The organism is Streptomyces sp. NPDC026377 (genome assembly GCF_055567715.1).
Genome location: NZ_JBVHPV010000008.1, coordinates 286,301 through 337,302, shown reverse-complemented (window position 1 = coordinate 337,302; position 51,002 = coordinate 286,301). Strand labels below are relative to the sequence as shown.

Annotated in this window: 48 protein-coding genes and 1 pseudogene (1 of these 49 cut by a window edge); 26 read left to right on the top strand and 23 right to left on the bottom strand. The window is 72.2% G+C overall.

Going from position 1 to position 51,002, the window contains the following annotated elements; translation table 11 throughout:
* Positions 1-146: 146 nt before the first annotated feature.
* Together ACZ4MU_RS19640 and ACZ4MU_RS19635 are read right to left on the bottom strand one after the other, a co-directional pair.
* Entirely contained in the window at positions 147-410 is a 264-nt protein-coding gene (locus tag ACZ4MU_RS19640; protein WP_467877950.1) for a GlsB/YeaQ/YmgE family stress response membrane protein, read from the bottom strand.
* Between the two features lie 113 nt (positions 411-523).
* Positions 524-901, bottom strand: a complete 378-nt coding sequence (locus ACZ4MU_RS19635) for a hypothetical protein (protein WP_467877948.1) — start codon at positions 899-901, stop codon at positions 524-526.
* A 304-nt stretch (positions 902-1,205) separates the two neighbouring features.
* On the opposite strand from ACZ4MU_RS19635, the gene ACZ4MU_RS19630 reads away from it, so the two are divergent.
* The gene (locus tag ACZ4MU_RS19630) at positions 1,206-1,448 is read left to right on the top strand and encodes a hypothetical protein (RefSeq protein ID WP_467877945.1); all 243 of its coding nucleotides are present in this window, start codon (positions 1,206-1,208) and stop codon (positions 1,446-1,448) included.
* Positions 1,449-1,614: 166 nt separating this feature from the next.
* Here ACZ4MU_RS19630 and ACZ4MU_RS19625 read toward each other — a convergent pair whose 3' ends face one another.
* The 6 genes from ACZ4MU_RS19625 to ACZ4MU_RS19600 all read right to left on the bottom strand — a co-directional run bounded on the left by ACZ4MU_RS19625 (position 1,615) and on the right by ACZ4MU_RS19600 (position 8,123).
* Entirely contained in the window at positions 1,615-2,268 is a 654-nt protein-coding gene (locus ACZ4MU_RS19625) for a DUF6629 family protein (protein ID WP_467877943.1), read from the bottom strand.
* Between the two features lie 154 nt (positions 2,269-2,422).
* Positions 2,423-3,415, bottom strand: coding sequence for an NHL repeat-containing protein (locus ACZ4MU_RS19620; RefSeq protein WP_467877941.1), 993 nt, complete (start codon positions 3,413-3,415; stop codon positions 2,423-2,425).
* Positions 3,416-3,583: 168 nt separating this feature from the next.
* Positions 3,584-5,047: an MmgE/PrpD family protein gene (locus ACZ4MU_RS19615; RefSeq protein WP_467877938.1), complete on the bottom strand. Its 1,464-nt coding sequence runs from the start codon at positions 5,045-5,047 to the stop codon at positions 3,584-3,586.
* Positions 5,044-5,907, bottom strand: a complete 864-nt coding sequence (locus ACZ4MU_RS19610; protein ID WP_467877935.1) for a cyclase family protein — start codon at positions 5,905-5,907, stop codon at positions 5,044-5,046. Before ACZ4MU_RS19610 ends, ACZ4MU_RS19615 begins: the two co-directional genes overlap by 4 nt.
* A gap of 123 nt (positions 5,908-6,030) precedes the next feature.
* Positions 6,031-6,891, bottom strand: coding sequence for an HpcH/HpaI aldolase/citrate lyase family protein (locus tag ACZ4MU_RS19605; RefSeq protein WP_467877932.1), 861 nt, complete (start codon positions 6,889-6,891; stop codon positions 6,031-6,033).
* Positions 6,888-8,123, bottom strand: a complete 1,236-nt coding sequence (locus tag ACZ4MU_RS19600; RefSeq protein ID WP_467877985.1) for a CaiB/BaiF CoA transferase family protein — start codon at positions 8,121-8,123, stop codon at positions 6,888-6,890. Before ACZ4MU_RS19600 ends, ACZ4MU_RS19605 begins: the two co-directional genes overlap by 4 nt.
* A gap of 225 nt (positions 8,124-8,348) precedes the next feature.
* Between ACZ4MU_RS19600 and ACZ4MU_RS19595 the strand changes: the two genes are divergently transcribed.
* From ACZ4MU_RS19595 to ccrA, 4 genes are all read left to right on the top strand, one after another.
* Positions 8,349-8,783, top strand: coding sequence for a MarR family winged helix-turn-helix transcriptional regulator (locus ACZ4MU_RS19595; RefSeq protein ID WP_467877930.1), 435 nt, complete (start codon positions 8,349-8,351; stop codon positions 8,781-8,783).
* A gap of 19 nt (positions 8,784-8,802) precedes the next feature.
* The gene (locus ACZ4MU_RS19590) at positions 8,803-10,212 is read left to right on the top strand and encodes an MFS transporter (protein ID WP_467877927.1); all 1,410 of its coding nucleotides are present in this window, start codon (positions 8,803-8,805) and stop codon (positions 10,210-10,212) included.
* An 80-nt stretch (positions 10,213-10,292) separates the two neighbouring features.
* Entirely contained in the window at positions 10,293-10,877 is a 585-nt protein-coding gene (locus ACZ4MU_RS19585; RefSeq protein WP_467877924.1) for a hydrolase, read from the top strand.
* A 138-nt stretch (positions 10,878-11,015) separates the two neighbouring features.
* Positions 11,016-12,338: a crotonyl-CoA carboxylase/reductase gene (ccrA, locus tag ACZ4MU_RS19580; RefSeq protein ID WP_467877921.1), complete on the top strand. Its 1,323-nt coding sequence runs from the start codon at positions 11,016-11,018 to the stop codon at positions 12,336-12,338.
* 177 nt (positions 12,339-12,515) lie between these two features.
* On the opposite strand, the gene ACZ4MU_RS19575 is transcribed toward ccrA, so the two are convergent.
* The gene (locus tag ACZ4MU_RS19575) at positions 12,516-13,223 is read right to left on the bottom strand and encodes a TetR/AcrR family transcriptional regulator C-terminal domain-containing protein (RefSeq protein WP_467877918.1); all 708 of its coding nucleotides are present in this window, start codon (positions 13,221-13,223) and stop codon (positions 12,516-12,518) included.
* 21 nt (positions 13,224-13,244) lie between these two features.
* Between ACZ4MU_RS19575 and ACZ4MU_RS19570 the strand changes: the two genes are divergently transcribed.
* From ACZ4MU_RS19570 to ACZ4MU_RS19560, 3 genes are all read left to right on the top strand, one after another.
* The gene (locus ACZ4MU_RS19570) at positions 13,245-14,561 is read left to right on the top strand and encodes a CaiB/BaiF CoA transferase family protein (protein ID WP_467877915.1); all 1,317 of its coding nucleotides are present in this window, start codon (positions 13,245-13,247) and stop codon (positions 14,559-14,561) included.
* A 71-nt stretch (positions 14,562-14,632) separates the two neighbouring features.
* Positions 14,633-15,493: an HpcH/HpaI aldolase/citrate lyase family protein gene (locus ACZ4MU_RS19565; RefSeq protein ID WP_467877912.1), complete on the top strand. Its 861-nt coding sequence runs from the start codon at positions 14,633-14,635 to the stop codon at positions 15,491-15,493.
* Between the two features lie 162 nt (positions 15,494-15,655).
* Positions 15,656-15,802, top strand: coding sequence for a hypothetical protein (locus tag ACZ4MU_RS19560; protein ID WP_467877910.1), 147 nt, complete (start codon positions 15,656-15,658; stop codon positions 15,800-15,802).
* A gap of 1 nt (position 15,803) precedes the next feature.
* Here the strand turns inward: ACZ4MU_RS19560 and ACZ4MU_RS19555 are convergent, their stop codons facing one another.
* The 4 genes from ACZ4MU_RS19555 to ACZ4MU_RS19540 form a co-directional block, all read right to left on the bottom strand.
* The gene (locus tag ACZ4MU_RS19555) at positions 15,804-17,297 is read right to left on the bottom strand and encodes a patatin-like phospholipase family protein (protein ID WP_467877906.1); all 1,494 of its coding nucleotides are present in this window, start codon (positions 17,295-17,297) and stop codon (positions 15,804-15,806) included.
* Between the two features lie 107 nt (positions 17,298-17,404).
* The gene (locus tag ACZ4MU_RS19550; RefSeq protein ID WP_467877904.1) at positions 17,405-18,328 is read right to left on the bottom strand and encodes a 1-acyl-sn-glycerol-3-phosphate acyltransferase; all 924 of its coding nucleotides are present in this window, start codon (positions 18,326-18,328) and stop codon (positions 17,405-17,407) included.
* Positions 18,325-19,539: a beta-ketoacyl-[acyl-carrier-protein] synthase family protein gene (locus tag ACZ4MU_RS19545; RefSeq protein WP_467877902.1), complete on the bottom strand. Its 1,215-nt coding sequence runs from the start codon at positions 19,537-19,539 to the stop codon at positions 18,325-18,327. The genes ACZ4MU_RS19550 and ACZ4MU_RS19545 overlap by 4 nt, the downstream gene beginning before the upstream one ends.
* A complete protein-coding gene (locus tag ACZ4MU_RS19540) occupies positions 19,536-19,757 on the bottom strand; it encodes an acyl carrier protein (RefSeq protein WP_467877900.1) in 222 nt (73 codons plus the stop codon). The genes ACZ4MU_RS19545 and ACZ4MU_RS19540 overlap by 4 nt, the downstream gene beginning before the upstream one ends.
* A 478-nt stretch (positions 19,758-20,235) precedes the next feature.
* Here ACZ4MU_RS19540 and ACZ4MU_RS19535 point away from each other — a divergent pair, with 478 nt between their 5' ends.
* Positions 20,236-21,999 (top strand): hypothetical protein, encoded by a 1,764-nt coding sequence (locus ACZ4MU_RS19535; protein ID WP_467877897.1) that lies wholly within the window; start codon positions 20,236-20,238, stop codon positions 21,997-21,999.
* A gap of 27 nt (positions 22,000-22,026) precedes the next feature.
* The gene (locus ACZ4MU_RS19530) at positions 22,027-22,782 is read left to right on the top strand and encodes a bestrophin-like domain (protein WP_467877895.1); all 756 of its coding nucleotides are present in this window, start codon (positions 22,027-22,029) and stop codon (positions 22,780-22,782) included.
* 143 nt (positions 22,783-22,925) lie between these two features.
* On the opposite strand, the gene ACZ4MU_RS19525 is transcribed toward ACZ4MU_RS19530, so the two are convergent.
* Entirely contained in the window at positions 22,926-23,180 is a 255-nt protein-coding gene (locus tag ACZ4MU_RS19525; protein ID WP_467877892.1) for a chaplin, read from the bottom strand.
* A gap of 326 nt (positions 23,181-23,506) precedes the next feature.
* Here ACZ4MU_RS19525 and ACZ4MU_RS19520 point away from each other — a divergent pair, with 326 nt between their 5' ends.
* The 4 genes from ACZ4MU_RS19520 (at position 23,507) to ACZ4MU_RS19505 (ending at position 27,415) form a co-directional block, all read left to right on the top strand.
* Entirely contained in the window at positions 23,507-23,779 is a 273-nt protein-coding gene (locus ACZ4MU_RS19520) for a DUF3253 domain-containing protein (protein ID WP_467877889.1), read from the top strand.
* Between the two features lie 307 nt (positions 23,780-24,086).
* Positions 24,087-25,715 carry an amidase gene (locus ACZ4MU_RS19515; protein WP_467877887.1) on the top strand — a complete coding sequence of 543 codons (1,629 nt, stop codon included), beginning with the start codon at positions 24,087-24,089 and terminating at the stop codon, positions 25,713-25,715.
* A 468-nt stretch (positions 25,716-26,183) separates the two neighbouring features.
* Positions 26,184-26,591: an aggregation-promoting factor C-terminal-like domain-containing protein gene (locus ACZ4MU_RS19510; protein WP_467877884.1), complete on the top strand. Its 408-nt coding sequence runs from the start codon at positions 26,184-26,186 to the stop codon at positions 26,589-26,591.
* Positions 26,592-26,935: 344 nt separating this feature from the next.
* Complete coding sequence (locus ACZ4MU_RS19505) at positions 26,936-27,415, top strand: hemerythrin domain-containing protein (RefSeq protein WP_467877882.1); 480 nt, start codon at positions 26,936-26,938, stop codon at positions 27,413-27,415.
* 67 nt (positions 27,416-27,482) lie between these two features.
* On the opposite strand, the gene ACZ4MU_RS19500 is transcribed toward ACZ4MU_RS19505, so the two are convergent.
* Together ACZ4MU_RS19500 and ACZ4MU_RS19495 are read right to left on the bottom strand one after the other, a co-directional pair.
* The gene (locus tag ACZ4MU_RS19500; RefSeq protein WP_467877879.1) at positions 27,483-27,947 is read right to left on the bottom strand and encodes an ASCH domain-containing protein; all 465 of its coding nucleotides are present in this window, start codon (positions 27,945-27,947) and stop codon (positions 27,483-27,485) included.
* Between the two features lie 108 nt (positions 27,948-28,055).
* Positions 28,056-29,288 (bottom strand): phospholipase D-like domain-containing protein, encoded by a 1,233-nt coding sequence (locus ACZ4MU_RS19495; protein WP_467877876.1) that lies wholly within the window; start codon positions 29,286-29,288, stop codon positions 28,056-28,058.
* A 313-nt stretch (positions 29,289-29,601) separates the two neighbouring features.
* On the opposite strand from ACZ4MU_RS19495, the gene ACZ4MU_RS19490 reads away from it, so the two are divergent.
* On the top strand, positions 29,602-29,889 hold the full coding sequence (locus ACZ4MU_RS19490; RefSeq protein ID WP_467877873.1) for a YkvA family protein: 288 nt from the start codon (positions 29,602-29,604) through the stop codon (positions 29,887-29,889).
* A 48-nt stretch (positions 29,890-29,937) separates the two neighbouring features.
* Here the strand turns inward: ACZ4MU_RS19490 and ACZ4MU_RS19485 are convergent.
* Positions 29,938-30,348 (bottom strand): annotated as a pseudogene (locus tag ACZ4MU_RS19485) (SAM-dependent methyltransferase); the annotation flags it as partial.
* A gap of 158 nt (positions 30,349-30,506) precedes the next feature.
* Here ACZ4MU_RS19485 and ACZ4MU_RS19480 point away from each other — a divergent pair.
* The 3 genes from ACZ4MU_RS19480 to ACZ4MU_RS19470 all read left to right on the top strand — a co-directional run bounded on the left by ACZ4MU_RS19480 (position 30,507) and on the right by ACZ4MU_RS19470 (position 33,189).
* Complete coding sequence (locus ACZ4MU_RS19480) at positions 30,507-31,427, top strand: NADP-dependent oxidoreductase (RefSeq protein ID WP_467877871.1); 921 nt, start codon at positions 30,507-30,509, stop codon at positions 31,425-31,427.
* A 324-nt stretch (positions 31,428-31,751) separates the two neighbouring features.
* Complete coding sequence (locus tag ACZ4MU_RS19475; RefSeq protein ID WP_467877869.1) at positions 31,752-32,534, top strand: SDR family NAD(P)-dependent oxidoreductase; 783 nt, start codon at positions 31,752-31,754, stop codon at positions 32,532-32,534.
* Between the two features lie 85 nt (positions 32,535-32,619).
* Entirely contained in the window at positions 32,620-33,189 is a 570-nt protein-coding gene (locus ACZ4MU_RS19470; protein WP_467877865.1) for a HutD/Ves family protein, read from the top strand.
* Positions 33,190-33,276: 87 nt separating this feature from the next.
* Here the strand turns inward: ACZ4MU_RS19470 and ACZ4MU_RS19465 are convergent, their stop codons facing one another.
* Positions 33,277-35,340: a glycoside hydrolase family 172 protein gene (locus ACZ4MU_RS19465; protein WP_467877862.1), complete on the bottom strand. Its 2,064-nt coding sequence runs from the start codon at positions 35,338-35,340 to the stop codon at positions 33,277-33,279.
* A 466-nt stretch (positions 35,341-35,806) separates the two neighbouring features.
* Between ACZ4MU_RS19465 and ACZ4MU_RS19460 the strand changes: the two genes are divergently transcribed.
* Positions 35,807-37,150 (top strand): APC family permease, encoded by a 1,344-nt coding sequence (locus tag ACZ4MU_RS19460; RefSeq protein WP_467877859.1) that lies wholly within the window; start codon positions 35,807-35,809, stop codon positions 37,148-37,150.
* Between the two features lie 256 nt (positions 37,151-37,406).
* Entirely contained in the window at positions 37,407-39,143 is a 1,737-nt protein-coding gene (locus tag ACZ4MU_RS19455) for an MFS transporter (RefSeq protein WP_467877857.1), read from the top strand.
* 18 nt (positions 39,144-39,161) lie between these two features.
* Here the strand turns inward: ACZ4MU_RS19455 and ACZ4MU_RS19450 are convergent, their stop codons facing one another.
* The 3 genes from ACZ4MU_RS19450 to ACZ4MU_RS19440 all read right to left on the bottom strand — a co-directional run bounded on the left by ACZ4MU_RS19450 (position 39,162) and on the right by ACZ4MU_RS19440 (position 41,751).
* On the bottom strand, positions 39,162-40,322 hold the full coding sequence (locus ACZ4MU_RS19450) for an oxygenase MpaB family protein (RefSeq protein ID WP_467877854.1): 1,161 nt from the start codon (positions 40,320-40,322) through the stop codon (positions 39,162-39,164).
* Between the two features lie 105 nt (positions 40,323-40,427).
* Positions 40,428-41,483 carry a polyprenyl synthetase family protein gene (locus ACZ4MU_RS19445; RefSeq protein WP_467877852.1) on the bottom strand — a complete coding sequence of 352 codons (1,056 nt, stop codon included), beginning with the start codon at positions 41,481-41,483 and terminating at the stop codon, positions 40,428-40,430.
* Positions 41,473-41,751, bottom strand: coding sequence for a polyprenyl synthetase (locus ACZ4MU_RS19440; protein WP_467877849.1), 279 nt, complete (start codon positions 41,749-41,751; stop codon positions 41,473-41,475). The genes ACZ4MU_RS19445 and ACZ4MU_RS19440 overlap by 11 nt, the downstream gene beginning before the upstream one ends.
* Before the next feature lie 271 nt (positions 41,752-42,022).
* On the opposite strand from ACZ4MU_RS19440, the gene ACZ4MU_RS19435 reads away from it, so the two are divergent.
* Positions 42,023-42,607, top strand: a complete 585-nt coding sequence (locus tag ACZ4MU_RS19435; RefSeq protein ID WP_467877846.1) for a PadR family transcriptional regulator — start codon at positions 42,023-42,025, stop codon at positions 42,605-42,607.
* Positions 42,600-44,174, top strand: a complete 1,575-nt coding sequence (locus ACZ4MU_RS19430) for an FAD-dependent monooxygenase (protein WP_467877844.1) — start codon at positions 42,600-42,602, stop codon at positions 44,172-44,174. The genes ACZ4MU_RS19435 and ACZ4MU_RS19430 overlap by 8 nt, the downstream gene beginning before the upstream one ends.
* A gap of 42 nt (positions 44,175-44,216) precedes the next feature.
* On the opposite strand, the gene ACZ4MU_RS19425 is transcribed toward ACZ4MU_RS19430, so the two are convergent.
* Positions 44,217-44,459, bottom strand: coding sequence for a hypothetical protein (locus ACZ4MU_RS19425; protein ID WP_467877842.1), 243 nt, complete (start codon positions 44,457-44,459; stop codon positions 44,217-44,219).
* Positions 44,460-44,624: 165 nt separating this feature from the next.
* Between ACZ4MU_RS19425 and ACZ4MU_RS19420 the strand changes: the two genes are divergently transcribed.
* From ACZ4MU_RS19420 to ACZ4MU_RS19410, 3 genes are all read left to right on the top strand, one after another.
* Positions 44,625-46,376, top strand: coding sequence for an Imm49 family immunity protein (locus ACZ4MU_RS19420; RefSeq protein WP_467877839.1), 1,752 nt, complete (start codon positions 44,625-44,627; stop codon positions 46,374-46,376).
* 141 nt (positions 46,377-46,517) lie between these two features.
* On the top strand, positions 46,518-47,711 hold the full coding sequence (locus tag ACZ4MU_RS19415) for a low temperature requirement protein A (protein WP_467877836.1): 1,194 nt from the start codon (positions 46,518-46,520) through the stop codon (positions 47,709-47,711).
* A gap of 10 nt (positions 47,712-47,721) precedes the next feature.
* On the top strand, positions 47,722-49,038 hold the full coding sequence (locus ACZ4MU_RS19410) for a phospholipase D-like domain-containing protein (RefSeq protein WP_467877833.1): 1,317 nt from the start codon (positions 47,722-47,724) through the stop codon (positions 49,036-49,038).
* Between the two features lie 105 nt (positions 49,039-49,143).
* Here ACZ4MU_RS19410 and ACZ4MU_RS19405 read toward each other — a convergent pair whose 3' ends face one another.
* Complete coding sequence (locus ACZ4MU_RS19405) at positions 49,144-50,181, bottom strand: LacI family DNA-binding transcriptional regulator (RefSeq protein ID WP_467877830.1); 1,038 nt, start codon at positions 50,179-50,181, stop codon at positions 49,144-49,146.
* Between the two features lie 183 nt (positions 50,182-50,364).
* On the opposite strand from ACZ4MU_RS19405, the gene ACZ4MU_RS19400 reads away from it, so the two are divergent.
* On the top strand, positions 50,365-51,002 hold the beginning of the coding sequence (locus tag ACZ4MU_RS19400; protein ID WP_467877827.1) for an ABC transporter substrate-binding protein. Its footprint extends 655 nt past the window's final position; only the first 638 of its 1,293 coding nucleotides appear in the window; it begins with the start codon at positions 50,365-50,367; its stop codon lies off the right edge, out of view.

Here is a 51,002-nt window from a genome sequence, read left to right as displayed (position 1 = left end):
GGGGGGGGGGGGGGGGGGGGGGGGGGGCGGGGGGGGGGGGGGGGGGGGGGGGGGGCGGCCGGCGGGGGGGGGGGGCCCCCCCCCCCCGGGGGGGCCCGGGGGCGCCCCCCCCCCGGCCCCCCCGACGTGGGAGACCGGCCTGCCGGTCAGCGGCGGCCCTTCAGCCGTTCCACCGCAGCGACGCCGACCGCGGCGAGCGCGATCTGGATGGCGAGTTCGATCCAGTCGATGCCCTTGGTGTCCGCCACGTCCAGGGCGGCGGCGATGGCGGTACCGATCAGAGCGGCGATGATACCGACGGCGATGGTCCACAGGATGCCGGTGTGCTGGCGGCCAGGCAGGGCGAGGCGGCCCAGAACGCCGATGACTGCGCCGATGATGATGGCGGTGATGATGCCGGAGATCTCCATGCCGTCCCTTCCTCGAAGTCGTTCGCTGCTCGGATGCCCGCGCGACGGGTGCTCACACACCCTGTCCTCGTGGAAGATGCCCCGGCCGCCATGTCCCCCGGGGGCCGCGGTGCCTACAGTTCCAGGAGGGGCTCCAGAGCACGGAGTGCCGCGCGGACCTCGTCCAGGGGCAGTGCGCTTTCGCGGTCCAGGACGAGGTAGATGAAGAGGCCGCCCTCCCGCAGCCGCAGCACGGGGCGGATCATGTGGAGCTCGGTGCCGAGCGTGATCAGGATGTCCTCGACACTGTCCGGGGCGTAGCCGAGGAGCTCCAGGGTGTAGAGCTTGGCGCGCATCACGTCGCTGTCCCCGTAGGCGACCTTGTCCATGTCCAGCCCACTGCCGCGATCGAGGGAGCCCAGGACCCGGCGCTGCCGGAAGTCGACCACTGCCACCCCGGTGGCCCCGCCGATCGACAGTGCCTTCTGCAATACCGTCTCGATGGTGTCCATACCCGCCCCAATCCAGCCGCACCCTTGCCCCGGCCACCTCGGGCCGCAGGCACCCTAGCGGACGGATCACTCCTCGCGCGCCGCCGGGAGGGGGCGCCCGGAGTGGGGCCCGAACCGTCCGCGCCGGCCGCGCGCCGGACGCGGCCCCCTGGTCCGGGTGGGGATCGACCGGCCGCCGGTGCCGTACGCGGGCTCGCGCTCCGGGCGAGGGCCGGGTGCGGCCGTTCGGGTGACGGTCCTGGCGGGACGACGGTCGCTCCGGCACCGGGGCGTGTCCATCACGCGCGGTGATCGTTGACAGTTCATGAAAAAGATCATCGCTGCCACGGTCTTGACCCTGTCCGCTCTGGGACTGGCAGGCCCGGCCCACGCCCACGGCCTCCCCACGGCCGCTCCCGCCTCTGCCCCGCAGGCCGACAGCGGCCCGCCGTGGCCGTACGCGGACTGCCTCAAGGCCGCCCGGAACAAGGGCGAGAGCCGGAGTTACGCCAAGTGGCACTGCGACCAGCTGGTGATCAAGGGCTGGGTCAAGCGCCCCAAGCGGTAGGGCTCGTCGGCAGGGCTCGCCGGAATAGAGCTCCTCGCGCTGAGGACGGGCGCGGTCTGGGGGAAACAGGCGTGGGCCGGTCGGCTCCCGCGTCCCACCGCCGCGCCCCTTCGCTGTCCGGCGGCGGTCGGCCGACGTCCGACGGGTTCACCCGCACCGGGCCTCGTCACGCTCCGCGCATGCCCCGGCCCGGCAGCCCCGCGTCCGGTGGACGACGCCTTTGTGCCCAGAGGACCAGGACCACCGAGCACACCGCCGCGGCCGCGCACCACGTCGAGATGTACTCCTGCCGCCACAGCGCGACGGACACCGCGGCTCCCACGGCGACCAGGACACCGAGCAGGACCAGGCCGCGGTCGCCGGACAGGAGCAGGGAGCCGATCGTGGCGAGAAGGTAACCGCCCACGACCAGTTCCGGCTGCGGCAGACCGAGGGCGTACCCGACGGTGTGCCCGCGGATGTCGGCCGTCACGGTGCGCGTCGCCAGCGCGTGGGCGAGCGCCGCTGCCGTCGCGAGCCCTGCCGCCAAGGGGATGAGCAGACGGCGGCGGGCGCTCGGCGGCGCGGCGCAGAGCACGGCCGCCGGTACCCACAGTGCCAGCAGGGGCAGCGCTATGACGGCCCAGGCCACCGTGGCGGCCCCGGTGCCGCCGTCGTTGTGCCAGACCGCGGCTTCGACGATCTGGTGGCTCCCCAGAAGAAGCGGCAGCGCGGCCAGGGGTACGTCACGGGGGCGCCGGGCGGCGAGGGTCACCGAGACGACGCCGACGGCCGCGATGCCCGTACCCGCGACGAGGTCGGCTGTGGCACTCCAGCACATGGGAGCCACGGTACGGCTCCTGGGGCGCGTGTGGGCGCCGACGGAAAGACGGTGAGGTGTTCCGGCCCGGGCTAAGGACGGTGCTCGCTGCTCGCCGCGCCCTGACGGACGAGCCGGTCGGGCCCGTCCGCCAGGTGTGTGCCGGTGGGGCGGATCAGAAGCCGTCGACCTCGGCGACCGTGAAGGGGACGGGGGTGCCCGCGCCGAACGGGCCACCCTTGTCGTACTGGGAGCGGGCGACCAGCAGGTGCCCACCGGAGCGGATGACAGCGGTGGGGATCTGGAGGTCGGTGCTGGTGAGGACGGCTTCCTGGGTGACGGACAGGGCGCCGTACGAGACCTTCAGACGCACGAGGGTGTTCGTGCGGTTGAGCGCGGCCCAGAGCGTGCCGCCCTGGTAGAAGAGGCCGTCGGAGTTGGTCAGGGAGATGCCGGGGACCGCGGTGACGGCACCGGTGTCGGTGGCGATGCGGTAGAGCGCGCCGGTCGTGGTGTTGGCGGTCAGGAGGGCTCCGCCGTCCACGTACGCGATGCCATTGAGGTTCAGGCCGGTGTGCTGGGTGTACGCCGCGGGCGTGCCGGTGAGGTCGCGCCAGATGTCGAGCGGAGTGTCGGCGGTCGTGGCCGCGGCGAACTGCTGCGGGGTGACTCTGTAGACGGCGGGGTTGAAGGAGTCGGTGAGGTAGGCGGTGCCGTCGGGGCCGAACGTGAGGTCGTTCACGCCGCCGGAGGCGAAGGGGATGTGGAAGCGGGCCAGGCGGATACCGGTCGTGTCGTCGTACACGGTGACCGAACGGTCCGTTCCGCCGGAGACCCACAGCCGGCCGAGCTTGTCGGCCTTCACACCGGCCGCGTGGGCGCGCCCGTCGGTGCCCGCCGGGAGGAAGACCGAGGCCTTGGTGCTGCCTGCGGGCACGCGCAGCACGGAGCCGTCGCCGTAGGAGGAGACGAACAGGTCGCCGGTGAGAGCGTCTTGGGTGAGGCTCTCCGGGTAGACCTTGTCTCCGGGGAGGGTGTCCGCGGTCTGGATCGTGGGCGCGGCCAGGGCGGTGCCGGTGGTGAGGACGGCGGCGCACAGGGCGGCCGCGCCGCCCACGGCGAGGCGGTTCAGACGGGTGCGGAGCCGGGCTCCGGCGTTGAGGGACATGGTGATGCGGTTCCTCTCGATTGGTTGGTTGCTGGTTGGTGGGTCCGTGTGGTGGGGGATCTCGGCGGCCGTCACCGGTGTGAGCGGCGGTACGGGGCGTCACTGACGGGCGGCCGGTGGATTCTGGATCGCTCGGCGTCGGCGTCCCGGGTGTGGTGGTTCTCCGGGTCAGCCGACCGGTGCGGCCATCGCCGGTTCCGCGGCGCACAGGGCCAGCAGGGCCGTGGCGGTTCCCCCGCCGGGCAGCGCGCGTACGGCTCGGAGCACCGCCTCGACGCGCTCTGCCGGGAGCGCGGTGCCGGCCGAGAGCTGGAACTTGTGCTCCTTCTCCGCGGCGGACAGGGGTGCGTCCGGGCCGCCTTTGCTGGTGTCGACGCGGATCTCGTGGCTCTGTCCGTCGCGAGTGCGCACGCGCAGGACGGCCGGCAACCGGGAGGGGAAGAGGCGGTCGAGGCCGGGATCGGGCACACAGCGGATCACCCCGGCGAGCGCGCGCAGTGCGGGGTCGTGGGCGGCGGCGTCGGTGAAGTCGTCGAACCAGACGCCGAGTCCGCCGCCGCCGAGGAGCGCGGTGGCCACGGTGAAGGGGCCGGAGAAGGCCGCCGCGTAACCGGTGGCGGGGGCGGCCTTGGCGGCCGGGGGCTCGCCGATCGTGCGGTGCATGGCCGAGGGGACGCGCAGTTCGCCCTCGACGACGTCCTCGGCGCGGATGCCCTGGGCCCGCAGGCGCAGTGCGGCGTCGATGCCGGGGTGGGTGAAGTGGTTGCACGGATAGGGCTTGACGATGATCTCGCTGGTCTCCCAGCGTTCGCCCAGGCCGTCGAGGACGGCTTCGGGCCGGGCCCGGTCGCCGCACCAGGCCTGGAAGAAGCCGAAGCGGCCCTCCAGGACGGTGGGCGGGCCGGTGATGCCGGCCTGGGCCAGCTGCGCGGCGGCCACTCCCGCCTGGGCCGCCCAGCCGCAGTGGACGCGCTTGACGGTTCCGCCGGTGCGGTTGGCCTCCAGCAGGCCCGCGCCGGTGCTCGCGGCGATGCCCAGCGCTGCGGCGATGACGTCCTCGTCGCCGCCGAGCAGCATGGCGGCGGCGACGGCCGCGCCCAGGGTGCCGCAGATGGAGGTGGCGTGCTGCCCGCGTTCGAAGAACAGCGAGTTGCCGAGGTCCGGGTCGTAACCGGCGATGCCGAGCCGGATGCACACCTCGGTGCCGACGGTGATGGCGTCGAGCAGCCGCGGGCCGTCGGCGCCGGTCGTCTCGGCGACCGCGAGCGCGGCCGGGATCACGGAGGCGCTGGGGTGCAGGACCGACAGCATGTGGGAGTCGTCGAAGTCCATGGCGTGTGCCAGGGTTCCGTTGACCAGGGCGGCCGCGGGCGCGGCCAGTGTCTCGGTCGAGCCGATGACGTGGGAGGTGCCGGTGCTGCCCCAGGCACGGGCGACGGCGAGGACGGCTTCGGGGGCCGATTCGCCGATGGCCAGGAGACTGTTGCCCAGGCAGTCGAGGACCCGCTCGGCGGCTTCGGCCCGCAGCCGTGGGGTGAGACCCCGGTCACGTGACTCGACGGCGAACGCGGCGAGTTGATGAACCAGGGGCGTCTCGGCCCGGGCGGCGGCCTGGGTGGCGGGCGTCGTCATCGGGTCCCCTCCTCGGTGGAGTCGGTGAGGACCGCCAGGGGGCGCACCGGGGAGCCGGTACCGCCGGTGATCTTCAGCGGGCTGAGGACGAACAGGAACTCGGCCGCACCGGCGGTGGCCAGCGTCTCCAGGTTCATGTGTTCGATGAGGTGCACGCCGCGGTCGACGAGCAGCATGCGGTGTACCGGCAGCACCGCGTGCCCCTGGCCCGCGGGGATCTGCTCGACGGCGGTGGTGTCGGCGCCGATGGCGCGTACGCCGCGGTCGGCGAGCCAGGCCGCCGCGTCCACGGTGAGGCCGGGCACGCCGGTGGTGTGCCCGATGTAGGCGTCCGCGTCGCTCCACTTGCGGGCCCAGCCGGTGCGTACCAGGCACACGTCGTTCGCGGCGGGCATGGCGCCCGCGCGCCGGGCGGCCTGTTCCAGGTCGTCGGCGGTGATTCCGTAGCCGGGGTCGAGGACGTCGGTGCCGTGGGCTGCGGCGACGTCGAGGAGTACGCCGCGGCAGACCATGGGCGGCACGGTGTCGATGCCGTGGACGGTGAAGCGTCCGCCCTGCTGGGCCTCGGCGGCGTCATGGCCGCCGAAGAGCTTGCCGTGGTGGGAGGCGTGCGAGAGCGCGTCGATGTGGGTGCCGACGTGGCCGCCGGTGACGATGAGCTCGTTGGCGGCGGAGCTGCCGTCCGGCCGGACCCCGTCGCCGTGGCGGCGCAGCAGCGCCATCTTGAAGCCGGGGTGGTTGGGGGAGCACGGCATGCCGTTCTCCAGGGGCTGGGCGAGGTCGTGGACGACCGTCCCGGCACTGATCGCCCTCAGCAGGGGATCGGTGGCGGTGTTCCGGGGCGGCGGGGTGTCGGGCATGGGGGGACCTTTCAGGTGCGGGGGAAGGGGATGAGGGGTGCTTCGGCGGAGGTGTGCGAACGGGTGCGGTGGCGCCCGGCGCGCGAGGCGGTGTGTGACACACCGTCAGAAGTTTGCGGAGGTCTACCGAGCGGGTGACGCGAGCACCGCTTCGGCCGCGGCGAGCACCGCGCGGGCGTTGGCGAGCAGCGGCGGGGCGACGGCGCGGCCGTCCTCGGTGACGAACACCGACGACCCGGCGTCCGGCCGGGCCGCGGCCGCGGCCAGCAGGGCACGGGCTTCGGCGACCTCGTCGGGGGAGGGGGTGAACACTTCGTTGATCACCGGGAGTTGGACGGGGTGGACGGCGAAACGGCCGAGGTAGCCCATGCGGAGCCCGTCCAGGCAGGAGCGGCGCAGCCCCTCGGGGTCGTCCAGGCGCGGGTAGACACTCATGGCCGGGCTGACCAGGCCCGCGGCGCGGGAGACGAAGACGCAGCGCACGCGGGCGGCGTCCATGGTGGGGCCGTCGAAGTCGGTGCGCAGGTCGCCGCGGAGGTCGTTCTCCCCGAGGCCGATGCGTTGCAGACGGGGCGTGGCGTGGGCGAGGTCGCTCATCGCCTCGACGCCGAGCGCGGACTCGACGAGGATCTGCACCCCCGCGTCGCTGCCCGCCTCTTCCAGCCACCGGGCCGCGTCGCGGATCTGCTGCGGGTGCTCCACCTTGGGCAGCCGGACGGCCGCGAGGCCGGGCAGGGCGACGGCGTGTATGTCGTCGCGGGCGAGGCCGCTGGCGGTGGAGTTGACGCGGACGTACGTGGGTTTGGGCGGGGCGGAGGAGAGGATCTCGGCGGCGGCGCGGCGGGCCCGGTCCTTGCTGTCGGCCGGTACGGCGTCCTCCAGGTCGAGGACGACGGCGTCGGCCTCGCTCGCGTACGCCTTCTCCACCACACGCCCCTTGTGGGCGGGGACGTAGAGGTAGCTGCGGTGCACGGCGGCGGTCATATGACTCTTCTTTCGCTGAGTGCGGCCAGTTCCTCGGGGCCGAGGCCGAGTTCGCCGAGGATGTCGGCGGTGTGCTCGCCCAGGCGGGGGCCGGCCGAGCGCACGGCGCCGGGGGTGTCGGAGAGCCGGAAGGCGACTCCTGGCATGCGGATCGTGTCCAGTTCCGGGTCGGGGACGGAGACGATGGAGCCGCGGGCGGTGATCTGCGGGTCTTCGAGGACGTCGGCGAAGTCGTAGACGGCTCCGACGGCGGCCTGGGCCTCTTCGAAGCGGTGGACGACGTCGTCGCGGGTGCGTTCGGCGATCCAGCTGCCGACAGCCTCGTCCAGTTCGTCGGCGTGCCGGGCGCGGTCGGCGCCGGTGGCGAACCAGGGCTGTTCGGCGAGCTCGGGGCGGCCTACCAGGCGTACGACGCGCTCGGCGATGGAGAGGGTGGTGGCGGAGACGGCCACCCAGTGGTCGTCCTTGGTGCGGTACACGTTGCGCGGCGCGTTGTTGGGCGAGCGGTTGCCCTGGCGGGTGGGCATGATGCCGGTCAGGTCGTAGGTGGCCAGCGGGCCGCCGAGGACGCCGAGCATCGACTCGACGATGGAGCAGTCCACGACCTGACCGCGGCCGGTCGCCTCGCGGGCGCGCAGGGCGGTCAGCGCGGCGAAGGCGGCGGTGAGTCCGGCGACCGCGTCGGCGAGCGGAAAGGACGGCAGGGTGGGCGGCCCGTCGGGGGTGCCGGTGAGGTGGGCCAGTCCGCTCATGGCCTCGCCGACCGTGCCGAACCCGGGACGGCGGGCATAGGGGCCGGTCTGGCCGAATCCGGTCATCCGCAGCAGCACCAGGCGCGGGTTGTCGGCGCTGAGGGAGGGGTAGTCCAGGCCCCAGCGCTCCAGGGTTCCGGGGCGGAAGTTCTCCACGATGAGGTCGGCGTCGGCCGCGAGACGCCGGAAGAGGTCCTGGCCCTCCTCGGTGTGCAGGTCCAAGGTGGCGGAGCGCTTGTTGCGGGCCACGACCTTCCACCACACGGGGACGCCGTCGGCCTGCGCGCCGTAACGGCGGGCGGGGTCACCGTCGGGGTGCTCGATCTTGACGACGTCGGCGCCGTAGTCCCCGAGGAGGGTGGCGGCGAAAGGGCCGGCGAAGAGGGTGGCGGTGTCGATGACTTTCAGCCCGGCGAGCGGGGCCGGTGCGCCGGGGGGCACCGGGTGTTCGCCGGGGTCACTCGTGGTGCGAGGGATCATGATCACCAGACAACATGCTACGCACAGCGAAGTAAATGCGAGCCGTGTCACACTCAAGACTATCCATCGCTTTCCGGCCAAACATGTTCTTTGACAACTCTTTAACGCAGGTCAAAGGCTCTATGGTCGATTTCTCAGGCAGGGTAGTGGTGCTGCGGCAGCGCCTGCCTCAAGAAGGTGATCTTGACGAAAAGGTAAGCCGTGCTTATAAGCTAAGCTTCGTTCGTGGAAGACAAGGAACTCACCCTCGATCTGGCCAGGCAGACCCGCGACAGCGTGTCCGCCCTGGCACGGCGCATGCGGCAGGAACGCCCCGCGCACGGTCTCGGACTCACCAGCGCCTCGGTGCTGAGCCGACTGGACCGCGCCGGAGCCCTCAGCCCGAAGGAGCTGGCCGCCGCCGAAGGCGTCCTGCCGCAGTCGCTCACCCGCCAGCTCGCCTCCTTGGAGGAGCACGGCCTCATCACGCGTCGCCCTCACGACCGCGACGGCCGTCAGGTCCTCATGGAGATCACCGACGCGGGCCGCCACCTGGTGGAGACCGACCGGCGGATGCGTGACGCGTGGCTCGCCCAGGCGATCACCAAACGCCTGACACCGGTGGAGCGGGAGATCCTCGGCGCCGCCAACAAACTGCTGGACCTGTTGTCCGAAACCTAGGAGACCCCGAGGGGGCGCCGTGCCGTTACCGACCGCGCAGACCGCAACTCAAGCGGCTGCCCCTCCCCGTATCCCCCTCGGCTTCCTCGCCCCGATCGTTGTGGGCACCCTGCTCAACGCCCTCAACTCCTCGATGATCGCGGTGGCGCTGCTCTCCATCCAGAAGGCGTTCGACGCCGGGGCCGAGGTCATCTGGCTGGTCTCCGGCCTCTATCTGGCCACCGCCGTCGCCCAGCCGACGATGGGCCGCCTCGCCGACGCCCTCGGAGCGCGCCGCGTCTTCGGCTTCGGCCTGGTGCTGGTCCTGGTGTCGGCGACAGCCGCGCCCTTCGCCCCCACGCTCGGCTGGCTCATCGCCGCCCGTGTCGTGCTCGGGATCGGCACCTCGGCCGCCTATCCGGCCGGCATGTCGATGATGCGCGCCTGGGCCGCCGCGCACAGCGGCGAGGGCTCCACACCCACCGGCGGGCTCGGCGCCATCTCCGCCGCCTCCCAGGCGGCCGTCGCCCTCGGCCCGCCGCTCGGCGGCGTGCTCGTCCAACTCGCGGGCTGGCGCGCCATCTTCTGGGTCAACGTCCCGCTCACCGTGGCGGCCATGGTCATGGCGTTCCTCTGGCTGCCCGCCGACGAACCGGCCCACAACGTCGCCGCCACCCTGCGCGAACTCGACCTCGCGGGCATGGCCCTGTTCACCGGTGAGCTGTGCGGGCTCATGCTGTTCCTGCTCTCGCTGCCCGACGACCCGTGGTGGTGGGCGCTGGCCGTCTTCGTCGTGCTGACCGCCGCGCTGATCCGGCGCGAACTGCGCGCCCGCAAACCCTTCGTGGACCTGCGCATGATCGTCCGCAACGGTCCGCTCGCCGCGACCTATCTGCGCTGCATGGCGACGTACGTGGTGTTCTACTCCATCACCTACGCCCTGCCCCAGTGGCTCCAGCAGGGCCGCGGCCTGTCCGAGTCCGCGTCCGGCCTGGTGATGCTGCCGGTCGCCGCCCTCGGCTTCGCCACCACCATGTGGGCCACCCGACTCGTCGAACGCGGACTGCGCACCGTGCTGATCACCGGATCCGCCGCCCTGTGCCTGGGCAGCGGGGCGCTGGCCCTGTTCGGCGAGACCGTGCCGATCTGGGAAGTCCTCCTCATCGCCGCGGTCCTCGGTCTGCCCAACGGCTTCAACAGCCTGGGCAACCAGACGCTGATGTACCGCACCGCGCCCGCCGAACAGATCGGCACCGCCTCCGGGCTCTACCGCACCGCCCAGTACATCGGCGCCAACCTCGCCTCCGCCCTCGTCGGGATCGCGGTCGGCAGCGAGGCCGACGACTCGGGGCTGCACCTGCTGGCCGCCGTGATCACCGGCATCAGCCTCGTGCTGCTCGTGAACGCCGCCACCACCCGGCATCTGCGCGGCGCCGAAGCACGCGGCTGAGGCCTCCCCACCAACACCCCCTCACCCCCCCACGTGCACACACCGTGCACGCGTCCACCGGTTCGGAAAGGAACCCACCCATGCCCGTCGTGGAACTCAGCCCCAAGGCCGCCCTGGTCGTGCTCGACCTTCAGGAGGGCATCCTCGGTCTCCCCCTGAAGCCCCACCCGGCCGACCAGGTCGTGGCGAACAGCGCCCGGCTCGCCCACGCCTTCCGGGAAGCGGGCCTGCCCGTCGTGCTCGTCAACGTGGCCCACGGCCCCGACGGCGGCGCCGCCCTCAACCCCCGCGCCGACGTGCCCCACAACCCGCCCGCCCTGCACCCCGAGTACTCCCGCCTCTCGCCCGAGCTCGAAGCGCACCCGGGCGACCTGCTCATCACCAAGCGCCAGTGGGGCGCTTTCACCGGCACCGAACTGGACCTGCAGATGCGCCGCCGCGGCGTCGACGAGCTCGTCCTCACCGGTGTCGCCACCAACCTCGCCGTGGAGTCCACGGCCCGCTTCGCCTACGAACACGGCTACCACGTGATCGTCGCCGAGGACGCGACCAGCACCTTCTCCGCCGAGCACCAGGAGTTCGCGACCAAGCGGATCCTGCCGATGATCGCCCGGCTCGACACCACCGACGCCGTCCTCACCGCGCTGAAGGCCACCGCGAAGTAACTCGCCGGACACCGCCGTCCGGTGCGGCCACGCACCAGCAGACCCCCCAGAAGCAAGGCGCCTTGGCACATCCGCCCCTACCCCGGGCGCGCACACCCAGACGGACTGCCCCGGCAAGCCGTCCGAGATCGGAGAACCATGAGTACGTCCCTCGCAGCAGCCGTGATCGAAGGCCGTAGCGGTGAAGAGCTCGCGGAGCTGCCGCTGCCCCAGCAGATGAAGGCGGCGGTGATCCACAAGGCCGACACCGCCATGTTCACCGGCATCGAGGACAAGGACGTTCGCAAGTCGATCCACGTCGACCAGGTACCGCTGCCCGAGCTGGCGCCCGACGAGGTGATGGTGGCGGTGATGGCCGGAGCCATCAACTTCAACACCGTGTGGTCCGCCACCTTCGAGCCGGTGCCCACCTTCCGCTTCCTGGAGGACATGGGCAGGCGCGGCGGCTGGGACGCGCGGCACGACCTGCCGTATCACATCCTCGGATCCGACGCCTCGGGCGTGGTGGTGCGCACCGGCTCGGCCGTGCGCCGCTGGAAGGCGGGCGACCACGTCGTCGTCGCCACGGCCTACGTCGACGAGCAGGACCCCGCCACCCACCGCGACGGCATGCTCGGCGAGGACCAGCGCGCCTGGGGCTTCGAGACCAACTTCGGCGGTCTGGCCGAGTACACCGTCGTCAGAGCCAGCCAGCTGCTGCCCAAGCCCGCGCTGCTCACCTGGGAGGAGGCCGCCTCCAATCCGCTGTGCGCGGGCACCGCCTACCGCATGCTCGTCAGCGACCGGGGCGCCCGGATGAAGCAGGGCGACGTCGTCCTGATCTGGGGCGCCACCGGTGGACTCGGCGCGTACGCCGTGCAGTTGGTGCGCAACGGCGGCGGCATCCCCGTCGGTGTGGTCAGCTCTCCGGAGAAGGCGGAGCTGTTGCGCAAGCTCGGGTGCGAGGCGGTCATCGACCGGTCCGAGATCGAGCGGGGCGACCGCACCATGCTCCAGCGGCCCGAGGGCTGGAAGAAGCTGGGCAAGGCGATCCGCGCGGCGGTCGGCGAGGACCCGCACATCGTCTTCGAGCACGTGGGCAAGGCGACCTTCGCCGCCTCGGTCTTCCTCGCGCGGCGCGGTGGAACGGTCGTCACCTGCGGCTCCAGCACCGGTTACGACCATCAGTACGACAACCGCTACCTGTGGATGAAGCTGAAGAACATCATCGGCAGCCACGGGGCCAACCTCGACGAGCAGTGGGAGACCAACCGGCTCATCAGCCTGGGCAAGGTCCTGCCGGCGCTGTCCGCCACGTACGCGCTCGACGAGGCGGGCAAGGCGGCACGCAGCGTGCAGGTCAACGAGCACGTCGGCAAGGTCGGCGTGCTCGGTCTCGCACCGCGTGCCGGACTGGGAGTGACCGACCCCGAGGCCCGTGCCCGGGTGGGTGAGGAGCGGTTCGCGCTGTTCCGCGGCTGACGGCGCGAGGGCTCGGGCGGGAGCCGGGCCACGGCGGTGGACCGGAGGGGTTGCTCCGGTCCACCGCCGAGGCGCGCGGGAGTGTTGCCCCGGTCCACCGCCGAGGCGCGCCGTCGAGCGGGCGCGGCGAGGTGCGGCACGGTCACGCCATTTCCCGGACGGCGGGCCGCCGCCTGCCTACCGCCCTCGCGGTGGAGCACCTGACGCGAGCTCGGCTTCCAGACCGTTCAGCAGCCGCTCCAGGCCCCAGGTGAACTGCGCGTCCCGCGCGCCTTCCGGGGCGTACTCGGCCGCCGCGTGCAGCAGCGGGAACGACGCGGGCGGCAGGTCGGCGACGGCATGGCCCCACCAGGCGCGGTGTTCCTCCTGGCACTGCGGCTCGGTCCGGTTGATCTCGTACAGGACGAAGCCGAGCGTGTACGTCTGAGCGGCGTGGTACGCGCGGACCGCCTCCCGCAGCGGCCAGCCGCCCGCGGTGAGCCGCCCGAGCAGCCATTCGAAGACCTCCGCCAGCTCCGTGCTCCACATCCGACGGGTCATCAGAAGCTCTGCCAGCGCGCTGTGTTCGAGCATCCGCCGACGCAGCGCCACGGAGAACTCCGCCAGCGCCTGCCGCCAGCCCAGGGAGTCCGAGCGCTCCAGTGGGAAGTCGCGCAGCACACCCGCGGCGAGCAGTTCGAGCAGGTGCTCCTTGCTGTCCACGTGTCCATAGAGCGACATCACGCCACAGCCCAGCTCACGGGCGAGCCGGGGCATGCTGACCGCCTCCAGGCCGTCGTGCCGCGCGACGTCGAGGGCGGCCGTGACGATCTGCGCCCGGGAGAGCGAGCCCCGCGGCCGTCTGCCCCCGCCGCCCGCGGCCGGTTTCGCCGACGCCTTCGCCATCGTGCTCCTTCGTTCTCCGGCATGGCCGATCCGTGCCCACCGGGGCCGAGTGATCTTGCGTACTGCCACGGGCAAGCCTACGGTACCCATTACCGTAAGCCTTACGGTAAAACTCGGCGGAAGAGACGGTGGTGCCCAGTGGAGACCGAGACAAGGCTGCCCTTGAGCGGTGTACGGGTGGTGGACGCGGCCACGCTGTTCGCGGGGCCGGGTGTGGCCACCCTGCTGGGGGACTTCGGTGCGGACGTCATCAAGATCGAGCACCCGACGGGCGACCCGGCGCGACGCAACGGTGTCCAGGTCCACGGCGAGAGCCTGTGGTGGAAGCTGATCGGCCGCAACAAGCGCACGATCACCCTCGACCTGAGCCGCCCCGAGGCCCAGGACATCTGCCGGACCCTGGTACGCGACGCCGACGTCCTGGTGGAGAACTTCCGCCCGGGCACCTTCGAGCGCTGGGGCCTCGGCTATCAGGAACTCGCCCGCGTCAACCCCCGCCTGGTGATGGTCCGCGTCAGCGGTTTCGGCCGGGTGGGCCCCATGCGGAACCGCGCGGGCTTCGGCACCCTCGCGGAGGCGATGAGCGGCTTCGCGCACTCCACGGGCGAACCGGACGGGCCGCCCACCCTGCCCCCGTTCGGCCTCGCCGACGGCATCGCGGCCGTCACCTCCGCGTACGCGACGATGGTCGCCCTGCACGCTCGCGCGGCGACCGGGCGCGGCCAGGTCGTCGACACCACCCTGATCGAGCCGATCCTGCACCTGCTCGGACCGCAGATCTCCGCCTTCCAGCAACAGGGCGTCATACCCCGGCGCCTGGGCAACCGTTCGGCCAACAACGCCCCGCGCAACGTCTACCGCTGCCGCGACGGGCGCTGGGTCGCGGTCTCCACCAGCGCGCAGTCCATCGCCGAGCGGGTGATGCGGCTGGTGGGCAGGCCCGAACTGATCGACAAGCCGTGGTTCGCCAGCGGGTCGCGGCGCGCCGAGCACGTCGAGGAGCTGGACGCCGCCGTCGGTGGCTGGATCGCCGCACGCGACGCCGAGGAGGTCATCGCCGCGTTCGAGAAGGCCGAGGCCGCCGTCGCACCCGTCTACAGCATCGCCGACATCATGGCCGACCCCCAGTTCGCCGCCCTCCACACCGTCGTGCACCTCGACGACCCCGAACTGGGCGACCTGGCCATGCAGGGCGTACCCGCCCGCCTGTCCACCACACCGGGCCGGGTCCGCTGGGCGGGCCGGCCCCTCGGCGCGGACAACGACGAGGTACTGGGCGAACTGGGCATCGGCCCGGAGCGGCGGGCGGAGCTGCGCGACGGGGGAGTGATCCGGTGACTCCCGCTCCGACCCCGCCCACCGGCGCACGCCACCCGTTTCCCCCGAAGGAAGGCCCGGAGGAAGACCCGATGGAGGCACGGCCCACGCCCACCCCCGTCAGCCCGTCGCGCACCTGGCTGTATGTGCCCGGCGACCGCCCGGACCGCTTCTCCAAGGCCCTGGCCAGCGGGGCGGACGCGGTGGTCGTCGACCTTGAGGACGCGGTCGCGCCCGGCCGCAAGGACACCGCGCGCGAGGCGGCCGCCGCCTTCCTGGACCGCCCGCACCCCCGCCCGGTGTATGTGCGCGTCAACCCCCTGGGGGAGGGCGGCGAGGACGATCTGGCCGCGCTGCGCGGGAGCCGCGTCTCGGGCGTACGCATACCCAAGTGCGAACACCCGGCGCGGACGGCGCAGGCGGCACGGCATCTGCCGGGCGTGCCCCTGGTGCCGCTGCTGGAGACGGCGCTGGGCGTGGAACACGCCTACGCCCTGGCCACCGCACATCCCTCGGTGGCGGGCCTCGCCTTCGGGGCGGCCGACCTCGCGGCCGAACTCGGCACCGCCCACCGGGATGTACTGGACGCGGCCGCCCACCGCGTCCTGCTCGCCGCCGCGGCGGCCCGGCTGCCCCGCCCGCCCATGAGCGTCTTCCCCGCCGTACGCGACCTCGACGGACTGGCGGCGGACTGCGTCCGCGGCCGCGAACGCGGTTTCTTCGGGCGGTCGGTGGTGCATCCCGCGCAAGTCCCGGTCGTCAACGCCGCGTTCACCCCGAGTGACCAGGACGTGGCCGCCGCGCGCCGCCTGCTGCGACGCGTCGAGGCGGCGCACGCGGCGGGCTCGGGTGCCTGGCTCGACGAAACCGGCGCCCTCGTCGACACCGCCGCACTTCGCCAGGCCCGCACCGTCCTGGACGTCGCCGCCCTCGGGGCGCGCGATCCCGCCTGAGCGCCGTTCTGGGCGCGCCCGGACGCCCTCGCCCCCTTCCGGCGCTTCATCGTGCTCCCCGCGACACCCACCGCGCCTCCCGCGTGCGTCCGCGCCGTCGTTTCGACCGACAGTGCCGGGGCAGACGACCTAGCGTCACGACACGCTGTATCGGGAGGGTTCATGTCCGGGCTTCTGGCAAAGATCAAGCAGTTCAGCCGCACCCCGCAGGGGCAGCGGACGATCGCCTCGGTGCGCCGCGCCGCCGCCGACCCGCGCAAGCGGGAGCAGGCCCAAGGGATGTTCAGGCGGCTGCGCGGCCGGCGCTGACTCAGGAGGGGCCCGTCCCCGGCTCCTCCGGGGCAGCCCCGCCGAAGAGCAGGTTTCCCACGCACCCGGGCTCGTCGCTGGTGAAGTAGTCGTGGAGGGACTCGCTCAGCTCGTCGAGGTTGGTCGTGCCGTCCCCGTCGGTGTCCAGCCGGTGGGCGATGAGGGCGGCTTCGGCCTCGTCCGCGCCCAGGGCCCGTACGAGCTGTCGCGTCTCGGCCCGGCCGAGAAGACCGTCCTGGTCGTGGTCGGCTGCCATGAGGACGGCCGTGACCAGCGGCAGGATGCAGGTGTCGTAGGTGGCGGGGGAGAAGGCGAGTTTGGCCAGGGCGGTGGTGAACGGCTCGCGCGTCAGGGACTGCGAGGAGAACACCCCGGCCTCGCCGGTCAGACTGCGCCAGTACGTGGCGAACGCGTCCCGCAGGGCGAGCGCCTGCCGGCTGTCCGTCTCGTGCCCGAGGCGCGTGGCCATCCGCGTGGCGGCGGCCATGAAGTCCGCCGCCGTGACGACACCGTCCGCGTCGGTGTCGAAGAGCTGGAACTGCCGCCGGTGCTTCTCCGTCACCAGGGACGGAACCGCCCCCGGCCACGCGGGATGCGCAGGGGGCCGGGGAGCCGTGCGGCGCGGAACGACGGGCTGCCGGGTGGCGCGGGCCTCCAGATAGCGGCTGGTGGCGGCGTAGCTGAGGTCGATCCGGCGGTGGATGGCCGCCAGCTCGCGGCCCCGGTTGGGCCAGGAGGATTCCCGCCCCTGCGCCGGGGCGTCCTCGCCACTGGGCAGGATGTGGACGCGTACGCCGTCCGGACGGCTGTTGAGGACCTGGTGCAGATGGTGTCGACGGGACACCTCGAAGATGGTCGCCCCCAGTTGCCAGGGAGTACGGGCCGGGCGCAGGGGGCGTTCGTTCTGGCGCATACGCAGGACGTAGATGGTGCGCGCGCCACTGGCCACGGCCCGCGACAGAGGCACGGATTCGGCGACCCCTCCGTCCACGTAGTGCTCCGCACCGATCCGTACCGGAGGCCACAGTCCCGGCACGGCGCTGGACGCCAGGAGCGCGGGGAGCAGGGGCCCGGAGTCGAAGTACCGGACGGCGGCGCGCTCGATGGACGCGGCGACGCACTGGTAGGGGACCTGGAGGTCCTCGATCCTGCCCGGCTGGGCGAAGTGGGTGGCGAGCAGGGCGCGTACGGCGGTGTTGGACTTGATCTCCGGTCGCAGGGCGAGCGCCTTGAGCAGGCTGCGCGGGGTGAGCCCCATGACCCGGTCGGCGACGAAGTCGTGCCAGAAACGCAGCATCTCCTCGCACACCGACAGGGTCGGGTTCCTGGCGACCATGGCTCCCTGGATCGACCCGATGGACGTACCGATGACCAGGTCGGGAGTGATCCCGTGCTCGAAGAGAGCGCGGACCATGCCGACCTGATGGCCACCGAGGGCGCCGCCTCCGCCGAGCACGAAGGCGACTTCGGGCGTGTGGGTGGGCTGGTGTGTCATCTGGGGCCTCTCCAGGGCGGTGATCCGGGCGCGAAGCGGGTGATCGGCGTACGGGGTGCTGACCTACGGGGTCCTCAAGGGCGGCGGGCAGCCCTGAGCCGGTGCGGTCACTGTGGTGCAGCGGCTGGGACATGGCCAGGGTCCGGAGCCGTGGCCGGGGCGCGGACGTGGGCGATCCAGGCGTCCATGGCGGCCCACTGCTGGTCGAGCCACGCCGTGGCGGCCGCCGGCTCGCGGGGTACGTCCGCTGCCGGTGTGTGCCACCAGTTCAGGTGCACACGGCGGTGGCCGGTCGACGCGTAGCCGAGGTCGGTCAGGCAGCCGAGCGGGTCCTCCAGACCGGTGTGGCCCAGGACGACGACATCGGCGTCGACGGCCTGGGCCAGCACCCGCGCCGCTCCGGCCGTCACCGGAGGAAGTACGTGCCGCAGGCGCCGGGCCCACACCGCGCGCGCGGGATCGGACGTGTGCAGGGCCGCCAGCGCCGCGCGCCTGCGGGCGGCGGTCATGTGCGTCCCTTCGGGGAAGAACGCGAGCACGTCCTGCGGGCCCAGCCTCTGGGCGTGGTGGATCAGGAACCGCATGGCGCGGGCCGGGCCGTGCCGGTCCCACCGGATCAGCGCGACGCGAGGCGGGCGCAGCAGGAGCGCGAGGGCGGGATCCCAGGCCGGCACACGGCGTCCCACCGAGATCAGGCGGCGCTCCAGTCCGTGGCAGGCGAGGGCCAGCAGATGGGGGTTGAAGGGCCCGGAGTGGCGGACCAGCAGCACCACCGGACGGCCGGTCTCGACGGAGGGCGGCGCGAGACGGCCCTCCAGGACGAATCCCGCCTTCCCGACACCTGTGGTGAACAGCCGGTGGCTGAGCCGCCCGAAGAGCAGCTCACGTTCGCGCGTGCCCCGTGCCCGGCGCGACAACAACACGCGCAGAACCGGGAGTTCGAAGTGGACGAGGTAGACCCACGCCAGGCGCAGACCGTGCCACAGGGCGGTGGCCCGTCGCGGGGCAGCGGCCGGAACGGGTGCTGTCACGGGGCGGTCACCACCAGCGCGGCGTTCTGTCCGCCGAAGCCCACCGAGTGGGTGAGTACCGCTTTCACCGTACGGCGCAGGGTGGCGGGGACGAGGTGCACATCGGCGGCGGGGCCGGGGTCGTGGAGGTTGGCGATGCCCGGGATGGTCCGGTGGACGATCGAGAGCACCGCGCACACCGCCTCGATGGCCCCCGCCGCACCCAGGCTGTGACCGGTGACTCCCTTGACCGAGGTGACGGGCGGCCGGTGCGGGAAGACCCGCGCCACCACCGCCGCCTCGGCGGCATCACCCCGGGGCGTCCCCGTGGCATGGGCGTTGACGTGGTCCACCTCGGACGCGGACAGACCGGCATCGGCCAGCGCGTCGCGCACCGCCCGCTCGAGGCCGGTCCCGTCGGGATGGGGGGCCACCGGGTGATGGGCGTCCGCGGTCTCTCCCCGCCCGGCGACGCGGGCGCGGACGCGCGCCCCGCGCGCCCGGGCGTGCTCCTCGCGTTCCAGGATCAGGACGCCCGCCCCCTCGGCCAGGACGAAGCCGTCACGCCGGGAATCGAACGGGCGGGACGCCCCCTTGGGGTCGTCCGCACGGGACAGCGCGCCCAGCTGAGCGAAACCGGTGGCCACCACCGGAGTCAGCGGCGCCTCGGTGCCGCCGGCGATGACGATGTCGCAGCGCCGCGCCCTCAGCATGTCGAGCGCGGTGCCGATCGCCGTGGTGCCCGAGGCGCAGGCGGTCGAGACCACCAGGCAGGGACCGGTGATCCGGTGCGCGATCGTGGTCTGCCCGGCCGCCATGTTCGACAGGTAGTGCGGCAGGAGGAGCGGTGAGACGGCGTGGGCGCCGCGCTCGCGCATCGTCTCCTGGGCCAGGACACAGGCATCGAGCCCGCCCAGGGAATTGCCCAGGACCATGCCGACCCGCGAGCCGTCCCACCGCGCGGGGTCGAGCCCCGCGTCCGTCAGGGCCTCCGCCACGGCTGCCAGCGCGAATTGGGCGAACCGCGCCGTACGGTGAGCGCGTTCCGCGCCCAGCACCGTTTCGGGGTCGAAGCCCGGCACCCGGCAGGCCAGCCGGACCGGTGACGGCGCGAGCAGGGGTTCCACCTCCGCCGTCGGCTGCCCGGAGCAGATACCGGCCCAGCTCTCGGCAACGCCGACGCCGGCCGGGGTCACCAGGCCCAGGCCCGTGACCACGGCGGCGCCGCTCACCGGCGCAGCCCTCTCTCCAGCAGGGTGACCAGTTCCTCGACGGTCTCGGCGCGTGCCGCGCGGTCACCGTCGACGGCGCCCCGGTAGGAGCTCTCCAGGGCGACGGCGAGTTCGGCGCGGGCGAGGGAGTCCAGATCGGCCAGGGAGGTGTCCAGGGCCAGCTCGTCGGCCGGAATCCGCAGTGTTTCCGAGATGAGGGCTCGGACTTCAGTGAACATGGACATCCCCAAATGGCTCGTGGAGTCGATTGACGGCAACTGCGACCGGGGCTGTCGTCGCCGGGGTCGGACGAATGGCCGGACCGGCGCCGCCCGGCCTCGCCTTCGTACGGGCCGGAGGTCCGGAGGTGCCGATGGCGCCGAACCGCGCGTTCCGGCGCGTCAGTGGCGCCCCTTCCGCCGGGTCGGCCTGGACGCACTCAGGTTCGTCATACGCCATGCCTTCCCCGCCTCCCCGGCGGGACGATCGGCCGATCGGGGGAGTGTTGCCCCTTCAATCAAAGGACCCCGCCCCGTGCCGAACCGGGCCCCTCGGCCAGGGCGGGGGCGGGGCAGGGGGAGAGAGCAGGGTCCGCCGATCACCCATCAGGGCGATATCGGGCAGAAAATACGATTACTTCGGCACGCCTGCGGCCGTTCCCGCAGGGCGACCGGTGACCATCTGCCTCAAAGCGATCCTCGCTCAAAGGTGGTCAGGATGGGGCTTCGGCGCGGGCGCCCGGTGGGCTGGCACACCGCCTTCCTCGCCGTGTGCACGATCGCAGCCGCGATGTGCGCGGCCCTGGCGGGGCGCGCACCGGCGGCGCGCGCGGGCGGAGTCGGGGAGAACAGCCTTCAGCTGTCCGTCACCGTCAACACCCGTCCCGGGCTCGGGGCGGTGCGGCCCGGCATCCGGGCCGGCGCGCCCGTCGTCAAGGTCTACCGGCTGACCAACCGCAGCGGAGCCGACCTCTCCTCCGTGCGTCTGACCGACCCGGCCGTGCCGCCCGCGCTGCTGCGCTGCGGCAGCGGCTCCGGAAACCCCGGAACTCTGCGGGCCCTGTCGAGCACCACCTGCACGGCCCGGTTCCCCGCCGCCCCCGGCCCGCACACCGGCCGGGTGACGGCGACCGGCGTGGTCCCCTCCCTGGGGATACGGCTGACGGCTTCCGCGCACAGCGGATACGCGGGCGTGGCCGGGCGGTTGGCCTTGGCGGAGAGCGCACTGCTGACCAGTTTCAACGAGGCCGAGATCCGTTACGTGCTGACCAACCCCGGCAACAGGACGGTGTACGACGTGCAGGTGGCCGACCCCGAGCTGGCACCCGGCCGCGTCGACTGCTCCGGGCGCGCAAACATCTCCGAGCTGCCGCCCGGTACCTCCGCGACCTGCACGGCCCGGGTCGTACGGCCCCCCGGCACGTACCGCAGCGCGGGCCTGGCCACCGGAAGCGACTGGACGATCACCCTGGGCCCGGCGGGAGGCGACGAAGCACCCCCTGTCCTCACCGCGAACGCCACGCTCTCGTTCAGCATCCCCACTCCACCGGCTCTCCCCCCGGCAGCCCTGGTCCCGACGTTCCCCTCCCGTCCGCCCTTCCCCTTCCGGCCACGCTCCCCTCAGCGCCAGCAGACACCCCCCTTGACGGGCCGCGGCTCCGTGCCGCCGCCGCGGGGACCTGCGGCAGGTGGAGCAGGGGGAGCAGGCGGAGCAGCTGGGACACCCGGGACAGGCGGGGCAGGGGCACCCGGGGCAGGTGGGGCGCCGGGTTCGGGCGCCGCCCTCGTACCCGCCGTACCGCCCGCGCGCGGCGCGCTGCCGGGGCAGCCGCCCGGCGCGGCCCCGCGCAGTCTGCTCGCCCTCCCGCCCTTCTACACCGCGCCGATGACGCCCCCCGGTCCCCCCGGTCCCTTCGCGCCCGGGGGAACTCCAGCGGCGCCCCTGTTCGGAGAGGGCGGCGTGGGGATCGCGCCCGTTCCGGCAGAGGGCGGTACCGCCGGTGCCGCACCCGTGTCCCCGGGAGCCGGGGCCGGGGGTGCCGGCGCCGGGGGTACCGGGGCCGAGCCACCGGGTGGCGGCGGGACGGCCGGCGTCGCGCCCGTAGCGCCGGGGGGCGGGACGGGCGGAGTGGCTCCCGCGGCGCCTGGTGGTGGAACGGCCGGGGCGGCGCCCGTGGCCCCGGGCGGCGGGGCGGCCGGTGTCGCGCCCGTGCCGCCGGGCGGGGGCATCGCCGGTGCGGCGCCCGCGGAACCCGGCGGGGGGACGGCCGGTGTCACACCCCCGCGGCCTCCGGCGCCGGTGGCACCAGCCCGGCCGAGACCGCCCCGTACCACCGAGAGCCGCGGGGAGGAGGCCTCGGTCCTCGCCCGGGTGCGGCGCAGGTCCCGGGAGGTTTCGGGCCTGTCCGTCGTGGCCGTCCTGCTCCTCCTGCTCATTCCCGCCGCGCTCGCGGCGGCGCTGATGGGCTCACGCCGCTCGTGATCCACCCCGTGATCCAGAGGGATTCCCGTGCCTGACACCTTGCAGAGCCTCGCCATTGTTCTCGGGGTGGCCATGCTCGCCGCCGCAGTCGTGGTGGTGAAGGGGCGCCTCTTCCCACCGGGCCCCGACGAGGAACCGCGTGAGGACGTCGCCGAGTACATCTCGATGATGGTGGGCGTCCTCTACGCGCTCGTGCTGGGGCTCGCCCTGGTGTCCGTATGGGAGACCAGCAGCAGCGCCTCCTCCCACGTACAGGCGGAGGCCAGTGCGCTGCACGAGACGTATCTCGTGGCCGAGGCGCTGCCGGCGGACGAGCGGGAACGGGTGCGCAGCCTCTCCGGGCAGTACGCCCACCACGTCGTCACCGCCGAGTGGCCGCGGATGGCGGACGGCGAAGACCTCGGCCCCGAGGGCTGGACGCTGCTGAGCCAACTGCGCGCCGCCACCCGCCTTCCGGCCACGGCCACCCCCGGCCAGCAGATCGCCGCTCAGGAACTCCTCGCGCAGCTGGGCACGCTCGACGAGGCACGGCGCGGACGCGAGGGCGACGCCCAGAGCAGTCTGTCACCCGTCCTCTGGATGGGTCTGATCATGGGCGGGGTGCTGACGGTCGCGTTCATGTTCATCTTCGGGATCCGGCGCAGCTTCACGCACATCGTCATGGTGATGGGTCTGGCCGGGCTGATCACATTCCTTGTCCTGCTCATCCGCGAACTCGACGCCCCCTTCGGCGATGTCCTCGGCACCGACGCCACGGCCTTCACGCGCTACTTCAGCAGCTGAGGAGACCTGATGAGGTCCGATGAGGAGGAGGCGGGCGGCGAACCCTTCGGACCAGCCGGGACAAGTCCCGGGCGTTACGGCCCGTCGGACTTGCCCCGGCCGGGCATCACACCTCAGCCGATGGAGCGGGCGGGGTGTGGCGCCTAGCCGTTGGTGCAGGAGTTCCCGGAGGCGGGGTTGAGGAGGCCGATGACGTCAATGGTGTCACCGCACACGGCGACCGGAACGTGGACGGGCACCTGGATCACGTCGCCGGAAAGGACACCGGGCGAGTTGCTGGCCACGCCGGTCGTCGTGTGGCCACCGGGCGGAGTGGGATCTGCGGCGAGGGCCGTACCCGCTCCTGCCAAGGTGAGGACCGCGGTCAGGGTGCTAGCGGCAACTATGCGCATACGCATGACAACCTCCTGTGGATCTTCAGATGAAGATGCTTTCCCGTGGCGGGACGCGGCCTGCACGGAACGGCCCCGCCCATCGGGTTACCTTCGTGGTGGCCCGGCGCCCGCCGCCGTCGTACTGGGTGTACCGGCTGAACGTGTCTCGACGCGCATCGCAGGCACCTCCCGTACGCTCGCTGGCGATGGTGCCGGGGCTCCCTTTCCAGCCTTGTGCGGCGAGAGGCCCGCGTCGCCTCGGATTAGCCCGAACGGGTGATGGCCGGTGTGTTCCGACCATGCACGCGCGGCCCGGACCGCCTTCCTGCCGTTGCTGCCACACTGGCAGCGTGACCGAGATCGAACGGCAGACCGGCCGGCGCCTGGAACGCGCCATCCTGGAACTGCTGGAGCGTCGTAGCGCCACGGCGACGATCTGCCCGTCCGACGCCGCACGGGCGGTGTACGACGGGGACGACGACGGCTGGCGCGCGCTCATGGAACCGGCCCGGCGCGCGGCCCGCCGACTGGTCGCGGCCGGCGAGGTGGAGATCACCCAGGGTGGCCGCCCCGTCGATCCGACACGGACGCGGGGCCCGATCCGTATCCGCCGTGCCCATTGAACGTGCCATGAGGGGCCACGGCCACCCCGCCCGTGCAGATCAACGCCCTCATCGTTCACGCCGCGGACTCCGAGCTGCTCGCGGGCTTCCGGTCCGCCCTGCCGGGCGAGGGGAGCGCGAGCTACCCGGCTGAGCTGAACCGCTTCGGCTTCCGCTCGGCGACCCGGTCTGCGCGTCACTTCCGCAGACGGGAGGGCCCCGTGCCCTCTGCGCTGCCCGCACGCCCGGGGCACCCGGTCGTCGGGGCAACGTTCCCGGCCGGGAGGGCTCTTGCGCCATGACGCAGGGCTGTAGTGCCCTGTCTGCCATGACACGGAGCAGAGCGGGTGCACTGATCGCCGCCGTCGTCGGCGGATCGCTGCTGGCGGGCGCGCCGATGTCCAGCGCGCTGGACATCGGCGCGGCGGACGGGCCGCCGCGACGGGCGCCGTCTTTGGAGGCCATCGACCTGGACACGGCGACGATCCCGGAGTTACAGGCGAGCAGGTCCGAGGGGACCCTGACGTCCCTGGCGCTGACCCGCGCGTACGTGCGGCGGATCGCGGCCGTCGACCCCAAGATCCACGCGGTGCTGTACACCGACCCGACGGCCCTGCGGCAGGCAGCCGCCAGCGACGCCCGGCAGCGTGGCGGCCGTCTTCGCGGACCGCTCGACGGCATCCCCGTACTGCTCAAGGACAACGTCGACACCCGAAACCTGCCGACCACGGCGGGGTCGCTCGCGCTGGCGGGCAGGCCACCCGGTGAGGACGCGGCGCTGGTGACCCGGCTGCGGCAGGCGGGAGCGGTGATCCTGGGCAAGACCAACCTGTCGGAGTGGGCGAACTTCCGCGCCGCGAAGCCGACTTCGGGGTGGTCGGCCGTGGGCGGGCAGACGAACAACCCGTACGTCCTCGACCGCAACCCGTGCGGATCCTCCGCCGGTTCGGCCGCCGCCCTCGCGGCGTCGCTGTCCCAGGTGGCGATCGGTACCGAGACCGACGGGTCCATTGTCTGCCCGGCGGGGATGAACGGAGTCGTCGGCCTCAAGCCGAGCCTCGGTCTGGTGAGCGGGCGTGGAGTGGTGCCCATCTCCGCCGAGCAGGACACCGCCGGGCCCATGGCCCGTAACGTCATCGACACCGCCCTGACGCTGTCCGTGCTCGCCGGGAACCGCTTCAGGGGCCCCGCCGGGCGGCAAGCCGCCGACGACGCGCTGGACCGACAGACCCCCCGATACGCCGACGTGGCGGGCCGTCAGGAAGGATTGCGGGGCAAGCGCATCGGGCTGTGGCGCCTGCCCTCGCTGGGCCCCGAGGTCGACGCCGTGATGACCCGTACCGCGGCGAAGCTGCGCGCCGCAGGCGCCGAAGTCGTCGAGGTGACGCCTCCGTACCAGGGCCGACTGGCCGAGCTCGAATTCCCCGCGCTGCTCAGTGAGTTCCGCCGGGACATCGACGCCTACCTCCACACCCGACACGGGCCCCAGGATTTGGCCGCGCTGATCGCCTTCAACCGCACCCATCCCCAGGAGCGGGCCTGTTTCGCCGGGCAGGAACTGTTCGAGCAGGCCCTCGCGGCCCCGCCCACCACCGACCCCGGGTACCGCGCCATGCGTGCGGAGCTGGCCGACCTGTCCCGGCGCTCCCTCGACGAGACACTGGCCGCCCACCGTCTGGACGCCATCGCCGCCCCGACGAACCCTCCGGCCTGGACCACCGACTGCGCGCGCGGCGACAACGACGTGATCCCGTCCTCCACGCCCGCGGCGGTTGCCGGGTACCCCTCGCTGTCGGTGCCCGCCGGATCCGTCGGTGAGCTTCCGGTCGGCCTGCTGCTGTTGGCCGGGCACTACGAGGACGCCCACCTGCTCTCCCTGGGAGCCGCCGTGGAGCGACACCTGCGGGCCTGGCGCGCACCGCGGTACCTGCCCTCCCTGGGCTCCACCCTCCACTGAGCGGAGCGCGGCGGCTCCAGCAGCTCGGGGGGCTGTGAAGGGCGGCACACGGTCCCCCGTTTCCCTCTGATTTCGAGGCGATCGACGGATCCCACCCCCACCAAAAAAGGGTATAAACGGTCACACTCGGTAAAAATCGGACCCCCCGAGGGTGACTCGTCCCATAGGACCCACGTCACGTACGAGCGCGGATCGTAGCGCTGAGGCGGTCTCGCCGCCCGGCCCATCGGCGCTCCCGCCTGCGCAAACGGCCCTTCACTCGCACCCGGGACCCTGGTCCTTCGCTGCGAATCAGCCTAGTAGGAGGGGTCGTTGCCAGGCCGGGAGGCGGCCGGTAGAACTGGATGAGTCGCCGAGCGGCACGGGTGTTTCTCCCCGCCGCAGACGAACCCCTCTCCCTCGTGTGAGTGGCTCACGCATGCCTCTGGCATGCCGCGACCTCCCTCGTCCCCTTCGGAAGGTTCATCCGTGTCCAACTCCGTCATCCGCCGCATCGCCGCTTCGAAGAAGACCCTCACGGGTGCCGTCGTCGCCGTCGGTGCCGCCGGTTCCCTGCTCGCCACGGTGCCCGCCCAGGCGGCCGCCCCGACGAGCGCCAAGGCGATCGCCCAGCAGATGATCAAGGACCCGGCGCAGTTCGCCGCCTTCAACAACATCGTTTCCCACGAGAGTGGCTGGGACCACACCGCCACGAACTCCTCCTCGGGCGCGTACGGCCTGGTCCAGGCCCTGCCGGGCTCGAAGATGGCTTCGGCCGGTGCGGACTGGAAGACCAACCCGGCCACCCAGATCAAGTGGGGCCTGGACTACATGAACTCCCGCTACGGCAGCCCCGTCGGCGCCTGGAACTTCTGGCAGGTCCACCACTGGTACTGAGCCACCCTCGGGTGAGCCGCGCTCGGTAGCAGGCAGACACAAAGCGGACAGACACAGCAGGCAGACAGAGACGCTCGGCCCGGACCACCCGGCCGGGCGTCTTTGCGTATGCGGCCGTGTGCAGGGGAGCGGCGTGAAGGGGGACGGGCGGGGATGCGTCCACCGGCCTCCCGGGGCTGCCCCGCCGGCCACGCATCCCGCCGGCCGGGTTTTCCGACAGCGGCCAGTAACTGCCCCACAGCGGACGGGCACCCCCCCCGGCCCGGCGCATGATCATCCGGTTTGCCGGGTATGGCCTGGAGCGTAAGTGAGTGCTGTGCGCGCTGTGCCTCAGGGAGCTGCCCATGTCGACCGACGCGATCGTGATGCTGAGGGAAGGCCACAAGGAGATCAGGCGGCTGATCCGCTCCTACCGGGTCGAAGGCCTGACCGAGGCGGTAGGGCCCTTTCTGCGGGCACTGACCGTGTACACGTTCATCGAGCGGGAGGGGATGTATCCGCGTGTCTGCGTGCTCCTTCCGGAGACGGAGCCCGACATCCTGGGCTTCGTCGAGGAACATCACATCGCCGACGTGCTGGCCTCCGAGCTGTACGACATGCGCCCCGGCGAGGTCGCGTTCGACGCCAAGGCCCGTCTGCTGATGGACATCGTCGAGCGGCACATGGACGCGGAGGAACACCGGTGGTTCCCGCGCGTACGGGCCGCAGTCGGGCGCCGGGAGCTGCGTGAGATCGGCGCCTGGATGATGAGGCTCACCGAGCGTGCTCCCCAGCGCCCGGTCCGCCCCTCCGCGCACGCCATGTGGGATGCCGTGGCCGCGTGAAGTGACAGGCCGCTGCTGAGCGGGTGCCGCTGCCGCCGATCGGCAGCGGACCCGGGCCGGTGGCCGGTCAGTCGACCGGGCGCAGGTCGGTGACGACCCGGAAGCGCTCCAGCACCACCAGTGTCTCGTCGTCCACGGTGAACCCCGGGTCCTCCAGGGCCGCCCGCATCTCGGCGCTGTGCCAGAACGACTCGTGGTTGGCCCGCCACTCGGCAATGCTGGTGTCGCCCTCTCCCTCATCCACCACATGGGCGAAGTCCACCCGGGCGAGCGGTTCGACACGCACCTCGGTGACCTCTGTGACCGCGACCGGACGCCCGTCCGAGTCGATCACCACAGCGCGCCCCCCGACGGACGGCAGGGGTTCCCCCGCGTGCTCGTAATCGATGACGAGTCCGGTCGTGGAGGTCTTGGAACCGTCGAGGACGGCCGCGACGAGCCGGTCGCGCAGCGGACCGGGAAAGGCGAACTCGGCCCCGGGAAGCGAGGCGATGTCCTCGGGAGCGCGGGGCGGCACGGCGTCAGTGGTCATGTCGTCACCGTAGCGACCCGCTTGCTCGAACCGACAACCGTTTACGGGGACTGGGCTGCTCAGCTGCCGGTCGGCTCCCGCCCGGCGGGGCGGGAGCCGGGGCGCGCGCTACTCGCTCTTGCAGGCGGTGACGTTGTCGCCGGTGCCGGGCACGGCCGCGGCCCGGGCGGCCTGGAAGTTGGCCTCGAACGCGCTGTGGACGGCCGGCGTGGTGATCCTCAGCATCGCCTCGTCGTTCTCGCGCAGCGCCGGACCGCTCCAGTTGTGGCTGCCGGTCCACATCAGCTTCTGGACGGTCCCGGCGTACATACCGTCCACCATCACGTTCTTCGAGTGCACGATACGGTTCGGCGTGGTGCTGTCGGCATCGTCGTCGTGCTGGTAGCAGCGGTTGGTGATGCCGGAGACCCCGTGCAGGGCGTTCCACGTGCCCGTGTCCGTCTCGCTGTAGACGAGGTCCACCAGGCACCCCGCCCCGGCGAGCGCGCGCAGCTTGTCGGCCACGGCCTGGCGGCTGATCTTCAACATGGCCGCGTGGACGGTCGTACGGTGCGCTCCGGCGCTGTCGGTCCAGCGGCAGGTGATGTTGTCCAGCGCGTTCACGACGGTGTCGGTGGTGGCGTCGGTGCCGGCGCGCGGGAAGAAGTAGTACTTGTAGTCACCGGCGTTGCCGTACGTGTACGCCCAGGAGGCGCGGTTCTGCGCGGGCAGCTTGTCGAAGTAGGAGAGGTAGCCGTCGTACAGGTCCGTGTTGCCCACGACGGTGACCGAACTGTTCCAGTACCGCGCGTAGTTGGAAGGCGTCAGGTTCGAGGTGAGCTGCACCACGACGTTCTTCTGGGCCCCGCCACCGACGCTGCCGGCCACCAGGAACTTGTTGTGGTTGATGCCGGTACCCGCCGGGCCCAGACACGAGCTGCCGGTGGCACACAGCTTCACGTACGAGCTCTTGGTGGTGTCCGTACCGAGAGCGGTCCGCAGGATGTCGTAGGCCGCCGGGTAGTCGCGGGTGCTGGCGTCCAGGACTACCTTGACGCTGACGCCGCGGTCCGTCTTCGCGGCGACCAGTTCGTTCGCGACGGTCTCGTCCCACAGGTGGTACATGGCCAGCCGCAGCGAGGTTCCACTGTCGGCGTTGGTGACGACGGACCGGACCTGGTTGCGGATGGCCTGCTGGGCCGCGCTGTCACCGGTCGGATCGTTGAAGACCGGGCCCGTGGTGACCGTGGCCGCGCTGGCGGTGTCCACGGGACCCACGAGCATGCCGGTGAGTACCCCCGTGGCGACGGCGAACGCGCCGACAGCCGTGCGCAGTCGGCCCGATATACGGACGAGTTTCATGTCCCTCCCCTGTGAGATCGACGAATCCCGCGCATCCTAGCGGCGCACGGCGCCGGCCCCCGGCCCCATCGCTTGCCGTGCCGGTGGGGCCGGCGAGACCGGTGATGTGCGCGGCCTCGCAAGGAGCGCGGCGAGGCCGACGGCGTACCGCCGCGGGACCGGCCTTTCCCCGAGCGGGGCATCAACCGCCGCGCGCACGGTACACGTGAGGTAATGCGGGGCACGGCCCCGACGCACTACGAGAAGGTGGCCGCGCCATGACGCAGTCGATGGGCCAGACGCTGGACACGCCGTTCGGGCCGGTTCGTTGAGTATGAGCAGGGAACTGACGGTCGGACTTGTCCTCGCCGGGATCGTGCTCGTCGCCGCCGCGGCGGGGGCGGTCGTCCTGACCGCGCGGCTGATCCGCGCCCGCAGGCTGCTGCGGGACGCCGGCATCCCCCTCACCCACAAGGCCGCCTACTGGGGCGCGCTGCTGTACGTGATCAGCCCGGTCGATCTGCTCCCCGACCCCGTCTACCTGGACGACATCGGCGTCCTGCTGCTGGCCCTGCGCACCTTGCAGAGCGCGGCCGCACGGGGGAAGGGGGAACCGGACTAGGGCCGGTCCGAGCGGACCCGTGGGACAGGCCCTGGTGCCCGGCCGGCCTCAGGCCGGTTTGCGCCATACGGAGATGTGCTTCGCGGAGTCCTGCGCGAACGGAGACCCGTCCCAGTCCGCGACGCGGCGTTCGAGTGTGAGACCGGCGATGCGTGCCATCAGGTCGAGCTCCGCCGGCCAGGCGTACCGGTGCCGGGAGTTGCTGCGGCGGTAGGTGCCGTCGTCGCCGTCGCGGGTCAGATGGTGGGAGACGAGGACCTGCTCGACCAGGTCGAAGGTGTCGAAGCCGAGATGCCGTTCGGAGACGTCGAAGGGCACCGCGACCTGCCCTGGAGGCAGGAACCGCAGCGGTGGCACGCCCAGCTCGATGACGAACCTGCCGCCCGGCGCCAGATGACGGGCCGCGTTGCGGAAGCACGCGACCTGCTCGTCCTGGGTCAGCAGATTCGTGATGGTGTTGCAGCCACTCTGCCGGGCGCCGAGGGAAGCTGTCGACGCCTTTTCCTCGTCACTCGGGCCGCCGGCCGTGACGAGTCAGGTCCACGGGAGACGCGGCCTTCCGGGTGTATCTCGTTCTTCCGGGAATCAGGGGGCGCTGACCGGTGTTCGTCCTGGTCATGAAGGCAATTGTTCTGGAGAAGTACGGCTCTGCTGACGACCTGCGCCTGGTGGACCTCCCCGATCCGAAGGTGGCGCCCGGCGAGGTCCTGATCAGGGTGAAGGCGGCCGCGGTCAATCCGGTCGACTGGAAACTGGCCGCCGGGTATCTCGATCCGATCATGGAAGCCGCTTTCCCGCTGATCCCGGGATGGGACGTCGCGGGCGTGGTGGAAGCGGTCGGCCTGGACGTGCCCGAGTACCAGGTGGGCGACGAGGTCTTCGGCTACGTGCGCAAGGACTGGGTGGAGAAGGGCGCCTACGCCGAGCTCGTCGCCGCGCCGGTACGCTCCGTGGCGCGCAAGCCCGCCGCGCTGAGCTGGGAAGAGGCGGCCGGGGTACCGCTGGCGGGGCTGACCGCCTACCAGTCGGTCCACCGGGCCGGGGTGAAGGCGGGCGAGACGGTGCTGGTGCACGCCGCCGCCGGCGGTGTCGGAGCGTTCGCCGTGCAGATCCTGGTGGCCCTCGGCGCCCGGGTGATCGGCACCGCGAGCGAGCGCAACCACGAGTTCCTGCGCGGGCTCGGCGCCGAGCCGGTGACGTACGGGGACGGCCTGGAGGACCGCGTACGCGCGCTGGCGCCCGAGGGTGTGGACGCGGCGCTCGACTTCGTCGGGGGCGGTGTGGTCGATCTGTCGCAGTCCCTGCTCAAGCAGCGCGAGCGCATCGTGTCCATCGCCGACCAGGCCGCGGTGGAGCAGGGCGGGCACTCGCTCTGGGTGCGTCCGGACACCGAGGACCTCGCCGAGCTCGCACGGCTCGCGGACGCCGGAAAGCTCACGGTGCACGTCGAGCGGACCTTCCCGCTCGCCGAGGCCGCGGAGGCCTGGCGTCTGAACCAGGAAGGCCGGACCCGGGGCAAGATCGTCCTGACCGTCTGATCTCGCGTACGCGACGACGGGATTGCCGGTACGCGACGGCAGGTATCTCGCGTACGCGATGCCCGGGACCGCCGTCCTGCGCCGACCAACGTCACTCCGACGGGTCGGCGGCAGGGCGGCGGTCCTACGCGTGTGCTCCCACGCGTGTGCTGCCCCGGCCGGGCGAGAGCTGCTGCCATGGTGCTGCCCACCGGGTTGGGCCCGGCGACGCCGTCCTTCGCCGTCCGGACCAGGCCTTCACAGATCTTGATCATGCTCAGTAGGCTCGGCTCGACGGCACCACGGACGGCGGCCCGCCGCCGGCACCGACGAGAGGGATCCGCGATGGACCGGACCGTGACGAAACTGCCCAGCACCGGCCGGGGCGTCCTGGTCACCGGAGCCTCGCGGGGCATCGGCCGGGCCGTGGCCGCCGCCTTCGCCCGGGGCGGCGACCGGGTGGCCGTCCACTGCTCCACCTCCGGGCCGGACGCCGAGAAGACCCTCGCCGCGCTGGAGGGGCAGGGACACGTCCTCCTCGCCGCGGACCTCGCGGACCCGGACGCCGTCGAGGAACTGGCGGCCCGGGCCGAGGAGGCGCTCGACGGAGTGGACATCCTGGTCAACAACGCCGCCGTGATGGTGGCCCACCCTCTCGCGCAGACCCCGTACGAGCAGTGGCAGCAGGCCTGGCGGCAGACCGTCGACGTGAACCTCCTCGGTCCCGCCCACCTCAGCCACCGGGTGGCGAGCCGGATGATCGAGGCGGGCCGGGAAGGGCGGATCGTCAACATCGGCTCGCGCGGCGCCTTCCGCGGCGAGCCGGACCACCCCGCCTACGGGGCCACGAAAGCCGCCCTGCACGCCCTGGGCCAGTCCCTCGCGGTCTCCCTCGCCCCGCACGGTATCGCCGTGGCGTCCGTCGCCCCCGGGTTCGTCGCCACCGAGCGGGTGGCGGGCCGTCTGGAGGGAGCCGAAGGGGAGGACATCCGGGCCCAGAGCCCCTTCGGGCGCGTCGCCGACCCGAGCGAGATCGCGGCGGCCGTGCTGTACCTGGCCTCCCCGCAGGCCATGTGGAGCTCGGGCACCGTACTCGACGTCAACGGGGCCTCCTATCTGAGGACCTGACCCCGCACCTCGCCCCCCCCCACATCGCCCCCCCACATCGCCCCCCACATCGACCCCGCTCGTCGGCCCAGGAGCCCACCCCCCTATGCACCACTTCGCTGTAGAGACACTGCCCGCGGGCCGCTGGCGCAACGGCGGCGGTACGACCAGGGAGATCACCTCCCGGCCTTCGGACACCGAGGAGTTCGGTTGGCGCGCGAGCGTCGCCGACATCACCCGGGGCGGCCCGTTCTCGGCGTTCGCGGGCGTGGACCGGACACTCACCCTGCTCACGGGGGACGGGGTGCGCCTGACGTCCCCCGGTGCGTTCGACCGGCTGCTGGCGCGTGCGGGGGAGCCGTTCGCGTTCTCCGGCGATCTCGCCCTCACCGCCGAACTGCCGGGCGGCCCCTGCCGGGTGCTCAACCTCATGGCGAGGCGCGGGCATTGGACGGCAAGGGTGGACCGGGTCATCGAGCCCGTCGCCCTGCACCCGGGACGCTCCGGCGTGCTGTACGTGCTGTCCGGCCGCTGGCAGCCGGAGGCGGGTGGGCCCGTCCTGACAGCCGGTCAGGGCGTGTGGTGGGACGGAGACGACGATGCGGCCGCAGCATACGTCGCACCGCTCTCGCCCGACGCCGCCGCGCTGTGGGCGGATGTCGTGCCGGCGGGGTGACGCCGGGACCGACACGGATCCGTCGGAAACCGCCGCAACCGGCTTCCCCGCACGGGCGGCCGGTTCCGGCCTGCCCGGGTGGCACGTTCAGATCAGACTGCGGGCCTCGTACGACGCGGCGGACCAGGGGGCCCCGTTCGGTGCCGGGGTGAGCGTCACGGTCAGCAGGCTTCGGCCGCGAGTGACAGCGGCGGGCAGTTGGTACGTGTCGTCGAGCCAGCGCCGGTCGGTGTTGGCGAGGGGCTGGTACCAGTCGCCCAGTCGGCGCCCGTCGACGCTGATCTCCGCTTGCTGCGGCGCCTGTTGCTGGTCGGAGGTGCGCCGCAGCTCGACACCGTGATTGCGGGGGTCGACGGCCAGGGTGAAGGTCACGGGCGTGCGGGTGGCCCGGGTCGGGGCGCGCAGCCGCGTAGGCGTACGGGCGTCGCCCTCGAAGGCGGAGTCCACTACAGGGAGGGGGCTCGCGGCGCCGGACGTGTAGCGGTGAGTCGCTTCGCTGGCGGCATCCCCCAGACGCACGACGTCGCTCGTGGACGAGGCGGGGGTGGGAGTGCCGTACCAGAACGCGGTGGAGGAGTAGTCGGCCTGACGGTCGTTCATGGGGCCGTGTTCGATCGTGTAGTCGATCGACTGGGTGAAGGCGACCGAGTCGTGGAGCTGGAGGCGGTAGGCGTCGGTGCAGTCACGCCCGGCCGCGCAGCCCGACGAGGCGGTGAGGTGGCCGGGATTTCCGTTGAACGGCAGGGTGTAGGGGCCGTGGTTGAAGTACCAGCCGCTCTGATAGAAGTCCTCGGTCCCGGTGCCGTGGATCTGGGGGGTGCGTGCCCCGTCGACGTACACCCGTTCGTCGCCCTCCAGGTAGGTACGGTCCGTGTCGCCCTGCATGCTGTGGCTGACGCCGACGAACTTGCCCCGGCCCTGCGTGTTCAGGAAGGACCAGCTCGTACCGGGAACGGTCGGTCCGGCGTGGGACAGGGCGTGGAAGCGGCCCTCGGATCTCGTCCGCACGGCCTGGGCGTGGGCGGGGGAGGGAGCCGTGCTCACCGAGGCGCTGCCCGCGGTGACCGGGATGTCGGTGCCGTTGTGGAGCTGTACGTGTGCCTGGGTCGTGAAGGGCATGGGCCACCAGGCGCGGAAAGTCTGCGTCTGGGGATCGGTGGCGAACATAAGGGCCCGCACTGGTGCCATGGCCTGCCCCGCGCCGAAGAACTCGCCGAGCGGGGCGTCGACCGTGCGCTGCCCGTCGAACGAGATCAGCAGACGCAGACCGGTGAGCAGCGCCCGGCCGGCCGCCGGCGCGGTGCGACCGCCGCCCCGGCGGATCCGGCCGCTCTCCGCCCCCCGTTGCGTGGCGGCGCCGGACACCTGCGGAACGCGGAACTCCAGGGCGGTGAGGAGTCCGGGCGTGAGGGAGGTGGCGAGCGTCTGGGTGGCGCCCGGGGCGAGCTTCAGCGCCTGGGTGGTGGTACGGGTTCCTGGAAGGGCGGGCTTGGGATCGCGGGTTCCGGCCGCTTTGAGGACGGCGACGACATCCTGGGCGGTGTCGTGGGCGTCGAAGGTGGTGATCCCGTCGGCATCGGCGAAGGAGCGGTACGACACGTGGTAGAAGAGCGGATTGTGCTGGGTGGTGACGCGCATGGATTCGCGGAACGGCATGGGCACTTCGATGAGAACCCCGCCCGACGACGCGTCGGCGTTGGCCACCAGGGGAGGCGCGAAGGGCGCGCCGAGCCGTCCGTTCACCACATCCTGAAGGGGCGCGTCCAGGACCTTCTTCCCGTCGAGCTCGATGGTGAGGGTGCCGGTGCGGGTCACATCGCCCTCGTCGCGGGTGAACCAGAGGGATCCGATCTCGCCCGCCCCTCGGTGCTCCGCGATCACGCAGCCACCGCCGGGGTTGGTGCGCAGACATGAGTAGGTGCCGAAGAAACCGTCCTGGGCGTTGCCTCCGGCCCGGTCGAAGCTGGAGAACTGCAGGGTCCGCACGCCCGAGGGAAGATCGGGGAGACGGTCGAGACGGCGCAGACTGTCCCACCCCACCGGTCCCTGGGTACCGGGAGCCAGGGTGTTCGGTGCCGTCTGCGCGCTCTCTGCGGTGGCCTCCGCGTACGCCGGCAGCAGTGCCAGGACGACCGCGAGAGCGATCGCCATCGCGCGGGAAGACCAACTGGCACACTTCATGCCGACCTCCAGAACATGGGCATGGAGCGTCCCGAGGTGCGCCTGCGCCAGGCGCGGCGGGAGCCACGGCCGCGTGACATGCCAGCGGGTGACAGTGTGCCCGGGGAAAACGCTGCGGCGGGTGACCTCACCACGGCGAGTCCTGGTGCACCGCGGTCCGGCCTTGCGTCTGCACGGCGTCGACGACGAGCGTGCCGACCACGACGGCGGTGGCGGGTCGCGGCTCGGCGCGGGTGGATATGACGCCGGGCGGGGGAGGGGCGCGCGTCGGACCGGGGGAGCCCGGCGGCCCGGGACCATGGCCCAGGTTTGCCCGCGGGCCTTCGCGGTCATACGGCAAGGCAGCCCCGGCCCGACGTGACCCGCGGTGCCGTCCGGGCACACGCCCCGCTCCCGGGGGTCCCTCCCGACGCGAGAAGAAAGCCCGAGCACAGACGTGACCACGCAGACAGAGCGACCGTCGGCCGACGCGTCCGAAGCCCCGTTCAAGCGGGTTCTCGGAACGCGCCTGCTGTACTTCTTCATCCTGGGCGACGTCCTGGGCGCGGGCGTCTACGTGCTCATCGGGCAGGTGGCGGCGAAGTCCGGCGGAGCGGTGTGGGTCCCGCTGGCCGTGGCCCTCTGCCTCGCGCTGCTGACCGCGGCCTCCTACGCCGAGCTGGCCACGAAGTACCCCCGGGCGGGTGGAGCCTCGTACTACGCGACGCTCGCGTACGGTCCTTTCGTCGGCTTCTTCGCCGGGTTCTGCATGCTGGCGGCAGGGATCGTCTCGGTCGCCGCGCTGGCACGAGGTTTCGGCGGCACCTATCTCACCGCTTTCGTGGACCTGCCCGTGGCGCTGGTCGCCGTTCTGTTCCTGGCCGCTCTGGCCCTGCTCAACGCCCGGGGCATCAGCGAGTCCACCCGCGCCAACGTGGTCGCCACGGTCATCGAGGCCGGCGGCTTGCTCCTGATCATCGGCCTCGGCGTGTGGCTCGTCGTCGTCCGCGGTGAGGGTGACCCGGGACGGCTGGTGCAGCTCGGCACGCCCGAGAGCGGCCCGGTGTCCGCCGCGCTCAGCGGGGCGGTGCTCGCGTACTACTCCTTCGTGGGCTTCGAGACGTCCGTGAACGTCGCCGAGGAGACCCGCGACGCCCGCCGCGCCTACCCGCGAGCGCTCTTCGGCGCCCTCGGCACCGCAGGGCTGGTCTACGCGGGGGTCGGCGCGGCCGCCTCGGCCGCCGTGCCCACCGGTGTTCTGGCGGGCTCGGACGGCCCGCTCCTGGAAGTCGTGCGTGCGGTCGGCTCCGTGCCCGAGTGGCTGTTCTCGGCCATCGCCCTGGTCGCGGTCGCGAACGGAGCGCTGCTCACCGGCATCATGTGCTCCCGCCTCGCCTTCGGTATGGCGCGGGAACGACTGCTGCCGGCGTTCCTCACCCGGGTACTGCCCCGGCGCCGCACGCCGTGGGCCGCGATCGCCACCACGACGGCGCTGTCCCTGCTACTCGCGCTCACGGGCGACATCGAGGCGTTGGCCGCGACCCTGGTGCTCCTGTTGCTGGTGGTGTTCTTCACGGTCAACACCGCGGTCCTGGTCCTGCGCCGCCGTGACCACTCGGGCCACGCGGACCACTTCCGCGCCCCGGCCGCGATCCCCGTCCTGGGGGCCCTCTCCTGCGTCCTGTTGGCCACGCAGATCGAGAGCGGGGTGTGGCTGCGCGGCCTCATCCTGCTTGCGGCGGGCGGAGCCCTCGGTTTCGTCTCCACCGCGGTCTCCCGCCGCACGGCGACGGCCCCGTAGGAAGCGGAGCCCCGCGGAGAGCGGGGCCGAGGGAGAACAGGGGCCCGGTAACCGTGCCGACCGCGGCCGCCGCACAAGCCCGCGCCCCGCCGATCACGGTAATGAACAGGTCAAGGGTCTCCCATCCAGGTCAAGATTCTGGCTTCCGCGCACATCATCCGGCCTCATCGGAATAGTCGCCTCGGGAAACAGGTTCGACTCACACGTACCCAGCCCAGGGTGCCGCCGCCGACCTGCCGCCTCCGGAGGCCCCGTCATGTCCCAGCCGACGACCGACCAGCAGGCCGCGCCGCGCGGCATACGCGGTGTCGTCCCCGTACTCGCTTTCGCCGGCATCACGGTCGCGGTGATGCAGACGCTGCTCGTGCCCGTCATCAAGGACCTGCCCGAACTGCTCAGCACCTCACCCTCCAACGCCACCTGGGTGATGACCTCGACCCTGCTCGCCGGCGCCGTGGCCACGCCCATCATGGGGCGCCTCGGCGACCTGTACGGCAAGCGCCGCATGCTGCTGACCAGCCTCGCCATCATGGTCGTCGGCTCGCTGATCGCCGGTTTCACCAGCGAACTCCTCGTGATGATCGTCGGCCGGGCCCTCCAGGGCTTCGCCATGGGCGCCATCCCGCTCGGCATCGGTCTGATGCGCGACGAGCTGCCCCGCGAGAAGCTCGGCTCGGCGATGGCCCTCATGAGCTCCTCCATCGGCGTCGGCGGCGGACTCGCGCTGCCGCTCGCGGCCCTGGTCGCCCAGCACACGAACTGGCACGCCCTCTTCTTCGGCTCCGCGGGCCTGGGCGTGGTGGCCATCGTGCTCACCCTCCTCGTCGTCCCCGAGAGCACGGTCAAGGCCGGGGGAACCTTCGACGTGCTCGGCGCGCTCGGCCTCTCCGCGGGGCTGATCCTGCTGCTGCTCCCGATCACCAAGGGCAGCGACTGGGGATGGGGATCGGCCACCACGCTCGGCCTGCTCGGCGCGGCGGTCGTGGTGCTCGTCCTGTGGGGCGTGATGGAGCTGCGCGTCAAGGCGCCCCTGGTGAACCTGCGCACCACCGCCCGGCGCGAGGTGCTGCTCACCAACCTCGCCTCCATGATGGTCGGCGTCGCCTTCTACGCCATCTCGCTCGTGCTCCCGCAGCTTCTCCAGCTTCCGTCGGCCACCGGCTACGGCCTCGGCCAGTCGATGGTCGTCGCCGGTCTGTGCGTGGCTCCGCTCGGCCTGACCATGATGCTCACCGCGCCGGTCTACGCACGCCTCTCGGCCAAGTACGGCCCCAAGACCACCCTCATCCTCGGCATGCTGATCATCGCGGTCGGGTACGGGGCGGGGCTCGGACTGATGAGCGCGGCCTGGCAGACCACCGTCATCGCGGTCGTCGTCGGCGCGGGCATCGGCCTCGCCTACTCCTCGCTGCCCGCGCTGATCGTCGGCGCGGTCGACCCGTCCGAGACGGGCGCCGCCAACGGTCTCAACACCCTGATGCGCTCGATCGGTACGTCGGTGTCGAGCGCCGTCATCGGCATGGTCCTCGCCAACACGTCGCAGGACTTCGGCCCGGTCACGCTCCCGACCATGCACGGCTTCCGCGTGTCCTTCCTGATCGCGACGGCCGCGGTCCTCGGCGGGCTGGTGTTCGCCGTCTTCCTGCCCAAGGGCCGTCCCGCCGCCAGGCCCCAGCTGCGGGCCAGCAGCGAGGAGGACGCGGCGCTCGCACGGGCCACCGAGGCGTCGGCCGCCTTCCACGGCCGCGTCATCGGCGCCACCGGAGCACCCGTCGCCCACGCCAGGGTCACGCTGATCGACCGCCACGGCCGCCAGGCGGGCTCCGCGCGCACCGACGAGAACGGACGGTACGCGGTGGCCGTTCCGCAGGACGGCCCCTACGTCCTCGCCGCGACGGCCGCGGGCCACGCGCCCCTGGCGTCGTCGGCCACCCACCACGGGGGCGAAGGCCGGGTCACGGTGGACCTGGCCCTGGCCACGCCCGTGGCGTAGGCCCGGGCGGACGCCGCGTCAGGAGACCGTGGCGGCCGGTGGTGTCCAGCGCTGGTTGGGGGGAGCCGCGCTGGAGATGTCGTAATCCTTCTTCAGCGTGTCCGGGATGGCGTAGTGCATGACGCGTCCACGGGTGAGGGAGGACAGCTCCAGGACAGAGGTGAGGTGGCCGAGCCGGTCCAGGGCCCAGGCGCCGAGCGGGGAGCGGTCCTCGATGGTCTCCAGGATGCCGAGCAGGTGGGGAACGGTCTTCACGACGGTGTCCCACCGGGTGCGGGGTACCTGGAGCCAGTCGGCGCAGGTGTCGCCGATGAGGTGGCGGATGAGGGCGGAGACGATCGGGTCGAAGAAGGTGCCGGGCACGACCTCTTCGTAGAGGTCGATGAGCTGGCGGGTCAGGAGGGTGCCCTCCGGTGAGGGCCCCATGTACCGGACCATGTACAGGTCGAGGAAACGGCGGGCCTCGTCGAGGGTCTTGGGCACGGCGTCCTGGTCGACGCCGAGCATCGCACCGACGACGCGCCAGGCGTAGTAGTACGCGTCCGCGCCCTGCGTCGACATGTGGATGCCCAGGCGGTGCAGGCTGTCCAGGACGAGCAGCGAGAAGAACATCTGCCCGCCGATCATGTCCTCCTGGCAGATGGGCGTCCCGTCGGTCTCCGCGTCCCACAGGTTCTCGCGGGCCAGGTGGTGGCGGATGGACGCGTGCAGGAGGCGGACCTTCTGGGCGGCGGGGATGAAGCGGCTGCCGGCCTCGAAGGCGTTGGGCTGCATCAGGTAGACGGTGAACTGCCCCGTCTCCGCCATGCGTTTGGAGGGGTACTTCAGCCCGTGAGTGGCCGACAGGAGCTTCGCGACGCGCGGTACGAGATAGCACGCGGGCATGGAGGCGAAGGACAGCGCGGTGGAGATGTGCACGTTGTTGTCGATGAAGAACAGCCGGGCCCTCTCCATCTCCTCCCAGTCGACCCACGCCGGCGCCGTCCGGGTGGCCTCCAGGTATTCGCGGGCGACATCGGGCAGGCCCTCGGGGAGCGGAGCGCCGACGGTGGAGACGTACCGCATCAGGGTGTTGAACTTGCCCACCTCCCCGCGTTCGAAGAGTGTCGCCACGGTGGCGTCGGCGAGTTCGTCACCCGCCTGGCGGAGAGCGGACATGGATGCCTCGGTGTACGTCATGGCGGGCTTCCTTCTTCCAACGGGTCGTCGACGAGGGGAGGGGCGGACGAACAGGTGCGTGTGGCGAAGCGTCGGGTGCGGGGGCCGGGCGCGCGGACCATGTGGTCAGGACAGCCGGACGGCCGCCGAGTGGGCGAGCGCGGTGAGGGCGGCGACGGCCTGCGCCGGTACGTCCAGGTCGTGGAGGGCGTCCAGAGCTTCCTCGACACGCGCTCCGATCATGTTCTCGATCTGCTCCGGAGCCCCCAGCCGGTGCATGACCTCGCGGACCGCGTCCAGATCCGGCCCGCTCAGGTCGGGGCGGCCCAGCAAGGCGCTCAGCGATGCCCGTTCGCCGTCGTCGGCGAGGCGCCATGTCTCGGCCAGCAGGGCCGTGGGCCGTCGGGCGCGCACGTCGTCGACGTTGGCCTTGCCCGTGCGTCCCGGGTCGCCGAACAGGCCGAGCAGGTCGTCCCGGAGCTGGAACGCCTCGCCGAGCGGCAGCCCGTACGTGGAGTAGCCCTCGCGCAGCCTGGCGCCTGCTCCGGCCAGGGCGCCGCCGATCAACAGGGGCTGCTCGACGGTGTACTTGGCGGTCTTGTAGCGGATCACCTTCAGCGACACCGCGGTGTCGGGAGGCTCCCCGGTGCGCAGCAGCTCCAGGCATTCGCCCGCGATCAGCTCCCGTGCCATCACCGACCACAGCGGGCGGGCCCGCGCGACGTACGCGGCGGGCAGACCGCAGGTGGCGAAGAGCTGCCCGGCCAGGGACATCAGCAGGTCCCCGACCAGCATGGCCAGCGACCGCGCGGTGGCGTCCGTGTCCGGGTGCCGCTCCACGGCACCGCGCAGGGCGGTGTGCGCCGTGGGGCGCCCGTGCCGTAGCGGGCTGTCGTCGATGAGGTCGTCGTGCACGACCGCGGCGGCGTGCACCAGCTCCATGGAGGCCGCCGCCCGCACCAGGGCGTCGCTGTCCGGCTGCCCCACCGCACGCCATCCCCAGTAGCAGAACGCCGCCCGCAGCCGTTTGCCCTCCGCGACCGCCGTCTCAAGCTGCTGGGCCACCGGACCGAGAGCCGGGTCGATGGCCGCGAAGCCGTCGGCCTCCTGCGCGACGAACCGGTGCAGTACGTCGTCGACGCGGGTCTTGAACGTCGCCGTACCCCACTGGTCAGATGTCATCGACGCCCTTGCCGGCCAGGACGTGGCGGGCCAGGATCTCCAGATGGGCGGGGGGCACGGACGCGTACCGGTCCAGCACGAGGCGTCCGCGTGCGACGAGGTCGTGTTCCGCTTCCGCCGCCACCTCCGCGGTGTCCGAGCGGCGCAGCAACCCCCGAACCGTCCCCAGGGCCGTGCCCAGCGTGCTCACCGCCAGGTCGGCCAGCCCGGCGGCCAGCAACACCGCCTGACCGTCCAGGCCGTCACGCCGTTGTGCTCCGTGCGTCATACCGTCTCCCCAGGCCCCGTCCGCGGCATATTCGGACGGCATGGTTCGCACACCGTCCCCCCGAGGATCCCGTCGCCCGGGGTGCGGAGGCGGAAGAACTCACGATCGGGTGAGCGCATCGCTCGCCCGTACGGATCGGAAGTTCGACGCTCGGGCGCATCACCTGGGGTGGCTTATTACTCGGATCCGAGTAATCTGTAGCGAGTAAGGGATGGCCGATGCCCTGGAGCTCCCCATGAGTACCCCTCAACCGTCCGTAGACCGGCGACAAATGCCGAAACGCCCCGCCAACACGCTCGCCCTCGCCGTGCTCGGGCTGCTGATCGAGCGGCCCTCGCATCCCCATGCCATGGCCCGTACGCTCCGCGAGCGCGGTATGGAGCGCGCGTTCAAGCTGACGACCGGATCGCTGTACGACACCGTCCGCGCGCTCGCGCGGGACGGGTGGATCGAGGCGGACGGCACCGAGCAGGTCGGCAACCGCCCGGCCCGCACCGTGTACCGCCACACCGCCGCCGGGCGGGAGGGCTTCACCGGCTGGCTGGACGAACTGATCCGAGAACCCACGCCGGAGTACCCGCGGTTCCTCTCCGCCGTCGGCTACCTCGGCGCGCTGGGCCGCGTCCGTGCCGCAGAGGCGCTGCGGGCGCGGGCCACCGCGCTGCGGGCGCAGATCGCGGAGGGCGCCGAGGCCTACCGCGCGGCCCGCGAGGACCACAACGCGCCGCGCCTGTTCGTCATCGAGGCCGAGTACGCCGCCGCCATGGCACATGCCGAGCTGGCCTGGGTGGAGCGCACCGCCGACGAGATCGAGCGCGGGACGCTGACGTGGCCCGAGGTGGCGCACGGTGGGTGACACCGTAGCGAAGGGCGGGGGAGGGGGCGGGGGCGCGGCCGTCGATGGCGATGTCGACGTCCTGATAGCCGGCGCGGGGCCCGCCGGGCTCACGCTCGCCGGGGAGCTGGGGTGCGCGGGGGTGCGGGCCCTGGTTCTGGAGCGCGAGCCCGTACCGCCGGGCTTCTGCCGCGGGTTCAACCTCAACGCCCGGAGCCTGGAGCTGCTCGACCGCCGGGGTCTTGGCGCCCGCCTCCTCGCCGAGGGGCCTACGGTGTCCACGACCGTGTTCGTCGGTGCTTCCCGCCTCGACCTCGCCGCCATGCGCACACGACACCCCTACGTCCTCGGCATCCCCCAGACCCGGGTGGAGGAGCTGCTCGCCGAGTGGGCCGTGGAAGCGGGAGCGCGCGTCGAGCGCGGCCGACGTCTCACCGGGCTGAGGCAGGACGGCGACGGCGTGACGGCCGAGGTGGACGGCGCGGACGGCCCGTCCCTCGTGCGCTGCCGATGGCTGGTGGGCTGCGACGGTGGCCGCGGTACGGTACGGAAGGCGGCCGGAATCGGCTTCCCCGGAACGCCCGCACGGAAGTTCACCCTGCTCGGCGACGTGGTGCTCGCCGACCCGTCGGCCCTCGCGTTCGGCCCGCACACGGGGCCCGACGGCCGCGCGGTGTTCGCGATCCCGCGCCCCGGTCACGTCCGTCTGGTCACCGCCGACCCGGCACCGCCCGCGGACCCGCACGAGCCGGTACCGCTCCCCGCCTTCCAGCGCGCGGTCGACGACGCGTTGGGCCGTCGCGCCGAGATCGCCGAGGCGCTCTGGCTGACCCGGTTCGGGGACGCGGCACGGCTCGCCGAACGGTTCCGGGCGGGCCGGGTGCTCCTCGCCGGGGACGCCGCCCACATCCACCCTCCGGCCGGTGCCATCGGCGTCAACGCGGCGATCGACGACGCCGTCAACCTCGGCTGGAAGCTCGCCCTGGTGGCGCGGGGGCAGGCGCCGGACAGCCTGCTCGACACGTACCACGACGAGCGCCATACGGCCGGTGAACGCCTGCTGCGCAACACCCGCGTACAGACGGTGCTCGGCGAGGCGGACGGGGAGGACGACCGTCTGGCGCCCATCCGCGATCTGCTCGGCGAGCTGGCCGGGTCCGAGGAGACGGCGGGGCCCCTGGCCGAAACGATCACGGGTGTCGGCACCCGTTACCCCGCCTCCGGGGATCTCCGGCACCCGTGGGCAGGGCGGTTCGTCCCGGACATCCCGCTGGGCCCGCACGGCGAGGACAGCCTCACGGCACTGCTCGCCCGCACGGCCGGGGGTGCCTTGCTGCTCGGCGGGACGGCAGGCGTGGCCGCCCTCTGCGCTGACGCCCGTCCGTGGGCGGACCGGGTCACCACCGCCCGTACCCACCCGCGGCACATGGAGCACGCTCAGGCGATCCTCGTCCGCCCGGACGGGCACGCGGCGTGGATCGGTGCGGCGTCCATGCCGGTGGAGGCGGCCGCGCAGGAGTTGCGCGAGGCCCTCGTGCACTGGTTCGGAGACCCGGCGGCCGAATACGGGGGCTCGGGCCGCCGGTGAGGCACCGCGTGGGCTGCCGCCCCGTCTCTCCCGTACCCCTGCTCACACGCCACGCGCGCGCTTGCGCTCTTCGTAGGCCTCGCGCTGGTTCCGGCCGGCCCTTCGGGCACGGCCCATGTACCAGTCCCGGAACTTCCACACGGCCACCAGGACGGGGGCCAGGATCAAACCGATGAGCAGGGAGCCGCCCCAGCCGTGATCCCTGCCGAAGTGCAGATACAGCACCTCGGCCACGAACGCCAGGAGGAGCAGAAGCGCGTACTTGGCCGGTTTCGGAAGGTTCATGGTTGGTCAACTGCCCGCGATTCAACGGGGTATGAGCGTGCACGTACCCACAACGCATCACCCGTGGAGCCCCGGCCAGGGCGCTCGCGCCCGGAGCAGCAGGCCTTGTCAGACCCCGCGTTTAGGCTGTCCGCAGGGATTCGATCAAGGAGCAGGGCAGTGCGGATGGAGCGTCACCAGGTCGGCGGACCCGCCGTGTCGGCGGCACGCGAGGACTTCACGAACCGTATCGGGGGACTGGTGCGGTCGATGTCGCGGGCCGGCCGGATGACCACCTACGAGTGGCAGGCGATCGCCGACGAGTTCCTCGCCTACCTGGGCGCCCTCTCCGTCGAGACGCCCGCCCTCGACACCTCGGAGGCCAGGGCCGCCCTCAAGGACGCCACCGAGGCAGCGGTCGGCGCCGTCGCCTACGCGGCGTACCACCCGCACTGCGGCTTCCAGGTCTTCCTGGAGTACGTGAACTTCGGCATGAGCTACGACGCGGGCGACGACGAGCCCGCGGAGAGCGTCACGCCCGCCGAATGGATACACGCACTCTGCCTGGCGGTTCTGCGGGACAAGGCCAAGTGGCACGGCGAGGCCTTCCACTTCGCCCGGGAGAAGTTCGCCGCGCGGACCCGGGGAACGCCTGTCGGCGAGCTCGCGACGGGGCTGACGGCCGTGGTCCTGCACGACACCGGTGACGACGAGGAGTACCCGCCGAGCGCGGGGGCCAGGCTCGCGGCCGTCGACGCGGCCCTGGACCGCGTCCGCATCCGTGCGGAGGAGAGCGGCGAACCCCTCCTTGACCGGCCGGACAGCACGGCGCTGCGCGCGTTGCGCGCCCTGGCGGCGGCGGACCGGGAGGCCTTCGACGCCGAGCTGGCCGATCTCCTGGCCGGGCACGCCGCCCTGCAGGGGCCGACGGCCTCCCCGAGCACCCTGCTCCCGCTCGTCCCCCTGGCCCTCGCCTCGCTGGCGTACCGGACCCTGGGCTGGTCGCCCGCCGTCCGCACCGACTACCTCCCGCACGCACTGGTCACCGGCTTCGAAAGCCTCGGCCCGCGGGTGGCGGGCTTCGGCCGCGACCGGCGGCCGGACGCGGTGGCCGCGCTCGCCGCCGGTCCGCTGGTGGTGGAGCGGCCGGACCCGGACTGGGCGGTGAGTCCGCGGATCGAGGCGATGTACGAGGAGAGCCTCCGGGAGGCGTTCGCCCCGGCCGACGGGGAACCCCTCGCCGTCTGGCGGCTCGGCAGCGTCCTGGATGACCAGGAGCGCCTTTTCAAGTGGCGCGCGGGCAACCCCGGCGGCGTCACCGATGCCCAGCTCGCGAACCTTCGGCTGGCCTCCGGGATGGGCGCGGCCCTGTTCCGTATCGCCCTGGCGGAGCCGGGTACCGAGGTCGAGGTGACCATTGACGGCCGTGTCCTGCGTTACCCGGCCAAGCGGGGCGAGGAGGCCGGAGCGGGCTACTGGCAGAAGGCGACGGCCTTCGCCCTCATCACCGGCGTACGCGAAGACCTGGCGCCCCTTGTCCTCACCGGCCCCGCGTTCGCCCGCCCGGACGGCTCCGCCTTCGCCGCGTACCGCGAAGCCCTCCATGCCTACCTGAAGGGCGCCGACCCCGAACCGGCGGCGGAGCGGGCCCTGCGGCAGGCGGAGAAGGCCGCGGACTGGGGCTTCGCCATGCCGCCGGCCGTGCTGCTGTCGCAGCTCGTGGAGGGCGACGAGGAGAGCTTCAACCTGGCTCTGGCCGACGCGCTCGAAGCCCACCGCGACCACTACCAGGTCGCCGACCGCGCCGACGATCCGGACGCCTCGATCGACCTGGACATCCTCGCCCTGGCCTGCCACGCCCGCCGCCGCGGCTGGGACATCCGCGTCGTATCCCCGTACCTTCCGCAGGATCTCCTACGGGCCGCTCAGCCCTTCTAGCGGAAGGTCCCGGTGACGAGGCACGGCGGGGGTGCCGTCCGACAGGGTGAAGCCGGAGGACACCTACAGGACGCAGCAGCGGTGATCCGCTCGGCTAGTGTGTCGGCGCACATGGGAACGACATGCCTGTTGGGGGAACGTATGTCTGCCGTCGACGGCACGGGCGGGGCGACCGAGAGCGCCGCTGGGCGCCGGGTCTCCACCCTGGAGCTCTTCTTCGACCTCGTCTTCGTCTTCACGATCACACAGCTGACCGTGCTGCTCACCCACGACCTGTCCTTCGCCCAGACGGGCCGGGTCCTGCTCATCTTCGCCGTTCTGTTCTGGATGTACGGCGCCTACGCCTACCTCACCAACCAGGTGCCGCCCGAGACCAACGCCCGCCGGATCCCGCTGATCCTCGGCATGTGCGGCTTCCTCACCTGTGCTCTGGCCATCCCCCGGGTGTTCACCACGGACGGCGTCGCGTTCGGTCTCGGCTACCTCCTGGTGACCGTGGTCCACGGGGCCCTGTACGCCCTCCTGCACGGGCGGCACGTCCTCAGCTTCGCGTTCACCAACGTGCTCGCCGCGCTGTGCGTCACGGCGGCGGGCACCGTCAACGGCCGGGCCGCCGAGGCTCTCTGGCTGACCGCGCTGATCCTGCAGGCCATCACCCCCCTCCTCTCCAGCCGCGTCACCACCGAAGTGGACGGCGAGCGCGTCCCGGTGACCGGCCGCGTCGGCGCGCTCGACCCGGCGCACTTCGTGGAGCGGCACGGGCTGCTCCTGATCGTCGCGTTCGGCGAGTCCGTGATCGCCATCGGCGTCGGCTCCGACGAACTCACGCTGGACTGGGGTCTGTTCGGCGGTGCGGCGCTCGCCCTCGCCCTGGCGACCGCGCTGTGGTGGACCTACTTCATCCGCGACGAGGAGGCCGCCGAGGAGGCGTTGCGGGCCGTGTCGGGGTTGGCCAGGTTCCGGGTGACGATGCTCGCGTACTACTACTGCTTCGTACCGATGCTGCTCGGCGTCGCGGTGCTCGCGGCCGGGGTGAAGAAGTCCATCGGGCACCTCCCGGACCACCTGTCCGCCGCGCCCGCCGTCGCGTTGGCGGGCGGTGTGGCGCTCTTCCTCGCGGGAAACGTCGCCTTCCGCGCGGTGCTGCACATCCCGCCCCTGTGCTTCCGCGCGGCCGGCGCCGTGGCCGCCCTCGCCACGATCCCGCTCGGGACGCGGCTTTCGTCCCTGACCGAGCTGTTCGCCCTGGTGCTCGTCCTGGTCGCGATGCTGCTCGCCGAAGCACGCTGGGCGCCCTGCCCGCGCGGCGACGGGGCAGGCGCCGCGGCTGCGTAAGGTGTGCGGCATGAAGAAGACCCGACCCCTGCTCGCCCTGGCGCTGGGGGCATCAGCCCTGTTCGCGGCCGCTCCCACCTCCGCCGTCGCCGATCCGGCGCCGCTCGTCACCACCGGCGCGGTGTTCAACAACCCGGCGGGCGACACCGCCGCCCAGGACGCGGTGTTCGGGCACATAGCCCGGCTCGTCGACGGGGCCCCGAGCGGCTCGGACGTCAAGATGTCGATGTACGTGCTCGGCTCGGACTACCTCGCGGCCCGACTCACGGCCGCCCACCGGCGCGGTGTGAACGTCCAGGTCGTCCTGGACAACGAGAGCCTGCTGCACTGGGCGGGCAAGGTCACGTATCCGAAGCTCGTCGAAGGCCTCAAGCCCGCTCCGGGCTCCGGCACTTCATGGGTACGGGTCTGCGCGGAGAACCAGGCGTGCCTCGCCAAGGACCCGAACCCAAGCGACTCCTTCCACGGCGTCAACCACAACAAGTTCGTGCTCTTCTCCCGTACCACCGGCAGCGGCACGGGCACGGTCCCGGTCGACGACGTGGTCGTACAGACATCGGCCAACCAGACCCCCTGGGACCGGCAGCACGCCTTCAACGACGCGCTGACCGTGGCGGGCAACACCGCGCTGTACGCCGCGTACGCCGGCTACTTCGACGACCTCGCCCGTGCGCAGGCCGGGACGAAGGCGCAGGTGGCCGACTATCCGACGGAGTACCCGGCGGGCAACGCGAAGGCGTACTTCTTCCCCCGGGCCGCCTCCGACCCGGTCCTCAACATCCTCAACACCGTCGACAACCCCGTGAACGGGCAGCCCGCCTGCTACGGGAACTCCCCGGGCCACGGCACCGAGGACGGCCGCACCGTCGTCCGGGTCGCCATGCACCAGATCACCCGGCCCGAGGTCGCCAAGAAGCTGTGGGAGCTCGACGACGCGGGCTGCTACGTCGACATCGTCTACCGCTACCTCGACGTCGAGGGGGCCGGGTCCGCGATCGCCGACCAGCTGTCCCGGCCGACCAGGTTCGGCGGGATCTCCCTGCACCGCCTGGACGACGCGGACGACGGCGATGGCGACCCGGCGACGCGGAACGCGATGGCCACGCACTCCAAGTACCTTTTGATCGACGGAACGTACCTGGGCAAGGCCGATCAGAAGATCGTCTTCACCGGCAGCCACCCGTACACCAAGAGCGCGCTGACGACGAACGACGAGGCGCTCCTCAAGTACGACGACGCGGTGGTCCACGACGCATACCGCGACAACTTCCGCGCCCAGCGCGCACTGGCCGACCAGCAGATGATCCGCGCCGGGTCCGCCGGCTGACCCACGCGGCCCCCTAACGGCGGAACATCGCGTACGTCACCGCCTCTTCGCCTCTTCGAAAGTTTCGAAACTGTCCGCGATTCTCCCGCGTTCCTGGCGCCGACCCTAGAGCCGGGCTGATGCTCCGTCAACCGTCCGGGGTTGCCTCTGAGGCGGAGCCGTACTGGAGCGCTCGACCAGGCTGGTCGCGAGGTCCACCCGGCGGCTGCCGGGGCGGGTGCCCCGGGCGAGGTCGATCACCATGCGCGCCGCGACCTCGGCCATCTCGGTCAGCGGCTGGCGGACGGTGGTGAGCGGCGGGCCGACCCAGCGGGCCAGCGGCAGGTCGTCGAAGCCGACCACGCTGAGGTCCTCGGGAACGCGAAGGCCCAGCTCGCGGGCCGCCTCGTAGAGCCCGAGGGCCTGGAGGTCGTTCCCGGCGAACACGGCGGTCGGCCGGTCGGGCAGGTGCAGCAGCTCGCGTCCGATCCGGTGCCCGGCCTCGTGGTGGAAGTCGCCCTCGCGGACCAGCTCCGGGTCGTAGGCGATGCCCGCCATGTCGAGGGCCGCGCGGTAGCCGTCGGCCCGGGCGCGGCTGCACATCATGTGGCCCGGGCCGCCGATCAGGGCGATCCGGCGGTGGCCGAGGTCGAGCAGATGGCGGGTGGCGGCCAGGCCGCCGTCCCAGTTGGTGGTGCCGACGGCGGGCACCTCCTGGCCGGGGTCGCCGGCCGGGTCGAGCACGACGAACGGGATGTCGCGGCCCGCGAGCTGTTCCCGCTGGGAGCGGTCCAGACCGGACAGGACCAGGAGCACACCGGTGGGGCGGCGGGCGAGCACCCCGTCCACCCAGGACTGGCCGGGGGTGAGCCGTCCGGAGGATTCCGACAGGACGATGCTCAGGCCCTCGGTGCGCGCCACGTTCTCGACGCCGCGGATCACTTCCATCGCCCAGACGCTCTCCAGCTCGTGGAAGACCAGTTCGAGCAGCGGGCTCGCCTGGGTGCCGCGCCGGCGCCGGTAGCCGTGCCGGCGCAGCAGCTCCTCCACCCGCTCCCGGGTGGCCGGGGCGACGTCGGCCCGGCCGTTGAGGACCTTCGAAACAGTCGGAGCGGAAACCCCCGCCTCGTGTGCGATTTCAGCGAGTGTCGCCGCTCTCTTCACGTCTTTCCTCCTGCCCTGCCCCGCTGGGCGAGCTGCGCTGTGGGTGGCCGACGGCACGGATGCTAGCCGCTCGCCCGCTCGGAACGGATCCCGCCGGAACCCTTGACGAGCCGGAACAGCCGGTCCTAGGGTCCCCGCAACATTCGCCAATACTTCCGCAACATTCGAATGAGGGGTAGGGGTATGGGACTGAGACGTGCCGCGCTGGCCGCCACCACCGCACTTGTCCTCGGATCGACCGCGGCATGCGGTTCGGGCGACGCGTCCTCCGACGCCGGGTCCGGGACGATTCACGTGATGGTCTACGGCGACGCCGCCAACAAGATCGAGAAACAGATGGCCGAGACCTTCAACAAGACCTCCAAGGTCAAGGTGGTGCTCGACACCGTCCCCGGCGCGGACTACCAGCAGAAGTTGCAGACCGTCATCAACACCTCGCACGCGCCGGACGTCTTCTTCAACTGGGGCGGCGGGTCCATCCAGCCCTTCGTCAAGGCCGGACTGCTGCTGCCGCTGGACGACTTCATCGCCAAGGACCCGGGTCTGAAGAGCAACTTCCTGCCCTCGGTGTTCAACTCGGCCGTCGTGGACGGCAAACCGTACGGCGTGCCGATGCGCGGCACCCAGCCGGTGCTGCTGTTCCACAACAAGAAGGTGCTCGCCGACGCCGGTCTGACCCCGCCGCGGACCTGGGACGAGCTGATGGCCGCCACCAGGACGCTCAAGGCCAAGGGCATCACCCCGATCGCGCTCGGCGGCGCCGACCAGTGGCCCACCCTGATGTGGTTCGAGTACCTCTACGACCGCATAGCCGGGCCCGG

Coding starts and splice junctions, on each gene's coding strand:
- ACZ4MU_RS19605 (WP_467877932.1), bottom strand. CDS start 6,891: ATGACCGCCGCCGTGCACCGCAGCTACCTCTACGTCCCCGCCCACAAG.
- ACZ4MU_RS19440 (WP_467877849.1), bottom strand. CDS start 41,751: ATGACGCACGGAGCACAACGGCGTGACGGCCTGGACGGTCAGGCGGTG.
- ACZ4MU_RS19525 (WP_467877892.1), bottom strand. CDS start 23,180: ATGCGTATGCGCATAGTTGCCGCTAGCACCCTGACCGCGGTCCTCACC.
- ACZ4MU_RS19475 (WP_467877869.1), top strand. CDS start 31,752: ATGGACCGGACCGTGACGAAACTGCCCAGCACCGGCCGGGGCGTCCTG.
- ACZ4MU_RS19425 (WP_467877842.1), bottom strand. CDS start 44,459: ATGAACCTTCCGAAACCGGCCAAGTACGCGCTTCTGCTCCTCCTGGCG.
- ACZ4MU_RS19415 (WP_467877836.1), top strand. CDS start 46,518: ATGTCTGCCGTCGACGGCACGGGCGGGGCGACCGAGAGCGCCGCTGGG.
- ACZ4MU_RS19630 (WP_467877945.1), top strand. CDS start 1,206: ATGAAAAAGATCATCGCTGCCACGGTCTTGACCCTGTCCGCTCTGGGA.
- ACZ4MU_RS19620 (WP_467877941.1), bottom strand. CDS start 3,415: ATGTCCCTCAACGCCGGAGCCCGGCTCCGCACCCGTCTGAACCGCCTC.
- ACZ4MU_RS19420 (WP_467877839.1), top strand. CDS start 44,625: ATGGAGCGTCACCAGGTCGGCGGACCCGCCGTGTCGGCGGCACGCGAG.
- ACZ4MU_RS19560 (WP_467877910.1), top strand. CDS start 15,656: ATGTCCGGGCTTCTGGCAAAGATCAAGCAGTTCAGCCGCACCCCGCAG.
- ACZ4MU_RS19585 (WP_467877924.1), top strand. CDS start 10,293: ATGCCCGTCGTGGAACTCAGCCCCAAGGCCGCCCTGGTCGTGCTCGAC.
- ACZ4MU_RS19625 (WP_467877943.1), bottom strand. CDS start 2,268: ATGTGCTGGAGTGCCACAGCCGACCTCGTCGCGGGTACGGGCATCGCG.
- ACZ4MU_RS19445 (WP_467877852.1), bottom strand. CDS start 41,483: ATGACATCTGACCAGTGGGGTACGGCGACGTTCAAGACCCGCGTCGAC.
- ACZ4MU_RS19465 (WP_467877862.1), bottom strand. CDS start 35,340: ATGGCGATCGCTCTCGCGGTCGTCCTGGCACTGCTGCCGGCGTACGCG.
- ACZ4MU_RS19610 (WP_467877935.1), bottom strand. CDS start 5,907: ATGCCCGACACCCCGCCGCCCCGGAACACCGCCACCGATCCCCTGCTG.
- ACZ4MU_RS19470 (WP_467877865.1), top strand. CDS start 32,620: ATGCACCACTTCGCTGTAGAGACACTGCCCGCGGGCCGCTGGCGCAAC.
- ACZ4MU_RS19570 (WP_467877915.1), top strand. CDS start 13,245: ATGGCCGATCCGTGCCCACCGGGGCCGAGTGATCTTGCGTACTGCCAC.
- ACZ4MU_RS19540 (WP_467877900.1), bottom strand. CDS start 19,757: ATGTTCACTGAAGTCCGAGCCCTCATCTCGGAAACACTGCGGATTCCG.
- ACZ4MU_RS19515 (WP_467877887.1), top strand. CDS start 24,087: ATGACACGGAGCAGAGCGGGTGCACTGATCGCCGCCGTCGTCGGCGGA.
- ACZ4MU_RS19500 (WP_467877879.1), bottom strand. CDS start 27,947: ATGACCACTGACGCCGTGCCGCCCCGCGCTCCCGAGGACATCGCCTCG.
- ACZ4MU_RS19435 (WP_467877846.1), top strand. CDS start 42,023: ATGCCGAAACGCCCCGCCAACACGCTCGCCCTCGCCGTGCTCGGGCTG.
- ACZ4MU_RS19635 (WP_467877948.1), bottom strand. CDS start 901: ATGGACACCATCGAGACGGTATTGCAGAAGGCACTGTCGATCGGCGGG.
- ACZ4MU_RS19615 (WP_467877938.1), bottom strand. CDS start 5,047: ATGACGACGCCCGCCACCCAGGCCGCCGCCCGGGCCGAGACGCCCCTG.
- ACZ4MU_RS19410 (WP_467877833.1), top strand. CDS start 47,722: ATGAAGAAGACCCGACCCCTGCTCGCCCTGGCGCTGGGGGCATCAGCC.
- ACZ4MU_RS19555 (WP_467877906.1), bottom strand. CDS start 17,297: ATGACACACCAGCCCACCCACACGCCCGAAGTCGCCTTCGTGCTCGGC.
- ACZ4MU_RS19490 (WP_467877873.1), top strand. CDS start 29,602: ATGAGCAGGGAACTGACGGTCGGACTTGTCCTCGCCGGGATCGTGCTC.
- ACZ4MU_RS19600 (WP_467877985.1), bottom strand. CDS start 8,123: ATGATCCCTCGCACCACGAGTGACCCCGGCGAACACCCGGTGCCCCCC.
- ccrA (WP_467877921.1), top strand. CDS start 11,016: ATGAGTACGTCCCTCGCAGCAGCCGTGATCGAAGGCCGTAGCGGTGAA.
- ACZ4MU_RS19535 (WP_467877897.1), top strand. CDS start 20,236: ATGGGGCTTCGGCGCGGGCGCCCGGTGGGCTGGCACACCGCCTTCCTC.
- ACZ4MU_RS19495 (WP_467877876.1), bottom strand. CDS start 29,288: ATGAAACTCGTCCGTATATCGGGCCGACTGCGCACGGCTGTCGGCGCG.
- ACZ4MU_RS19480 (WP_467877871.1), top strand. CDS start 30,507: ATGAAGGCAATTGTTCTGGAGAAGTACGGCTCTGCTGACGACCTGCGC.
- ACZ4MU_RS19450 (WP_467877854.1), bottom strand. CDS start 40,322: ATGACGTACACCGAGGCATCCATGTCCGCTCTCCGCCAGGCGGGTGAC.
- ACZ4MU_RS19455 (WP_467877857.1), top strand. CDS start 37,407: ATGTCCCAGCCGACGACCGACCAGCAGGCCGCGCCGCGCGGCATACGC.
- ACZ4MU_RS19640 (WP_467877950.1), bottom strand. CDS start 410: ATGGAGATCTCCGGCATCATCACCGCCATCATCATCGGCGCAGTCATC.
- ACZ4MU_RS19575 (WP_467877918.1), bottom strand. CDS start 13,223: ATGGCGAAGGCGTCGGCGAAACCGGCCGCGGGCGGCGGGGGCAGACGG.
- ACZ4MU_RS19505 (WP_467877882.1), top strand. CDS start 26,936: ATGTCGACCGACGCGATCGTGATGCTGAGGGAAGGCCACAAGGAGATC.
- ACZ4MU_RS19565 (WP_467877912.1), top strand. CDS start 14,633: ATGGAGGCACGGCCCACGCCCACCCCCGTCAGCCCGTCGCGCACCTGG.